General features: G+C 64.1%; 55 protein-coding genes and 3 pseudogenes (2 of these 58 only partly in view). 25 read left to right on the forward strand and 33 right to left on the reverse strand.

Annotation, left to right across the window (positions count from 1 at the left end):
- The 10 genes from CJ028_RS12240 to CJ028_RS12285 form a co-directional block, all read right to left on the reverse strand.
- Positions 1–352: the 5' portion of an ABC transporter ATP-binding protein gene (locus CJ028_RS12240; protein ID WP_105035509.1), read on the reverse strand. Its footprint begins 365 nt before the window's first position; the window shows 352 of its 717 coding nt (coding positions 1–352); the start codon lies at positions 350–352; its stop codon lies off the left edge, out of view.
- Entirely contained in the window at positions 345–1,115 is a 771-nt protein-coding gene (locus CJ028_RS12245; protein ID WP_105035662.1) for an ABC transporter ATP-binding protein, read from the reverse strand. The genes CJ028_RS12240 and CJ028_RS12245 overlap by 8 nt, the downstream gene beginning before the upstream one ends.
- Positions 1,112–2,143: a branched-chain amino acid ABC transporter permease gene (locus CJ028_RS12250; RefSeq protein WP_105035510.1), complete on the reverse strand. Its 1,032-nt coding sequence runs from the start codon at positions 2,141–2,143 to the stop codon at positions 1,112–1,114. Before CJ028_RS12250 ends, CJ028_RS12245 begins: the two co-directional genes overlap by 4 nt.
- Before the next feature lie 102 nt (positions 2,144–2,245).
- The gene (locus CJ028_RS12255) at positions 2,246–3,391 is read right to left on the reverse strand and encodes an ABC transporter substrate-binding protein (RefSeq protein ID WP_161498975.1); all 1,146 of its coding nucleotides are present in this window, start codon (positions 3,389–3,391) and stop codon (positions 2,246–2,248) included.
- A 289-nt stretch (positions 3,392–3,680) separates the two neighbouring features.
- Positions 3,681–4,319, reverse strand: a complete 639-nt coding sequence (locus CJ028_RS12260) for a TetR/AcrR family transcriptional regulator (RefSeq protein WP_205684026.1) — start codon at positions 4,317–4,319, stop codon at positions 3,681–3,683.
- Positions 4,320–4,427: 108 nt separating this feature from the next.
- Positions 4,428–4,664: a biotin/lipoyl-containing protein gene (locus CJ028_RS12265; protein ID WP_105035513.1), complete on the reverse strand. Its 237-nt coding sequence runs from the start codon at positions 4,662–4,664 to the stop codon at positions 4,428–4,430.
- Positions 4,665–4,674: 10 nt separating this feature from the next.
- The gene (locus CJ028_RS12270) at positions 4,675–5,658 is read right to left on the reverse strand and encodes an alpha-ketoacid dehydrogenase subunit beta (RefSeq protein ID WP_105035514.1); all 984 of its coding nucleotides are present in this window, start codon (positions 5,656–5,658) and stop codon (positions 4,675–4,677) included.
- Entirely contained in the window at positions 5,655–6,650 is a 996-nt protein-coding gene (locus tag CJ028_RS12275; protein ID WP_240607228.1) for a thiamine pyrophosphate-dependent dehydrogenase E1 component subunit alpha, read from the reverse strand. Before CJ028_RS12275 ends, CJ028_RS12270 begins: the two co-directional genes overlap by 4 nt.
- A complete protein-coding gene (locus tag CJ028_RS12280; RefSeq protein ID WP_105035515.1) occupies positions 6,647–7,057 on the reverse strand; it encodes a hotdog family protein in 411 nt (136 codons plus the stop codon). The genes CJ028_RS12275 and CJ028_RS12280 overlap by 4 nt, the downstream gene beginning before the upstream one ends.
- A 7-nt stretch (positions 7,058–7,064) precedes the next feature.
- Complete coding sequence (locus CJ028_RS12285) at positions 7,065–7,550, reverse strand: FAS1-like dehydratase domain-containing protein (protein WP_105035516.1); 486 nt, start codon at positions 7,548–7,550, stop codon at positions 7,065–7,067.
- 79 nt (positions 7,551–7,629) lie between these two features.
- On the opposite strand from CJ028_RS12285, the gene CJ028_RS12290 reads away from it, so the two are divergent.
- Positions 7,630–7,935: an SDR family NAD(P)-dependent oxidoreductase gene (locus CJ028_RS12290; protein ID WP_105035517.1), complete on the forward strand. Its 306-nt coding sequence runs from the start codon at positions 7,630–7,632 to the stop codon at positions 7,933–7,935.
- A gap of 91 nt (positions 7,936–8,026) precedes the next feature.
- Here the strand turns inward: CJ028_RS12290 and CJ028_RS12295 are convergent, their stop codons facing one another.
- Positions 8,027–9,208, reverse strand: a complete 1,182-nt coding sequence (locus CJ028_RS12295) for an acetyl-CoA C-acyltransferase (protein WP_105035518.1) — start codon at positions 9,206–9,208, stop codon at positions 8,027–8,029.
- Positions 9,209–9,630: 422 nt separating this feature from the next.
- Between CJ028_RS12295 and CJ028_RS12300 the strand changes: the two genes are divergently transcribed.
- The 8 genes from CJ028_RS12300 to CJ028_RS12335 all read left to right on the forward strand — a co-directional run bounded on the left by CJ028_RS12300 (position 9,631) and on the right by CJ028_RS12335 (position 21,729).
- Positions 9,631–10,647 (forward strand): ABC transporter permease, encoded by a 1,017-nt coding sequence (locus CJ028_RS12300; protein WP_105035519.1) that lies wholly within the window; start codon positions 9,631–9,633, stop codon positions 10,645–10,647.
- Positions 10,648–10,718: 71 nt separating this feature from the next.
- Positions 10,719–11,798 (forward strand): sugar ABC transporter substrate-binding protein, encoded by a 1,080-nt coding sequence (locus CJ028_RS12305; protein ID WP_105035520.1) that lies wholly within the window; start codon positions 10,719–10,721, stop codon positions 11,796–11,798.
- A 163-nt stretch (positions 11,799–11,961) separates the two neighbouring features.
- On the forward strand, positions 11,962–13,974 hold the full coding sequence (locus tag CJ028_RS12310; RefSeq protein WP_161498976.1) for an ABC transporter permease: 2,013 nt from the start codon (positions 11,962–11,964) through the stop codon (positions 13,972–13,974).
- 269 nt (positions 13,975–14,243) lie between these two features.
- Positions 14,244–15,050, forward strand: a complete 807-nt coding sequence (locus CJ028_RS12315) for a hypothetical protein (RefSeq protein WP_105035522.1) — start codon at positions 14,244–14,246, stop codon at positions 15,048–15,050.
- Between the two features lie 65 nt (positions 15,051–15,115).
- The gene (locus tag CJ028_RS12320; RefSeq protein ID WP_105035523.1) at positions 15,116–16,609 is read left to right on the forward strand and encodes a sugar ABC transporter ATP-binding protein; all 1,494 of its coding nucleotides are present in this window, start codon (positions 15,116–15,118) and stop codon (positions 16,607–16,609) included.
- Between the two features lie 712 nt (positions 16,610–17,321).
- On the forward strand, positions 17,322–17,618 hold the full coding sequence (locus CJ028_RS12325) for an acetone carboxylase subunit gamma (RefSeq protein WP_105035524.1): 297 nt from the start codon (positions 17,322–17,324) through the stop codon (positions 17,616–17,618).
- Positions 17,619–17,629: 11 nt separating this feature from the next.
- The gene (locus CJ028_RS12330) at positions 17,630–19,741 is read left to right on the forward strand and encodes a hydantoinase/oxoprolinase family protein (RefSeq protein ID WP_105035525.1); all 2,112 of its coding nucleotides are present in this window, start codon (positions 17,630–17,632) and stop codon (positions 19,739–19,741) included.
- Positions 19,741–21,729, forward strand: coding sequence for a hydantoinase B/oxoprolinase family protein (locus CJ028_RS12335; protein WP_105035526.1), 1,989 nt, complete (start codon positions 19,741–19,743; stop codon positions 21,727–21,729). Before CJ028_RS12330 ends, CJ028_RS12335 begins: the two co-directional genes overlap by 1 nt.
- A gap of 345 nt (positions 21,730–22,074) precedes the next feature.
- On the opposite strand, the pseudogene CJ028_RS12340 reads toward CJ028_RS12335, so the two are convergent.
- Positions 22,075–23,511 (reverse strand): annotated as a pseudogene (locus tag CJ028_RS12340) (integrase core domain-containing protein).
- A 191-nt stretch (positions 23,512–23,702) separates the two neighbouring features.
- On the opposite strand from CJ028_RS12340, the gene CJ028_RS12345 reads away from it, so the two are divergent.
- The 6 genes and pseudogenes from CJ028_RS12345 (at position 23,703) to CJ028_RS12365 (ending at position 27,023) form a co-directional block, all read left to right on the forward strand.
- On the forward strand, positions 23,703–23,963 hold the full coding sequence (locus CJ028_RS12345; protein ID WP_105035527.1) for a hypothetical protein: 261 nt from the start codon (positions 23,703–23,705) through the stop codon (positions 23,961–23,963).
- A 27-nt stretch (positions 23,964–23,990) separates the two neighbouring features.
- Positions 23,991–25,232: a Mu transposase domain-containing protein gene (locus CJ028_RS12350; protein ID WP_129590479.1), complete on the forward strand. Its 1,242-nt coding sequence runs from the start codon at positions 23,991–23,993 to the stop codon at positions 25,230–25,232.
- A pseudogene (locus tag CJ028_RS12355) lies at positions 25,229–25,719 on the forward strand (ATP-binding protein); the annotation flags it as partial. The gene CJ028_RS12350 and the pseudogene CJ028_RS12355, both read left to right, overlap by 4 nt.
- A 122-nt stretch (positions 25,720–25,841) precedes the next feature.
- Entirely contained in the window at positions 25,842–26,369 is a 528-nt protein-coding gene (locus CJ028_RS12360) for a DDE-type integrase/transposase/recombinase (RefSeq protein ID WP_105035528.1), read from the forward strand.
- Positions 26,333–26,437, forward strand: a pseudogene (locus CJ028_RS22090) (hypothetical protein); the annotation flags it as partial. The gene CJ028_RS12360 and the pseudogene CJ028_RS22090, both read left to right, overlap by 37 nt.
- Before the next feature lie 85 nt (positions 26,438–26,522).
- Positions 26,523–27,023: a hypothetical protein gene (locus tag CJ028_RS12365; protein WP_105035529.1), complete on the forward strand. Its 501-nt coding sequence runs from the start codon at positions 26,523–26,525 to the stop codon at positions 27,021–27,023.
- Between the two features lie 369 nt (positions 27,024–27,392).
- On the opposite strand, the gene CJ028_RS12370 is transcribed toward CJ028_RS12365, so the two are convergent.
- From CJ028_RS12370 to CJ028_RS12390, 5 genes are all read right to left on the reverse strand, one after another.
- Positions 27,393–28,364 carry an alpha/beta hydrolase gene (locus tag CJ028_RS12370; RefSeq protein ID WP_240607229.1) on the reverse strand — a complete coding sequence of 324 codons (972 nt, stop codon included), beginning with the start codon at positions 28,362–28,364 and terminating at the stop codon, positions 27,393–27,395.
- A gap of 212 nt (positions 28,365–28,576) precedes the next feature.
- Positions 28,577–29,101 carry a YbhB/YbcL family Raf kinase inhibitor-like protein gene (locus CJ028_RS12375; protein ID WP_105035530.1) on the reverse strand — a complete coding sequence of 175 codons (525 nt, stop codon included), beginning with the start codon at positions 29,099–29,101 and terminating at the stop codon, positions 28,577–28,579.
- Between the two features lie 44 nt (positions 29,102–29,145).
- Positions 29,146–29,946: an ABC transporter ATP-binding protein gene (locus tag CJ028_RS12380; RefSeq protein ID WP_105035531.1), complete on the reverse strand. Its 801-nt coding sequence runs from the start codon at positions 29,944–29,946 to the stop codon at positions 29,146–29,148.
- Entirely contained in the window at positions 29,943–30,617 is a 675-nt protein-coding gene (locus tag CJ028_RS12385; protein ID WP_240607230.1) for an ABC transporter permease, read from the reverse strand. Before CJ028_RS12385 ends, CJ028_RS12380 begins: the two co-directional genes overlap by 4 nt.
- Before the next feature lie 140 nt (positions 30,618–30,757).
- Positions 30,758–31,747, reverse strand: a complete 990-nt coding sequence (locus tag CJ028_RS12390; RefSeq protein WP_105035533.1) for an ABC transporter substrate-binding protein — start codon at positions 31,745–31,747, stop codon at positions 30,758–30,760.
- Positions 31,748–31,865: 118 nt separating this feature from the next.
- On the opposite strand from CJ028_RS12390, the gene trhO reads away from it, so the two are divergent.
- The 6 genes from trhO (at position 31,866) to CJ028_RS12420 (ending at position 37,298) form a co-directional block, all read left to right on the forward strand.
- Complete coding sequence (gene trhO, locus CJ028_RS12395; RefSeq protein ID WP_105035534.1) at positions 31,866–32,792, forward strand: oxygen-dependent tRNA uridine(34) hydroxylase TrhO; 927 nt, start codon at positions 31,866–31,868, stop codon at positions 32,790–32,792.
- 66 nt (positions 32,793–32,858) lie between these two features.
- A complete protein-coding gene (locus CJ028_RS12400) occupies positions 32,859–33,761 on the forward strand; it encodes an ATP-binding cassette domain-containing protein (RefSeq protein ID WP_105035535.1) in 903 nt (300 codons plus the stop codon).
- 2 nt (positions 33,762–33,763) lie between these two features.
- Entirely contained in the window at positions 33,764–34,591 is an 828-nt protein-coding gene (locus CJ028_RS12405; RefSeq protein WP_105035666.1) for an ABC transporter permease, read from the forward strand.
- Between the two features lie 295 nt (positions 34,592–34,886).
- Positions 34,887–35,297, forward strand: coding sequence for a hypothetical protein (locus tag CJ028_RS12410; protein ID WP_105035536.1), 411 nt, complete (start codon positions 34,887–34,889; stop codon positions 35,295–35,297).
- Positions 35,298–35,417: 120 nt separating this feature from the next.
- On the forward strand, positions 35,418–36,764 hold the full coding sequence (locus tag CJ028_RS12415) for an HNH endonuclease signature motif containing protein (RefSeq protein ID WP_105035537.1): 1,347 nt from the start codon (positions 35,418–35,420) through the stop codon (positions 36,762–36,764).
- A 48-nt stretch (positions 36,765–36,812) separates the two neighbouring features.
- A complete protein-coding gene (locus CJ028_RS12420) occupies positions 36,813–37,298 on the forward strand; it encodes a hypothetical protein (RefSeq protein ID WP_129590480.1) in 486 nt (161 codons plus the stop codon).
- A 137-nt stretch (positions 37,299–37,435) separates the two neighbouring features.
- On the opposite strand, the gene CJ028_RS12425 is transcribed toward CJ028_RS12420, so the two are convergent.
- The 12 genes from CJ028_RS12425 to hemE form a co-directional block, all read right to left on the reverse strand.
- Positions 37,436–37,786, reverse strand: a complete 351-nt coding sequence (locus tag CJ028_RS12425) for a hypothetical protein (RefSeq protein ID WP_105035539.1) — start codon at positions 37,784–37,786, stop codon at positions 37,436–37,438.
- A 129-nt stretch (positions 37,787–37,915) separates the two neighbouring features.
- Positions 37,916–39,289 (reverse strand): glutamate-1-semialdehyde 2,1-aminomutase, encoded by a 1,374-nt coding sequence (gene hemL, locus CJ028_RS12430; protein WP_240607231.1) that lies wholly within the window; start codon positions 39,287–39,289, stop codon positions 37,916–37,918.
- A complete protein-coding gene (gene hemB, locus CJ028_RS12435) occupies positions 39,286–40,269 on the reverse strand; it encodes a porphobilinogen synthase (RefSeq protein ID WP_105035540.1) in 984 nt (327 codons plus the stop codon). The genes hemL and hemB overlap by 4 nt, the downstream gene beginning before the upstream one ends.
- Positions 40,270–40,364: 95 nt before the next feature.
- Positions 40,365–41,153, reverse strand: a complete 789-nt coding sequence (locus CJ028_RS12440) for a uroporphyrinogen-III synthase (RefSeq protein ID WP_105035541.1) — start codon at positions 41,151–41,153, stop codon at positions 40,365–40,367.
- 4 nt (positions 41,154–41,157) lie between these two features.
- Positions 41,158–42,111 carry a hydroxymethylbilane synthase gene (hemC, locus tag CJ028_RS12445; protein WP_240607232.1) on the reverse strand — a complete coding sequence of 318 codons (954 nt, stop codon included), beginning with the start codon at positions 42,109–42,111 and terminating at the stop codon, positions 41,158–41,160.
- A complete protein-coding gene (locus CJ028_RS12450; RefSeq protein ID WP_105035543.1) occupies positions 42,108–43,232 on the reverse strand; it encodes a ferrochelatase in 1,125 nt (374 codons plus the stop codon). Before CJ028_RS12450 ends, hemC begins: the two co-directional genes overlap by 4 nt.
- On the reverse strand, positions 43,232–43,984 hold the full coding sequence (gene hemQ, locus CJ028_RS12455) for a hydrogen peroxide-dependent heme synthase (protein WP_105035544.1): 753 nt from the start codon (positions 43,982–43,984) through the stop codon (positions 43,232–43,234). The genes CJ028_RS12450 and hemQ overlap by 1 nt, the downstream gene beginning before the upstream one ends.
- Before the next feature lie 83 nt (positions 43,985–44,067).
- Positions 44,068–44,349 (reverse strand): hypothetical protein, encoded by a 282-nt coding sequence (locus CJ028_RS12460; protein ID WP_240607233.1) that lies wholly within the window; start codon positions 44,347–44,349, stop codon positions 44,068–44,070.
- A complete protein-coding gene (locus tag CJ028_RS12465; protein WP_105035545.1) occupies positions 44,336–44,755 on the reverse strand; it encodes a phage holin family protein in 420 nt (139 codons plus the stop codon). The genes CJ028_RS12460 and CJ028_RS12465 overlap by 14 nt, the downstream gene beginning before the upstream one ends.
- Before the next feature lie 69 nt (positions 44,756–44,824).
- Positions 44,825–45,208 (reverse strand): hypothetical protein, encoded by a 384-nt coding sequence (locus CJ028_RS12470; RefSeq protein ID WP_105035546.1) that lies wholly within the window; start codon positions 45,206–45,208, stop codon positions 44,825–44,827.
- A 115-nt stretch (positions 45,209–45,323) separates the two neighbouring features.
- Positions 45,324–46,916, reverse strand: coding sequence for a protoporphyrinogen/coproporphyrinogen oxidase (locus tag CJ028_RS12475; protein ID WP_105035547.1), 1,593 nt, complete (start codon positions 46,914–46,916; stop codon positions 45,324–45,326).
- Between the two features lie 10 nt (positions 46,917–46,926).
- On the reverse strand, positions 46,927–48,033 hold the full coding sequence (gene hemE / locus CJ028_RS12480) for a uroporphyrinogen decarboxylase (protein ID WP_439099044.1): 1,107 nt from the start codon (positions 48,031–48,033) through the stop codon (positions 46,927–46,929).
- Between the two features lie 72 nt (positions 48,034–48,105).
- On the opposite strand from hemE, the gene CJ028_RS12485 reads away from it, so the two are divergent.
- The gene (locus CJ028_RS12485; RefSeq protein WP_105035548.1) at positions 48,106–49,470 is read left to right on the forward strand and encodes a glutamyl-tRNA reductase; all 1,365 of its coding nucleotides are present in this window, start codon (positions 48,106–48,108) and stop codon (positions 49,468–49,470) included.
- Here the strand turns inward: CJ028_RS12485 and CJ028_RS12490 are convergent.
- Both CJ028_RS12490 and CJ028_RS12495 read right to left on the reverse strand, forming a co-directional pair.
- Complete coding sequence (locus tag CJ028_RS12490; protein WP_105035549.1) at positions 49,467–50,507, reverse strand: zinc-dependent alcohol dehydrogenase family protein; 1,041 nt, start codon at positions 50,505–50,507, stop codon at positions 49,467–49,469. The genes CJ028_RS12485 and CJ028_RS12490 overlap by 4 nt on opposite strands.
- Positions 50,508–50,551: 44 nt before the next feature.
- Positions 50,552–51,937, reverse strand: coding sequence for a glycine--tRNA ligase (locus tag CJ028_RS12495; protein ID WP_105035550.1), 1,386 nt, complete (start codon positions 51,935–51,937; stop codon positions 50,552–50,554).
- Between the two features lie 162 nt (positions 51,938–52,099).
- On the opposite strand from CJ028_RS12495, the gene CJ028_RS12500 reads away from it, so the two are divergent.
- From CJ028_RS12500 to CJ028_RS12510, 3 genes are all read left to right on the forward strand, one after another.
- Positions 52,100–54,385, forward strand: coding sequence for a carbon starvation CstA family protein (locus tag CJ028_RS12500; RefSeq protein WP_105035551.1), 2,286 nt, complete (start codon positions 52,100–52,102; stop codon positions 54,383–54,385).
- On the forward strand, positions 54,382–54,612 hold the full coding sequence (locus CJ028_RS12505; RefSeq protein WP_439099045.1) for a YbdD/YjiX family protein: 231 nt from the start codon (positions 54,382–54,384) through the stop codon (positions 54,610–54,612). The genes CJ028_RS12500 and CJ028_RS12505 overlap by 4 nt, the downstream gene beginning before the upstream one ends.
- A gap of 69 nt (positions 54,613–54,681) precedes the next feature.
- Positions 54,682–55,881 (forward strand): putative hexosyltransferase, encoded by a 1,200-nt coding sequence (locus CJ028_RS12510; protein WP_105035553.1) that lies wholly within the window; start codon positions 54,682–54,684, stop codon positions 55,879–55,881.
- Positions 55,882–55,884: 3 nt separating this feature from the next.
- Here the strand turns inward: CJ028_RS12510 and xylB are convergent, their stop codons facing one another.
- Positions 55,885–57,276: a xylulokinase gene (xylB, locus tag CJ028_RS12515; RefSeq protein ID WP_276309385.1), complete on the reverse strand. Its 1,392-nt coding sequence runs from the start codon at positions 57,274–57,276 to the stop codon at positions 55,885–55,887.
- A 190-nt stretch (positions 57,277–57,466) separates the two neighbouring features.
- On the reverse strand, positions 57,467–57,671 hold the 3' portion of the coding sequence (locus CJ028_RS12520) for a hypothetical protein (protein WP_105035554.1). It continues 587 nt past the right edge of the window; only the last 205 of its 792 coding nucleotides appear in the window; the start codon falls outside the window, past its right edge; it ends in the stop codon at positions 57,467–57,469.

The raw sequence follows: 57,671 nt of genomic DNA on the forward strand, positions 1-57,671 counted from the left end.
CGAAGATGCTCTCGATCCGCTCCTTCACGCGGGTGTTTGGCCCGACACGGGCGGCAACCTCGAGATTCTCAAGCACGCTCAGTTGCGGAAAGACATGTCGGCCCTCTGGCACCAGCGCGATGCCAAGGCGCGCACGCTCGTGTGGGGCGAGCTTGCTGATGTCCTTGCCCTCCCAGGTGATCGAGCCACCAAGGAGAGGGTTGTGACCGATAATGCCCCGAAGGGTCGTCGACTTGCCTGCGCCGTTTGGCCCGACGAGGAACACAGCCTCGCTGGCGCCGACCGAAATGGTGAGGTCATGCACGACGGAGACGGGGCCGTAGCCGATGCGCGCGTTCTTTAGCTCAAGCATCGTCGCTCCTCCCGATGTAGGCCTCGATGACCTGGGGATCAGCGCGCACGACGCTTGGAACGCCGTCGGCGATGACTCTTCCCTCGCTGAGCACGGTAAGTCCGTCGCAAATGCTCATGAGCAAGCCAATGTTGTGTTCAATGATGAGGACGGTGTAGCCGTTCTTGCTGAGCGAGACGAGCGTCTCACCGAGCGCCTCGACGTCCGAGCCGGGCAGTCCGGCGGCCGGCTCGTCGAGCACGAGCAACGACGGTTCACTCGCAATGGCACGTGCCATCTCCACGAGCCGACGGCGTCCGTACGGCAACTCGGCGACGAGTCGCTTGGCGTCGTCGGCGAGGTTGAGCTGTTCGAGCAAGGCCATGCAACGCTCGCGGTTGGCGCGTTCGACGCGGCTCGTCTTGGGCGTGTAGAAGAACGTGTGCGGGAAGCCGTAGTCAATGTGACGATGGCGACCTGCCATGACGTTGCTCAGCACGCTCTCTTCCTCAAAGAGCTGCGAGGTCTGGAACGACCTCGCCATGCCGAGCGAGGCCATGTGGAAGGAGCGCAGCCCTGTGACGTCTTTGCCTTCGAACGTCACGGTGCCGCCGTCGATGCTATCGACTCCCGTGATCATGTTGACGAAAGTCGTCTTGCCTGCACCGTTGGGGCCGATGAGCCCGTGCAGCGCGTGCTCATCGACCGTGATGTCTGCATTGTCGACGGCGGTGAGTCCACCGAACTTGCGAGTAAGGCCACGAGCCTCGAGAATCACGGTCATTGGGTTCCTCCGTGGAATCGAGCGCGGATCGAGCGTGTAGCCGCGAGCACCCGCGGCGAGGTGAGTAGACCGCCCAGCCCCTGCGGCAGGAACCGCAACGTGAGCACGATGAGCAGCCCATAGATGAGCAGCACATACTGCGAGGCACCGAACGTCTCGGCCGAGTTGCGGAAGTAGGTCAGGACGATCGCGACCACGATGATGCCCGGCATCGAGCGCAGGCCGCCGACGATGGCGATCGCGAGCACCGATAGGGTGAGGTCGATGCCGAAGACAGAGGGATCAACGACGAGCGCGTAGGCGGTGTACAGCCCGCCCGCCACTGCCGCGAAGGCACCAGCGACGCCAAAGGCGAGGAGCTTGTAGCGGCGCGTGTCGATGCCGATGCTGCGCGCTGCGATGGGGCTCTCCCTAGTCGCCATCAGCGCACGGCCGACCTTGCTGCGTCTCACGCTCATGATGATGACAATGAGCAGGTACAGGAAGCCAAGCCCGACCCAGTAGAGAAGTTTCGGTTCGTCGAGGTAGCTGCCCGCGAATGTGATGTCGAAGCCCGTAATGCCCTGCGGACCGCCCAGCCAGTCCGAATTGCGCACGAGGTTCTCAACGATGTAACCGAACGCCAGCGTCGTGAGCGCGAGATAGAGGTCGGTCGTACGAAGCGTTACGAGGCCCATGAGAATACCGATCACGGCGCCCACAGCGGCAACGAGGAAGAGGCCGAGAGTCCCATCGATACCGGTCTGGCCGATGATCACTACCGCCGCGTAGGCACCGGCGCCGAACATCGCCGCCTGGCCGAGTGAGAAGACGCCCGCGAGCCCCATGAGCAGGTGCATTGTGAGGGCGAGGATGCACGTGATGACCGTGTAGGACATCAAATAGTTGAAGGCGAAGTCGTCGACGAGGATTGGCAGGACCACGGCCACCGCGGCCACCACGACGCCAATTATCGGCAGAAGGTTGCCGGCGCTCGGCGCTCGACGTCCGGTTGCTCCCGTCGTTGCGGGTGAAAGTGTGTCGGTCATAAGTATTTCCCTTCGGTGGGCTGCCGCACCGCGGTACGGCAGCCCACCTGGCTCCAGTTCTAAGGGCCGCGGCCAGGGCCGCGACCCGGTGCAGGATCGGGGCTAGTTCGGCCACACCGACTCGTAGCCAGTGCCGTTCCAGGTCGCGATGGTGGAGGACTTCAGGCCCATGTGGTCCTTGGAGAAGTCCCAGTCACCACGCGCGAGGCCGTCGAAGTCAGAGAGGCCCTCGAGCCCACTCCAAATTTCCTCCGACGTCGTTCCACCAGTCGCGACAGCCTCGGCGAGGCCTAGAGTGGCGTCGTATGCCATGGCGGCGATCCATCCCGGAATCTCAATGCCTTGGGCCTGCAGTTTCTCGGCGAGCGAAGCGGAGTTGGCCTCCTCGGTTGGGTACCACGGCGAAACCGTCTTGTAGCCGATCGCAGCTGCACCCGCGAGGTCGATGGAGCCAGACGCGTCCGCGCCGATCCATTCCGATTCGAGACCGAGTTCCTTAGCCTGGCGCAGCAGCTTCGCTACGTCGGCCGGATTCGAGTCGCTTAACAGCACGTAACGCGGGTTGAGCTCCTTAAGCTGCGTGATCACCGGGGTGTAGTCAGCCTGGTCTGGGTCGTGCCCGATCGTCAGTGCCGGCGTAACACCGATGTCGGCGAGCTGTTCGGTCTGGATGACCGCGCCGCCCTTGCCGAAGTCCGTCGTGGCATTTACGATTGCGACGTCCTCACCGGGCTTGAGATTCGCCTCCACGTAGTCGACGACCGTCTGGTTGCTGCGGTCGTTCTGCGTGCCCCAGCGGAAGGTGTTGTCGTAGTCCGCCGTGAGCGCCGGGAGCACCGCCATCACCAGGTGGGGGACGCCCGCCCGGTTGGTGACCTCGGCCGAAGGAACGATGTTGACGCTCACGATCGGGCCCATGACGACCGGCAGTTCATCCGACGTGATCGCCTGACGGGTCTTCTGCACGCAGATCGCCTGGTCGCTCTGGCAATCGTAGATGACCGGCTCGAGCGTAAAGTTATAGTCGCCCGCGGCATTGATATCCTTGACGGCGGCCTTGACGCCCGCGACAAGCTGCGTACCGTACCCGGCGTAGTTGCCGGTCTCTTCGGCGACGACTGCGAATTTGAATGTCGCCTTGTCGCCATCCCCACCATCGCCGGTGTCGGCTGGCTGGGCACAACCGGCTAGTGCGGTGACGCCAAGGACGGCCAATGCCGTTATGGCAAATTTCCGTGACCGAATCATAGAAAAAGCTCCTCTTTGAACTTCAAAAAATTGTCTCGACCGACTAGTCGGTTCATGACTACCTAACATCATGATCGACCGCTGGTCAAGCCCGGATGTGTTCCCGGCGATCCGGAATTCGACCGGATCGCTATCCGGTCCCGGGCGCTGCGGACGGGCTCCAAAGTCCGTTCTCCCACCCCGGCTACCACGGTGTGCTCACCGCCGACGGCAAGCATGGACCGGATCGGGGCCGTCGACGCCCCTCAAAAAATCGGTGCCGATCCGGTCGCCGACACCCGTCGCGAAGCTAGGGAACGATGCGTCCGTAGCTCGCTGGAATCCTCAGCGCCTCGGCGTCTGGGCGAACACCGACACCCTTGATGTAGATGCGCCAGAGCTGGAGCGCTAGATCTTCGGTCGACACGCGCCCCTGCGGGTCGTACCACTGGTAGGCCCAGTTGCACATGCCGAAGTAGGCGAGGGCCGCGATGTCCACGTCCTCGACTCTGAAGTCACCCGTCTCTTGCCCGTTCTGCAACACGATTTTGACCTTGCCGAAGTAGTCATCCCGCATCGCGACGATGCGCGTCTGTTCGGCCGAGGCGAGATCCCGGTGGTTCTCGAAGTACACGCGCAAGTACCCCGGCTTGTCCACGAGCAGGGCGAGGATGTCGCGAGCGACGAGAAAAAGAATCTCGGTCGATGGCAGGCCGTCGGCGATATACCGCGTCAACGAGGGATGGATGGCTCGGACGCATTCCTCGTGGATCCAGCCCACGATCTGCGCCTTGCTCTGAACGTAGTGGTAGAGCGTCGGCTTCTTGATGCCGAGCGCATCGGCGATATCTGTCATCGAGGCGCCCGCAAAACCCCGCTCATCAAATAGGCGCGCCGCGACATCGGTGATCTCACGCTGTCTCGTGGGCGGAATCGGTTGCTTGTCCACGTGCTTTTCCTCCTGCGCCACGGCTCTATTCCGAGCCAAATTCATCCCCATCTTAGGGCCTCGGTGCCCCCGTGAGCAGTCCAGCGTTCCCGGGGGCACCGTGGTGGTTCAGCTTTCGTCGATTCGCGCAACGATCTGCCCCTGGGTCACGGTGTCGCCGTCGCCGACGAGCAATTCGGCGATAACTCCCGACGCGGGCGCCTCGAGCTCGGAGGTGATCTTGTCGGTTTCGATGTCAGCGAGCGATTCACCCTTGCTGACGGTGTCGCCGACCTTTTTAAACCACTGTTCCAGCACGGCATCGTCCATCGTGAGCCCCCACTGGGGGATCGATACATCAATCATCAGGTTCTCCTTACGTGTTGTCGGACGGTCGGACGAGGTCACGGACCGCGGCAGCGATATCGCTGGGCTGGGGAAGGTAGGCATCCTCGAGATGCGGGGCAAACGGCGCGGGTGCGCGTAACGCACCGAGCCGCTCGATCGGGGACCGCAGGCGTCCAAAGAGTTCCCTGCCCACGGTCGCGGCGATCTCGGCACCGACGCCGAAATCGACGACCGCATCGTGCACGATAAGCAGGCGTCCGGTCTTCTCGACCGAGGCGAGCACGGTGTCGCGATCCCACGGGCTGATTGTGCGGAGGTCGATGAGCTCGACGCTGACATCACCGAGTTCCTCGAGGGCACGCACGGTCTTGGGCGCCGCGCCGCCCCAGGAGAGGACCGTAATGTCGTCGCCCTGCGTGCGCACGGCCGCCGAGCCGATGGGCACGATGTCTTCGGCCTCGTCAACCTCGCCGCGGCTCGACCACTCGACGAGGCTCTCGATGGCGAGCACCGGGCCGTCGTCGCGGATGGCTGCCTTGAGCAGTCCCCGCACGTCGGCCGGAGTCGAGCCCCAGACAACCTTGAGCCCTGGGATGTGGGCGAACAATGCCTCCAGGTTCTGCGAGTGCTGTGGGCCGGTACGGCGACCGGCGGCGCAGATGGTGCGGATGACCATGGGCGCAGCGTATCCGCCCGCAGACATGTAGGAGACCTTGGCGGCCTGGTTGACTATCTGATCCATCGCCACGGCCACAAAGTCGAAGAACATGATCTCGACGATGGGTCGGTACCCGGTCATCGCGGCGCCGAGGGCCGTGCCGACGATCGTCGCCTCACTGATCGGCGTGTCACGCACCCGCTCGGGTCCGAATGCATCCAGGAGCCCCTTCGAGGCGCCGAACGAACCGCCGGGCGCAGCGACGTCCTCGCCGAAGAGGATCACCTTGGGGTCGCGCTCCATCTCCTCCCGCATCGCGGTGTTGACAGCCTGCCAGTACTTGAGCGCGGTCATGCGCGGTTCCCTTCCGGATAGACGTCGCGCAGCAATTCGTCGGCGCGACTCGGGGCCATCAGCTCCACTACTTCCACGGCGGCCTGCACCTCGGCGGCCACCTCCGCCTCGATGGCGTCGAGGCTCTCGGCATCCACACCGAGTTCGATCAGACCCGTGCGCCAAGTAGCGACGGGGTCCCGGTCGGTCATCGCCCGGAGTTCTTCCTTCGAGCGGTAGCGCTGTGGGTCTCCCTCGAAGTGCCCATGCCAGCGGGTGGTGTCCATCTCAAGCAGGGTCGGGCCTTCGCCGCGCCGCCCCCGCTCGACCGCTCGCGTCGCCGCGGCGAGCACGGCGAGCACGTCGTTACCGTCAACTGCCTCCACGGCGATGCCATACGGGCGGGCGAGCTCGATGATCCTGGTGTTGGCGAGGTGGACGGCCGTCGGCGTCAGCTCGGCGTAGCCGTTGTTCTCGCAGACGAAGATCATTGGTAGCTTCCAGAGCGTCGCGAGGTTTACCGACTCGGTGAAGACCCCTTCGCCCACGGCGCCGTCCCCGAAGAATGCGACCGAGACGCGGCTCTTGCCATCCAGCTGCGCCGCGAGCGCCGAGCCGACAGCCATCGGAATGCCACCGCCGACGATCCCGTTCGCACCGAGGATACCGACGGAGCTGTCAGAAGCGTGCATGGACCCGGCCCGGCCGCGCGTCACGCCACCTTCCTTGCCATATAATTCGGCCATCATCTGTTGCAGATCCCCGCCCTTGGCGAGGCAGTGACCGTGACCACGGTGCGTCGTCGACACGGTGTCGTGGTCGTCGAGAGCACTGCACACGCCCGTCGCGACGGCCTCTTGGCCGAGGGAGAGATGGATGAACCCGGGCAGTTTACCGCCGGCGAAGAGTTCGCCGGCGGTGGTCTCAAAGCGTCGGATGCGGAACATGCTCCGGTACAGCTCGAGGCCCTGATCGACCGCGATGGTCGGCTCCGTGGTTGGGGTGATGGTCACGATGTTGGTCCTTTCGTCAGTTCGAGGGTGGCGCGTCCTGTGGCGCAGACCGTGTCACTTTCGTCGGTCTCATCGAGCACGCACGTCATGAGGCTGCCTTCGATGGATTCGATCGACCCGCGGACGGTCAGCTTGGTTCCGGCGATCGCGGGGCCGCGGTTCTGCCAGGAGAATGAGGCGAGTCGAGCGCCGGGTGGAGCCCATCGCAGGACACACTCGAGGATGAACGCGCCGTGCAAGTGGGACTGCACGAGCGCGCCGGTATAGCCCTCCGTCGCGGCATAGGCTGCGTCGTAGTGGATGCGGTGCGGGTTCCAGGTAACCGCGCTGAAGCGGAAGAGGCTGATAGCCGTTGGCTCGGCACGCAGTTCTTGGATCGACTGCCCGGCAGTCAGTGTGTCTGTCATCGGATTCCTATCTGGCCAGGAAGGTTTCGTGGCAGGTCGTGTAGGTTGTGCCGGCGGCATCGCGGAACTCGCGTAGGAGCCGCAGCGTGATGAATTCACCGGAGCGGCCCTGCTTGAGCTGGATGTCCTCGACCTGCACATCCATCCAGAGCTCAGTCCCGGGCGCGACCGGCTGGTGAAACACTAGATCCTGGCCGCCGCCCATGAGCCGGAGACCGCCCAATTCGACGCCTCCGAAGATGTCTTTGACGTTGCCGTCTGCGATCAGCTCGTCCTCCGGCGGCCCATCGCCCCACGCCAGCACTGCGCTCGGCATGAGCGGATGCGTCCCCGCCTGTTCCCGATCGGGGCCCGGCACGGCGCCTTGAATCGTCAGGTGAAACCGCGCGGCATCGCGGTCTGAGATCGTGCCCAGGTGATGCCGGTCCTGGGCCCCGATCTGGTGTGCGATCGACTGCGCGACTTGGCGGATTGCTGAAACTTCATCGTTCATGGCTGCTCCGAATGGTTGCGACCGACTAGTCGGTCGAGTACGACGCTAGCACTTCGTGCGAGAGAGCGAAAGTGCCGACTTGGGTAAGGGCGTCGTGGCCACTCACGCGGCCGGTCACAGCGTGGTCGCCGCCGTGCGGGATCCCATCTCATTCGACGTCAGCGCGTTCGATCCCGCGCGGATGATGGTCGTCGAGATCGACCTCAGGAATGAGGATAAAATCCGCGCAAGCGTGGACGCGACCCGCGTTTCGTTCGGTCGGATCGACACGCTCGTCAATAACGCGGGGCACGGCGTGCTCTGGCCGACTTCCCGATCATCCCCGCACCGGTTTCAAACTGCCCAAGCTCCGGACCGGCGTACCGTACGTGGTCGGGCGCGATAGCCGGTACTCCAATGTGGAAGTCGTCCCCGGTAGGACTGACGCTGCGGATGGTGCCGGACAGCGTGATCCAGGCGTAAACCGAGCCTGATGGTCAGGGTACGCGAATGATCATTGCGTCGCCTTGGCCGCCACCGCCACAAAGAGCAGCAGCACCGATGCCGCCGCCACGCCTGCGCAGTTCAAGCGCGAGCGTGAGTACAAGGCGAGCGCCGCTCATCCCGACCGGATGGCCAAGGGCAATTGCGCCGCCATTCGGGTTCACGCGGTCGAGGTCGAGACCGAGTTGACGACTAGACAGCAAAGCGACGCTGGCGAATGCCTCGTTGATCTCTACGAGGTCAAGGTCTTTGACCGTAAGAGTGCCGGAACGACTGAGGGCATTGTTGATTGCACCAGCAGGCTGCAGCAACAGCGAGGCATCGGGGCCCGCGACGGTGCCATAGCTCACAATTTCAGCCAGCCATTCGAGGCCACGTCGCTTGGCCTCCTCCTTGCTCATGATGATAAGGGCCGCTGCCCCGTCCGACAATTGCGACGCAGACCCCGCGGTGATCGTTCCCTCACGCGAGAACGCCGGCCTGAGGTGTCCCAGAGTTTCCGTCGTGGTGCCCGATCGCACCCCCTCATCTGTGTCGACGACTACATTGCCTTTTCGGCTACTGACCGTCACCGGTGTGATTTCCTCGGCGAACCGGCCAGCAGCGATCGCAGCGGAAGCCTTCGAGTGTGAGGACGCTGCGAATGCGTCCTGCTCCTCACGCGTCAGGTTGAACGGAGCCTGCTGACGTTCGGTGGCAGCGCCCATAATCTCATCTTCGAAACCACAGATGAGCGCGTCACGATCCAGCGCGTCTTCAAGGCTGCTGGGCCCGTACTTGAAGCCAGAGCGGGCGCCACGTAGGAGGTGCGGCGCATTTGACATCGATTCCGTGCCGCCGGCGAGTGCCGTGGTGAGGTACCCGGCGCGAATGGCGAGGTCAACCTGTGCGATCGCCGTCATCCCGGAGAGACACTGCTTATTGACAGTGGTGGCCGGAACTGACATTGGAACCCCGCCGTTAAATGCCGCCAGCCGCGCAGGGTTGGGGCCAACGCCTGCCTGAACGACATTCCCGAAGATGGTTGCGTCAATTGAGTCCGCAGGGACGCCCGCGCGTTCTAAGGCAGCACGCACCGCCATCCCGCCGAGCTGCGGCGCGGTGAGGGATGCGAGCGAACCGAGCAGCTTGCCGATCGGCGTGCGTGCGCCATTTACGATCACAGAGGTGGTCACTTCTATGTACTCCCGCCGATTGATCCGGAACCTGGTCGCCCGAATATACGTTTACGTCCATGCAAATGCTTTGGGTTCCAAGCATCGTAGCAGCGCGCCGCAGCCCAGGCGTGTTTTTTCACCCTTGTGGTTACTTTCCAATGGGCAAAGGTCGACGTTCGTCGATTCCTCTGGCCGATCTTCTGCGAAGAAGAAATCGTTGACAGTTCTAGGGGTGGTCCCTACTATTAGACCGTCCGGTCGGTAGAGTGACAGTGAGGTCATCGTCCCATGGTTTCAAGCAGCCAATTTCAGGCCCCTTTTCAGGGTGAGTGCCGTCGTGGGGCGGAACTTGGTACGGCTCGGCTGAGTTGGTCGCATCCCTCTCAATATCCAGGAGGCGCCCGCATTTCAGGCACCGACGAGCCCACCGTTGGTGCATCATGACCGCCCTGCTCGAACGGCGCCTTACCCGAACCACGGTGCGCTCCCGCCTTGAGGCACTGGATCAGGGCACGCTGGTCATCGGGCTGATTGTCGCCATGTTGATCCTTGGAGGGCTCACCACGCAGGGCTTCCTCACCACGGGAAATCTTTCCGTGGTGCTTCGATTCTCAGCGGCAATCGGAGTTGTCGCCATTGCTCAGGCATTCGTTGTGCTGGGACGTGGGGTCGATCTCTCCGTAGGCGCGATGGCCCTCGTTGCCGGCCAGGTCACGCTGGAATTGATGTCTAGAGGGTGGTCGGAACTTGCTGCGGTGGGGGCGGCCTTGGGCGTGGCCCTTATTCTTGGGCTGGTCAATGGGTTTCTCGTCGCTGTCGTCGGTGTGCCCGCATTGCTGGCGACGTTGGGCACTGGGCAGCTCCTGCTCGGTGGAATCAAGGTCGGTCTGCTTCAAAGCAATCTCTACTCCGTTGCGCCCGATGCGTTTCTTCGACGGCTCGGAATGGGGTCCGTCTTAGGCATCCCCACGGCAGTATTCTGCCTGCTTGTCGTCATCGCGCTCAGCTGGTTCTGCTGGTCCTATACGTCCTTTGGCCGGTTGATCCGGGCAATAGGCGACAATCCGGACACCGCCTGGCAGATGGGTGGTCCGATGCGCCGCGTACAGATCGGCAGCTATCTGATCGCCGCGCTACTTTCGGCTTTCGCCGGATTCTTGATCATGGCCCGTGAGGGAAGCGTGACCACTACCGGAGCGGCGTTCAGCCCCCTGCTTTTTGCAGCGCTAACCGCGGTGGTGATCGGTGGAGTCTCGCTGTCCGGCGGCCGAGGGAGCCTGCTGGGCGTTGCCGCGGGCACAATTTTCATAAGCCTGATCGTGAACCTCTTGACCCTCAACAGCCTCAGCCCTGCTTTGCAAGACCTCGCGAACGCACTCACCTTGGTCGTCGCCATTGTGCTCGATGCCTGGCTTCATCCTCGTGACGAAGAGACTGCCAAAAGCGGTGACCTTTGATCACAGGGATAGCCAGGTAATGGGTCGATGTTTCATCAAACAATTCATCAATTGAGCAGTAAGGAAGAAGAATGAAAATAAAGACAGTGGCCATGATTGCGCTCTTGGCTCTCGTCCTCACGGGTTGCACGAGTGGACGGCCGGATGCAGCCCCTGGTAACGCAGCCGCCGGAGGAACCGTGAGTTTAACCGGCGGTGTTCCTGAAGTCGTTCAGCCGCTCGAGGTTCGCCAGCTCGTGCACGACACGATGAAAGACAAGCGCATCGCTTTCATACCGTTGCTGTACAAGGGCTACAAGATCACCACTGAGTGGGGCGTCCAGCTGCAACGCGGCTTCGAATCGCTGGGTTCGACCTTCACCGTGTACGACTCAAACTTCGACACCGACCAAATGGTGCGGATCATTGACGATCTCATCAAGTCGAAAAAGGCCGATGCGCTGATTCTTCACAACCCTGACCTCAATGTGCTCACGCAGCAGATCAAAGAGGCCCAGGCCGCAGGGATCTACGTTGTCGTCCTGAACATGACCTCGAACCAGTCTGGCGACGTCTTCATCGGAGCAGACCTGGTCAGCATGGCTGAGGAAATCACGAATAAGGCCGCCGTTGACTGCAAGGCCGACGGTAAGAACCAGATCGCCCTCATTAACGGTCCGGCAACCGACCCGTGGAACGTTCTTTACGAAGAGGGTGTCAAAACCGCGGCAGAGGAGCAGGGGCTTGAGATCGTCGATACGACCGACTCGAAGTGGCAGGCAGATCTTGCGAGTCAGCAGGCTGCGACCATGATCGAGCGGCATGGTGCTGACCTCTGTGCGCTGATGGTGCCATGGGATGTAGTCGCCCTGCCGGCCGGCAACGCGGTTAAGACTGCCGAGGACGAAGGCCGGGTTGCCAAGGACCAGGTTGGCGTCTACGCCATTGATTCATCCTCGGATGGTTGCGAAGGAATCTCGGACGGCCTGATCCGCGCCTCGATCGCCTATGACCAGTCAGGCATCGGAACCGGCGCGCTCCTCGCAGTGCAGCAACTGTTCGAATTGGGCAATGCGCCCGGATCGCAGAGAAGTGTCGCCTATGTGCCTTACGTTGTCATCGATAAGACCAACATGAGCCAGGTTACGTTCGCCTGCTACTTCGGGTCCTGATCTGATGGCGATCACGCCCCGGCGATCCCGCCCAATTGACGCATTCTCACTAACTGGTCGAGGTTGGATGGGAAGGCTGGCTCCGTCCCGAGCAATCTCTGACCTCTTCGGGAAACCTTGGATGGAGGCGGCGGTCCCACTATCGCTCGCAATGATTTTGAGCGTGGCAATTGTGGTGATGGTACCCCTCGGCATCAACGACGGAGGTTCGATTTTGGAGGAGGTGGCCACAAAGGGCCTCCTCGCGATCGGCCTCACGGTTGTTCTGGTTGCAGGAGGTATTGATCTCTCCATCGGATCGATCCTCGGCGTGACCGCCCTCAGTACGCTCATCTTGGATCGAGTTTACGGCGTTCCAATGCTGCTGGTCGTGGTGCTGGCCCCCGTTATCGGGGCCGCATTCGGCGCAATAAACGGCTTTCTGATCGCCAAGATCAAGACCCGCCCGTTCATCACAACCCTCGTAACTCTCATTGCGTTCCGGGGGGTGGCGAAATGGTTGGAGGAAACATATTCTTCCAGGCTTGTCGTTCCGTCCACGAGCGACATCTGGTACTTTCTCGGCCAAGGCACCATTGTGGGGATACCAACGCCGACAGCTTTATTCATCATCATTCTTGTCATTGCGCATCTCTCCCTCACCAGATCAAGGTGGGGTTGGCATTTGACGTCGGTTGGCTCCGATCGGCGGTCGGCCCGGAGAAATGGAATCAATGTCGAGCGCTCGGTGTTCAGCGCCTACATACTCTCGGGAGCGCTAGCGGGATTTGCAGGTCTCCTCGCCTCGGCGCGATTCGGCCGCGCTGACTCGGGCGTTGGCCTGGGCTTCGAGATCATCGTGCTCACCGCAGTGGTCCTCGGTGGCGTAAGCCTCAGCGGGGGTCGAGGATCTGTCATTCGCGCGGCTGTGGGAATGTTCGTCGTGACGATCATTCAGCAGGCGACGATCGTGCTTCGGATGGACAATGGCTACTTCGCGACCCTGTTGGCAATCGTTCTCCTATTCTTTGCCGTGCTCGATCTCAAATGGGGAACCTATCGGGAGCGTTTCGCGGCAAAACTATCGCTCGACCCGGGAATGACAGCGGTCGGTCCTCTCATCGACGTGACAGTTCTCGACACGCTGTGGACGGTGAACGGGCGATTGACGGATGCTCCGCCGATTGGGCTCGGACTCATCGAAGGAGCGGAGGATTGCGCCATCGACGATGGTGGCCATCTCTATTGCGGAGACCGGCGGGGCTGGATCTGGCGGTTTGAGGGTCCTGATCATGCAGAGGGCAAGGTCTTCGCGCGAACCGGAGGGCTGCCGCTCGGCCACGCATGGGACCTGAACGGGAATCTTCTCGTGGCTGTCGGCGGGATGGGCGTGCAGCGAATTCTGGCGGATGGCACGACCGAGTTAGTAGCGAACCAGGTCAAACGCAGTCGATTCTCGCTGCACGATGACTCGGCGATCCGATTTGCCGATGACCTCGACGTCGCACCAGACGGATCCATCTACGTCTCGGAGTTCTCATCCCGGACAAGTGCCGCCGAGTACATGCTCGAATTCGTCGAGTGTCGTCCCAATGGTCGACTGATCCGGATCAACCCGGATGGCAGCACCGAGGTCGTCATCAAGAACTACGTGTCTCCAAACGGCGTCTGCACGAGCCATGACGGCCAGTCGATACTTGTCGCCAGTACCGGCCTCTTCAGAGTGGACCGGTTGTGGATTTCTGGACCGAAAAAGGGTCAATTGGAGCCGGTCCTGGAGGATCTGCCCGGCTACCCCGACAACATGAACCGTGCATCGGACGGCAATTACTGGATGTCCTTCGTCGCCATGCGCACCCCCGTCTCCGACCTCCTGATGAAGTACCCGGCCATGCGTCGACGCATGACAAAGGAACTTCCTGTCGATGAGTGGTTCGTGCCGCAGTTGAACGTGTCATGCGTGTTGAAGTTCACCGACAGTGGCCAGGTCCTCAAGGTTCTGTGGGACGAAACGCTGGAGAACTATCCGATGGTGACGTCGATCAACGAGCACGAAGGCTCCCTTTACCTCAGTGGTGTTCAAAACAACCGCCTCGGTCGTCTGGAACTGGACCCTGAAGATCGGGGAAGCATCGATACCCGACGGGTGCCGATGACCCAGCAGGCTCGCACGTCCTTCTCGGAGGCCGAGAAGTGAACCGCACGTTGCGCAATATTCTTGAATTCATCAGTCCGGCCTCTGTGGTGCGCTCCTCCGTTCCTCCCATGGACGCGGGGCTGCGAGCTAATGACCTCTTGGACAGTGCCACCCCTCTGCTTCTCGCCGAAGGTTTTGAGCCCGATGACGTAGTGGCGCTCGCGGACGGACAGGTCCATTTCTCGTCGGGGAGCAGCGTGTGGCGGCTCAATGGGGAATCTGCGAGCCGCGTGGCGGATCTAGGCGGGCCCGTTAGCTCAATGGCCCGGATGGACGACGTCATCATCGCGGCCGTCGATGGTCGCGGACTCGTCCAGATCAACGCTGACGGCACCGTGCACGAGTACTGCACTGATGAACTCGTCCGGAAGTGTGTGACCGACATCTCGGTTCGAATCCCCGGGCAAATCATCGTCAGCATCGGTTCCAGAGTGCGCAGTGCGTCCGGCTGGGCGCGCTCGCTCCTGGACGGGGATCGAACGGGTTCCCTCGTTCAAATTGATTCGCGGGGGGCACGTTCGGTAGCCGAGGGCCTCGGTTGGCCTTCTGGGGTGGCGTTTGACGACGACGGCTCTCTGCTCGTTTCGCTGTCGTTCACCTACCGGATCGAGCGGCGCAACCTGTCCGCCCCGCAGGCACCGCCAACCGTGGTGCTGCGCAATCTCCCGTTCTACCCCGGCCGGATTCGCTCCGGTCGGGAGGGATGGTGGGTGGCTGCGCCGTTTGTCAGGAATCGGGCAACCGAACTGGTCTTGGACGAGCCTGGCCTGTGCCAGGACCTGGCGGCCGACGTCGCTGAGGGAGAATGGCCAGTTCCTCGGCTTCGTCAGGAGAATCTCTACCGGGAGCCCATGCAGCTTGGCCAGCTGCGCGTGCTCGGAATTCTCAAGCCGTGGGCACCAGCGCGCAGCTATGGGCTGGTGTTTCTGCTTGGACGCGACGGACGTGTCCAGCGGAGCCTCCACTCCAGGGTCGGTGGGACGAGACACGGGATCACTGGGATCGTCGAGGTCGGCTCCCGCTTGATCGTTGCCGCTCGCGGCGCACGAAACCTACTTGAACTGGGAGAGCTGTAGTTATGATAATTCTCAACCCACCCACACCTCTTTCACCTGCTGGCACCGCTGGGCAGGAATCGACGATGGACACGGTGCCGGTACTTCAGCTCACCGGGATCAGCAAGATCTATGGCCAGGACTATGCGGTTCGAGGGGTAGATTTTGAGGTTCAAGCTGGCGAGGTTCATGCTCTCCTCGGAGAGAATGGCGCTGGCAAGTCCACGCTGGCCAAAATCATCGCCGGCGTCACGAAGCACGATCAGGGGACTCTTCTCTTCGACGGTGTCTCGCGGATCTATTCGGCGCCAGTGGAGGCATCCGCTGCAGGTGTGACGATGGTATATCAGGAGACGTCCCTCGTGGAGACGATGACGGTCGCGCAGAACCTGTTCCTCGGAAACGAGAAATTGTTCAACCGGATGTCGCCGCTGAATATCGCCGCGCGCGGCCTGCTGGTTGCGCACAACTTTCATATCAGGCCAGAGGCCGTGGTCGGGTCGCTCGGTGCAGCTCAGAAGCAGATGGTCGAGATAGCCCGCGGAATCCACCGCCAGGCGAAACTTCTGATCCTTGATGAGCCAACGGCATCCGTGACCCCGGAAGAGAAGGTTCAGCTCTTTCTCTCCATGGAGCAGGCAAAGCAACGCGGTGTGGCCATCATTTTCATTACCCACAACCTTGAGGAGGCCCTTGCCATTTCTGATCGGGTAACGGTCCTTCGAGACGGAGTTGTTCAGGCGACCCGTCCGACCGCGGAACTCGACCGCGAGTCGATCGTCAGGATGATGGTGGGTCGAGACGTGGAGTACATGCGTCATCCAGCAGGCCGTGGCGCTGCGCCGATTCCGTCCTTGGAGGTGGACAACGTCACGCTCCTGCCGATGGTGCGCAACATGTCATTCTCGGTCTACGCGGGTCAGATTCTCGGCATCGCTGGACTTGTCGGGGCGGGACGGAGCGAGGTTGCGATGATTGTCGCTGGAATCAGCAAACGCCGCCGTCTCGGTGGGGGACAGATCAGGCTCGACGGCAGGCCCATCCGATATCGAACGCCTCGGCAGGCGCGTCGGGACGGCATCGTCTACGTTACGGAGGACCGGAAGGCTTCGGGATTCTTCAGCCATATGTCGATCGTAGAAAACATTCACCTCGGGCATATCAGCGCGCAGAGTCGCCTGCCAGTGCTGGCAACTCCTCGTGAGCGGAGAACCGTTGGAAAGCGCTTCGTAGAGCGGTTTGCCATCCGGACGCTCAATCCGGCCAAGGCGAAGCTGGTTGAACTCAGCGGTGGAAACCAGCAAAAGGTCGTTCTCGCCAAAGGACTGACAGTACGACCCAATGTAGTGATTATCGATGAGCCCACACGCGGAGTGGATGTGGGGGCAATTGCGGAGATCCACGCGATCATCCGGGGTCTTGCTGATGATGGCGTGGCCGTTGTCGTTATTTCGTCCTACCTCCCGGAGATTCTTGCTTTGTCAGACCGGGTGATTGTTGCCCGAAATGGCAGCATCGTCGCAGAGTTTGACGCGAACGATGCCAACGAGGAGAGCATCATGTTTGCCGCCGTCCACTAGCGGGATTCTCTAAGTTAGCCGTTGATGGATTTGGTGAGCCTGCGTCGGGCTGGAGCGGTCGCCGGTGAAGGTGTGGACGCGGCGTAGCCACGGATCGTGAATGATCGCCGATCGTTTCTGTCAGCGGCCATGACAAGCTGGGCGTTTTCTATCCAACGTCACAATACTCGGTCAAATGGGGCTCTTTCCTTGAGCCTATCGAAGTGCTTTGGGCTGGTTCCCAACTGCGCACGTCGCGCGATGGATATCAATTCACCGCCCTTAGCAAGCCGGCCGGGCCTCTAATCACGGCAGTTATATGGATAGCGATTCCGACTAATTCGTCAGCTATCCCACAGAGACACCATGAATTTGATCCATTGACACTTCCATGTCCCCTATCTAGAGTTAGACCGTCCGGTCGGTAGATGACAGTGAGGTCTTCGTCCAATGGTTCCAGTCCGCCACGTTCAGGCGTCTTTTCAAGGGAAATACGATCTCGGTCGTCAAAATCGAACAAAAAAGGTTCGGAATAGCGTGAGACCGCGTCAGGCCATCATTTCCAAATGTCATTTATAAACGCATTGCGTCGTAGTGGTATTTCGGCGCGTGGAACTGCAACCAGTCACGATTCCGAGCTCTTCCGCCCGGGAATCCCCGTTCGGTAAAACTCTTGGGTTTATCGCACGGGCTTCATCTGAAGCGATCGAAGTATCAAGAAGGAGCAATAGTAATGCAATTACTAGAGAATTTATCAGTCCAGGACACGGGCTCCGGTGTGGAGTTTGTCTGTGATCGATGCCGCCATGTACTTGGGCCTGCCACTACGGACTATAAGAGCCTCTGCCTGCATCGCGAACGTCCGATCGAAGAGATCGGGCGGCTTTTTGAAGACCCGCGACGGTATATCGACACCAACATGGTCTTCCGCGAATTCATCTGCCCAAACTGTGGTGGCCTCTTCGACACCGAGATCAACAAACTAGACGAGCCGCCCGTGCTTGATATTTCCATCCAAGAGAAAGCCTAAGGAGCGAAAAAATGGGATTCATCAGCGGCGTCGACATAGGCGGCACCTTTACGGACTGCGCTGTGGTCGACAGCGCAGGCAAGCTTTTCACGGGCAAGGCGCCCACAACGCCGGACGATCGCGCCAGAGGATTCTTTGATAGCTTGGCGTCGGCCGCCCGAGCAGCGGGAATCACGCCCGAGGACCTACTTGCCGGCACAGACAGGCTCTTGCACGGAACTACTGTCGCAACCAACGTGGTGGTGGAGCGGAACGGCGCGAAGGTCGGGCTGATCACCACTCGCGGACATCGCGATGTAATTCTGATGATGCGCGGCACCGGTCGGACCGTTGGGGTACCAGTCGAGGAGATGCTCGATTTGGCAGCGTCCAACAAACCTACCCCGCTGATTCCTCGGGCACTCATTCGGGAAGTCGATGAACGAGTCGACTTCGCCGGAGACGTGATTCTGCCGCTCAATGAGGAGCATGCGCGTGAGGCAATCCAATCGTTGGTCGATGAGGGCGTCGACGCAATCTGTGTCTCCTTCCTCTGGTCGTTCATGCATCCTGAACACGAGGACACAGTGGCTCGACTAGTTGCGGAGATCGCACCACATGTGTTTGTCACGGCAGCCCATCGACTCGTGTCTAAATGGGGCGAGTATGAGCGAACAGTGGCAGGCGCGATCAACAGCTACGTCGGCCCGGTCACCAAAAGCTATCTGAAATCTGTATCCAGCCAACTCGACGAACGGGGTTACGACCGGCCCTTCCTCATCATGCAGTCGACTGGCGGTCTTGCTCCCGTGAACGAAGCCGAGGAGGCCCCACTTCTTACTGTCGGGTCCGGGCCAGTGGGAGGCTTGGAGGGTGTCCGATTCCTCGCGGAAATCCTAGGCATTCCCAACGTGATCGCCGCCGATATGGGGGGCACCTCCTTCGACGTTGGACTCATTGTCGACGGCGCGCCCATCAAGTCGACGAGCACCTCGATCGGTCATTACCAGTACAACGTTCCAGTCGTGGAAGTACAGTCGATTGGTAGCGGCGGTGGAAGTGTCGCCTGGATCGATGAAGGAAGTGGCGCGCTCCGGGTCGGACCGCGGAGTGCGGGCGCTTCTCCTGGCCCGGCGGCTTACGGACGCGGAGGGACTGAGGCGACAGTGACGGATGCCAACGTCGTCTTGGGCTATCTGAACCCGTCCTACCTTCTCGGGGGAGCCATGCCGATGGACCAAGAAGCAAGCGTACGATCGATTGGAGAACTTGCTGGCCAACTGGAGATGTCCTTGGAAGAGGCCGCGTCCGGCGTCGTCACCATCTCAGAGTTCCAGATGGCTGATCTCGTGCGTCGCATGACTGTGCAACGCGGATACGACCCGCGGGATTTTGTGATGTTCGCATACGGGGGAGCCGGACCACTACATGCTGCAGTAATCGCTCGTGAGCTCGGAATCCGTCAAGTGATCGTACCGTTAGGCGACGCCGCGGGGGCATGGTCGGCGCTCGGTGTCGGAGCTTCGAACGTCGTTCGCATTTTCGAGCACACCCAGGTCACCTATGAGCCGTTCGAACCAGGCGCGCTCAATGCAGCTTTCGAGGCGTTGGAAGAGGAGGCGCGCATCGATTTACAGGCGCAGGGATTCGCGGAATCGCAGACAGAGCTTCGCCGCTCTGCCGCTATGCAGTACGGCTATCAGGTTCACCAAGTGGAAGTGACCGTACCCGCTGGGAAGCTCGAGACCGACGATATGAGTCTGCTTATCGATGCTTTCGAGGCTCGCTATGCACGATTGTATGGAGAGGGGTCCGGTTTTCGACAAGCTGGCGTGCAGATCAACGATGTTCGTGTTGAAGCCATCGGCGTGACTCCCAAGCCGATTCTCACTAAACGCGATACGACCGGCACTGCCCATTTGGTAACGCCGACATCTAACCGGGATGTCTATTGGACCACCGAAAAGCGACGGCTATCGACTCCTGTGTTCCGCGGTAAGGATGTAGAACCGGGTCAGACGCTCATCGGTCCGGTCATCATCGATCAAGAATTCACGACCATCGTCGTGCACCCTAACCAGACCGCCACTGTTGACGGGTACGGCAATATCATCATTGAGATCCAGCAAAAGGAGCGAAACTAATGCCGATTATTGCGAGAGGGACAGTCTGGGATGGGGTGACGAACTCGTATATTCCCAATCGCAAGCTGGATATCCCCGACGCCGTCAAACTCCACACATCCGCCTCGGAAACAGTCGACCCCATAACATTCGAGGTCATCAGGTACAACCTGTGGAACATCAACGAGGAACACGGTGACACGATCGTTCGAGTCTCCGGATCACCGATCGCAGCCTTCACCCACGACTTCAACCCGTCGATCCTCACCGAAGATGGCGAGTTCGTCTACTTCGGTCCTTATCTCCAGTTCCACGCGGGGATGCTCGATGTGAACGTCAAGTGGACGCTTGAGAACCGGGGAGAGAACCCTGGTATCAACGACGGCGACATGTTCATGGCAAACGATCCATGGGTGGGTACGACGCATCAGCAAGACACGGCGATGATTTGTCCAGTCTTCTGGGAAGGCAAGATCTTCTGCTGGGTGGGGAACATGCTCCATCTGGCAGACGTCGGAGGCTCAACGCCTGGCAGCTTCTGCCCAGATGCCGACGACGTCTTCCAGGAGCCCACGCCGACACCGCCAACAAAACTCGTCGAAAGAGGGGTAGTTAGGAGAGATATCGAGGAGCAGTTTGTCCGACGCTCGCGACTGCCGGACCTCGTGCGGCTAGACCTTCGAGCCGTCGTTGCCGGAAACACTGTTGCTCGGCGCCGACTCATCGAACTCCTCGAACGTTACGGAGCTGACGTCGTTAAGGGGGTGATGCGTAAGATCTCCGATGACGGTGAGAAGCGCTTTCTGGAGCGGCTTCGAACCTGTGTCGATGGCTCGTGGACATCAGTGAACTACCTCGAGGTTGCCAAGACCGGCGATCGCGGCACGTACAAGTCCGTTGTTACGGTCACAAAAGACGGCGACAAGCTCGTGTTTCGCAACGACGGGACAGCGCCACAGGTCGGCGCCATCAACATGACGTACGCCGCGTTTCGCGGAGCGGTGCTTTCGTGTCTTAACGCATATTTCCTGCCAGACTCGCTCTATTCAATCGGTGGCATCGCGCGTCACGTCGAATTCGACCTCGATCCGGGGACATTCACTTGCGCATCTCACCCAGCCGCCGTCAGTCTCGCCGGAGCGATCGGCGTCCACTTGATCATCGGGCAGACGCAGAATGCCCTTGCGAAAATGATGATGACAAGCCCGTCTCTCAAAGGCCAGTTAATGGCCCAGGGCGGTGCCTCCCAGTGGCCAGGTGCCACCTGCTCCGGCCTTGACCAACGAGGCGCACAATTCGGCGGATTCATGCTTGACTGCATGGGTGCAGGCCTAGGCGCCTTTGCTTTCCGCGATGGTGTCGATAGCGGCGGACTCTGGTTCGACGCGAAGGGGTTCATGCCGAACGTTGAACATGCGGAACATGCCATGCCCATCCTTTACCTCTATCGTAAGGAAATCGCAGATTCGGGCGGAGCTGGAAAATACCGCGGAGGGAACGGTGGGGAGTGGGCTTTCGTCGCCCATAAGACAGACAACCTGACACACGCGACGTCCGCGTCAGGTTGCGCCATCCCGACGGCGCACGGTCTATCGGGCGGGGGACCGGGAGCCCCTAACAATTACAGGTTTGTTCGGGGATCCGACGTGCAGACACTGATAGCTGCCGGAAAAATGCCGAACGATCTCGGGGAACTCAGCGGAACGTGGGAATCGATCCATCCGAAGCAGGTTGGCATAGCTCAGACCCGTGACGACGGCTATGCAATTCGATGGTCGGCCGCCGCTGGCTTTGGAGACCCCCTTGAACGGGAGCCCGATCGCGTGGCAGCGGACGTGAGGAACGAGGATGTCACCCGCGACACCGCGGACAAAGTCTACGGTGTCGTTCTCGACGAGCGGTTGGCGGTAGATCTGCCTCTGACGCAATCTTTGCGAGCCAAGCGTGTTGCCGAGCGTTTGGCTGAAGCACGTCCGTTCAGCAAGGGGAGTTGGATGACGGCCACCTGACGTAATGTTTCGTGTTGTTGAATAACAGCCCATGTGATCTGTTCAACGTGAATTATGGGTCGGTATTCCGCCGCGGGCTCTCTGCCCCGATCGGACGGTTCGACCGCGCTTTCGCGGTCGCCACCTGAAACGCAGAACTTGGTACCTTACGTAACTCGTTTCGATTGAGTTCCCTACGACGAAGAAAGTCCCGCCGGAAACACACCGACGGGGCTTTTTCGTCGAGCTTGGCGAGTAGGGCTTGTTGGTAGCGCCAGTCCGGCGACTTGGTGTGTAATCGCGTGACATCGTGGACAGTGGATCTCAGAACTTCGTGGACGCTGGGTCTCATGGCTTCGTGCACAGCTACCGCTCTCGCTCACCGAGCACTGCGGGGAGATCAGTCTGACGCTGGGCGAACTGTGTCTGATATTCCGCGTTCTTGCGTTCCCAGGGCTTCGTCGGGTGGGCCACGCCAACGCCCTGGATGGAGTATGAGGCAACGTCTCGGCCTCGGAAGTTCAGCGCGACCATCGGCAGCGGGAATGAGAACACGATCTCAGCGGTGACGGGATCGGTTAGCAAGAACGCGTCGTCGGTGATCGTCCGGTAGAACGAGCGGTCGGCGTACGTCGTACGCAGGGAGACCTGGTAGCCCTGAAAGTAGACCTGCCGGTTCGCTTTGGTGACCTCCACGAGTGACTGATCCGCTGTTTGCGGCCGCGCGTTGTCGTCGGGCATAACCTGCCCTGTCTTGGAGATCGTCAACGGCGCCCGGTGAAGGTCTGACTGTCATCGCGAGCGAGCCCGCCGGTACTCTGAGGCTTTGGCTTCCAGCACCGACAGCGGGATCGGCTCGCTCGCTGGCGTGTGCTCGAGCAAGTCCCACGCCGCCCGCGGCGTAGCTTGTTCGAGGGCTTGATGCGGTCGGCGGTTGTTGTAGTGCTCCCGGAAACGCTGGATCCGGACACGGAGATGCTCGAGAGTGGCCGGCCGGTCGGCGTCGAGGAAACGGATCAACGTCTGGTGGGAGCGCTCGTTCTTGCCCTGTGTGGTGGGCTTACCCGGCAGCCCGCTGATCGGCATGGTGCCTTTCGAGGCCAGAAAGATCTCCACGGAGCCGATCGTGCCTGCGCGCAGCTGGTTGAAGGCCAGCGAGTTATCCGATAATACTTCTTTGGGTGCCCCGCATGCAGCGATTGCCCGTTCGAGCACGTCCTTGGCATCAGCACTTTTCTCATGACGCGAATACGCGTCGGAGCCCACGTCGTAACGGCTTGCGTCGTCGAGCAGTTGATACACCGTGACGGTTTTCCCGTTCGCCAGCCGGTACTCGAACGCGTCCAGTTGCCACAGCGACATCGCCGTCGCGCGCACGAACGGGATGTAGGACGACTTCGGTCGCTTCCTCGGTGACGCGTCCACCTGCCCGACGCTTACCAGAAGACGTGCAATCGTCGCCACCGACGGAACCTGCCCTCCGGGGAACCCGCTGTCCATGGCCGCTTCGTAGTAGATCGAGCGGGGACCATAATCCCAGCCATCAGTCTTGAGCTGTTTGCGGATCTTCACCACCTCATTCACGACGACCTGCCCATAACGCCGGGCCGGGACCTTCGGGGCGCGGGAGCGCGGGTGCAGCGCAGCAGCAGCCTCGTGGACAGCGCGCCCGCGGATCTTATAGAACACGCTCCGAGAGATCTTCAGAGAGCGCCAGAACCCGATAATCGACAGCGCGTGAGGCTGGACCGGGTCGTAATTCATGATCGCGGCACGAGTCTGCGGTGAAAGAGAATTCGTCATTCCCTAACTATCATCGGCGTAAGTGTCGCCGATGCTGTGAGACACAGTGTCCACGATGTCATGAGATCGTGTGTCCACGATGCGCTGAGACAGGACATTCCGGGTACACGGTAGCGTTGGCGGGTGGTGAACTGCTCTCGTGTGAGAGGGCCACGCATCAGGCGTGGTCCTTTTCAGTAAGGGGCGGGGTCATGGCGGACTATCGAAAAATCTTGGGGTTGTTGCTGGAGGGGCGGAGTTACCGCGAGGTCGTGGAGATCGCGGGGTGCTCCCATCACGACGTGGCCCGGGTCCGGCAAGAGGTCCAGCAACGCGGTCTCACCTCGACCGTCGCGGTCAGCGACGTCGAGCTGGCCGAGTGGTTCCCCGACGGGCGCCGGAACGTATCGGAAGAGTATGACCAGCCCGACTTGTTAACGCCAACTGAAAACAGGGCCAGAAACGCCAACTGAAAATAGAGCCACCAACCATCATGGAAGGTGATCAAATTGGATGATTGGGCAGAGATTCGCCACCTGCATTCGACGGGGAAGCATTCGAAACGGGAGATAGCCCGGCTGGTCGGAGTGTCCCGGGGCACGGTGGATCGGGCGTTGGCAGTGGATCGGTCGCCGACGTATCAGCGGGAGCCGACGCGGTCGAGTTTCGACGTGTTTGCCGGCCAGGTGCGGGTGTTGCTCGCGGTGACGCCAACGATGCCGGCAGCGACCGCGGCCGAGCGGGTGGGTTGGTCGGGGTCTCCGTCACTCTTCCGGGCCAAGATCGCCGAGCTGCGGCCGGAGTATGCGGTGCCGGATCCCGCGGATCGGCTGGTGCACCCGCCCGGGTTCCAGGTCCAATGTGATCTCTGGTTCCCGCACGAAGACCTGCCGTTGGGCCATGACCAGGCTGCTGCACCGCCGGTTTTGGTGATGACGTCAACGTTCTCCGGGTTCATCCAGGCCCGCATGTTGCCCTCGCGGACGACGCCGGATCTGCTCGGCGGGATGTGGTCGTTGCTGCAGGAGGCCGAGGCCGTTCCCGCCCGGCTGACGTGGGATAACGAGACCGGCATCGGGCCCGGGAAGCTCACCGAGCCGGCCGCCGCGTTCGCCGGTACGCTCGGCACGCAGATCAAGCTGCTCAAGGCCCGCGATCCTGAGTCCAAGGGCATGGTCGAGCGGATGAATCGCTTCTTCCGGAGCCGCTTCACGTCGGGGCGCGCCTTCACATCTCCCGACGACTTCAATCAGCAGCTGGCCGGCTGGCTGCCCATCGCGAACAACCGTCTCTCCCGGTCGCGACGAGGGCGGCCGGGAGACCTGGTCAGCATCGACCGGGCGGCGATGCGCGGACTTCCGCCGATGGCGCCGGAGGTGATGTTCCGCAACAGCGTCCGGCTCCCAAGGGATTACTACGTTCGCGCGTTCAGCAACGACTACTCCGTCGACCCAGCCATGATCGGCCGGGTCGTTGACGTGGCCGCGAGCCTGGAGCGCGTGACCGTCCATCACGACGGGGTACTCGTCGCCGAGCATCGCCGGAAATGGGCCCGGCAACTGACCGTCACCGACCCGGCACATGTTCTCCGCGCGGCCGAGCTGCGCGCCCAGTTCCAAGCCCAACGCGCGCGCCGGCCCACGGTCATAGCCGTCGTTGAAATGGCCTCACTGGTCCGCTACGACGAGCTCTTCAGCGTTGACATCGACGCCGCACCGACCGTGTTGGCGGTCGCGTCATGACCGGCTCGGAAGCGACCTGGCAGATCGAGTACTACGCCCGCACATTGCGGGCACCGCGGATCAGTGAAGCGTTCCGGCGTCTGGGCGACCAAGCCCGCGACGCGGGTTGGTCCCATGAGGAATACCTCGCCGCAGTGCTCTCCAAGGAGGTCTCCGAACGCGAGGCATCCGGAGCCGCGCTGCGGATCAAGGCCGCCCGGTTCCCGGGTCACAAGACTCTCGAGGACTTTAACTTCGATCATCAGCCCTCCGCCGATCGGAACCTGATCGCGCACCTGGGCACGAGCGTGTTCCTCACCGAAGCGAAGAATGTCGTCCTCCTCGGGCCCCCGGGACCAGGAAAACACACCTCGCCGCCGGCATCGGGATCAAGGCCGCTAAAGCCGGCCACCGGGTCCTCTTCGACACCGCGACGGGCTGGGTGACTCGACTCCAAGAGGCCCACTCGAGGGGAAAACTCGCCGCCGTGTTGGCGTGGCGGCGTTACGTCGACACGAAAGATGCGGGGAAGAAGTACGGGTATTCGCAGTTCTGCGCTCTGTTCACCGACTACCTCCGCACCCATGACCTGGTTGCGGTGCTGCGCCATGAGCCAGGTCGGGCGATCTAGTGGACTGGGCCGGCGACACGATGGACGTCGTCGACACCATCACCGGCGAGGTCGTGAAGGCGATTTTGTTCGTGGCGGTGTTGCCGTTTTCGGGGCTGATGTTCTGCCGCGCTCATGCGGATATGAAGTCTCCGGCGTGGCTCGACGCGCACGTTCAAGCGTTCGCGTTCTTCGGCGGCGTGACACAGATCGTCGTGCCGGACAACCCGACGACGTCCACCCACCAAACTCACAAGGGTGATGCGGAGCGGGTCGTCAACGCCAGATATCAGCAGTTCGCTGATCACTACCAGACGGCAATTGTCCCGGCCAGGGTGAAGAAGCCGCGCGACAAAGCTGCAGCCGCGAATGCGGTGAACGTCGTCAACAAACGCGTCATCGGCTACCTCGAGGACAACGTCTTCACGACGCTGGGCGAGTTGAATGCCGCGATCGAGGAACGGGTGCGGGAGATCAACCGCGACATCCGCCGCGCCGACGACACCACCCGATGGAGCGATTCGACGCCGAAGAGCGAGAGCTGTTAGGCCCACTGCCGGATGGGGGGTTCGAGGACGTCGAGTGGAAGGAGCTGAAGGCGGCCCGGAACTACCACGTCACCGCAGACACACAACGGTATTCCGTGCCCTTCGGGCTGGCTGGCAGGCAAGCTGCTGCGGCTTCGGCTGACGTCGTCACGGGTGACGGTCTTCGACAGACACGAGAGCATCTGCAAACACCCGCGGCTGACAGTCCGCAAAGACCAATACTCGACCCTGCCGGACCATGTCCCGCCGCAGCACCGCGATATCGACGGGCTGTGGTCCCGGAGATGGTTCACCGACCGGGCGCGCAGCGTCGGGCCGGCCACCGTCACCGTGATCGAGCAGATCCTCGACAGCCAGGCCATCGAGGCGCAGGGCTACCTGTCCTGCCAGAACATCCTTGACGGCCTGGGCAAGAACAACCGGGAACGGCTGGAGGCGGCCTGCCAGGGGCTCGTGAACCGCAGCGCCCATCCGACCTATTCGACACTGAAACGGTTGATGGCGGCGATCGACAGCGATGCGAAGAAGCCGCGGCCGATGGTCCCAGCGGCTTCGACACGCAAGCGCGTCAGCACGGTCGTTTTCCGCGACATCATGCCGGACGTTTATGTCCGCGACGCCTCTCACTATGCACGCGACGAGGAGGGCAAGTGATGTTCACCAGCGTTGATTACGACAAGTTCCGCATCTAACCAATCAACCCCCGTCGGCATCAAGCGTAAGGCGTTCGCGTCAACTCGGTCAGCCCCGGCTACACAGCTACACCGATGGCTCTGAGCCCCGAGGTCTGCCCTCTCGTCGGGGGGTCCAAAAAGATATCCCGATGGCCAGACTGGCCAAGCCGTCGGAGCTCGTGGGCCCCATCATCTTCCGTTTGAGCGATGCGGCCTCCTACGTGACGAGCGTCGACCTGCTGCTCGATGGAGGTGCCGTCGCCTGGTGAGATATACGGGCTGGGATACACCCCGATCTCAACAGGGTGCTCGCCGCGACCGGCGCGCGGTTCTGAAGCATCGTCTAGATCTAGACGACGGCCGCCGCACGCGGCGCGACGGCACGCACGAAGGCGCCGAGGCGACGGTAGACCTCCTGCGATTCCGGGTGCGTGTCGTCCTGTTGCCAGGTGTGCTTGGTATTGACGCTGCGCCGGCCATAGATCAGCGTGTCGACCCGAATCTTGCGTGCCCGCAGCGCCTCGATGAAGTTGAGGTTGGCGCGATAGAAATAGTCGCGCTCCGACGTCGTGACGAAGACCGGCGGAAAACCGCGGTCGAGCCACTCGATCGGCGACATGAAACGGGCGGCCGCACGCAGGTGCAGTCCGCGGCCGCGCTCGGGCAGCAGCATCCGCACAAAATTGAGGCTCAGCACAAACCCACGGTCGAACAGCACTGAGAAATCGGCGATGCTGCAGTGCTGCACGAGGCCGCGCAGGTTGCGGGCAGCGACCGGCGGCGCAATGTCGTAGTGGTCAGCGAGCTCGGGTTCAAAGGCCGCGGCGGTGAGCAGCGCCGCGATATGGCCGCCGGCCGAGTCGCCGCCGAGCACGATGCGGGTCGGGTCTCCCCCGTAGGCGGCGACATTGCGGGCGACCCAGTCGAGCACGGCGTTGCCGTCCTTCATCATGTGTCCCAGCTGAAACCGGGTGGCCATGCGGTAATTCGCGTTGATGACGACCATGCCCTCGGCGGCCTGGCTCGCGCAGTACTTGGTGAGCGGGTCTTTGTCGCCCGAAGTCCAGCCGCCGCCGTGAAAATATACGTACACGGGCAAGGGGTCAGCGCCCGCTGCGCGCTTGGGAACGAGAACGTCGAGCCGGTGAATCTTCTGGCCATCACCGATGTAGTCCAGATCGAGGTCGTACTCGACCGAATCGATCGGGTGCAGGTTGAACTTGTGCACCGGTGCCGGGCGGCGCAGCATCAGCGCACGCCACGCCCAGACTGGCAGCCGACGAATGCCCGTCTCCCGGTGCGCCGAACGGTCAACGGTCACGCCGTCAGCGTGCAAACGGATGCCGTGCAGCCAAGCCGGCACAGGCCTGGCTGGGTTCTCTGATGAAGATCGGGGGCTGCTGGGGGAAACGGGACGAGCAGTGTCGAACGTGGTGCTGGTATTACTCACTGCCTGAGGATAAGTCGACTCCCCCGAATCCCCGCTGGGAGTTACCCCATTTGGGGACAACTCCCGGTTTCACGGGCCGCACCTCAGGCCGCGGATGCCCCACCCGCGACCCCGGTCGCCTCCAGCACCGCACGCGCAAGCGTGTGAAAGTGCAGGTTGAAGCCTAGTACGCCCGGTGTGGACTGCGAGTCGAGGTCGAGCGTCGGCACATCAACGGCGTGCACGATGAACTGGTAACGGTGGGTGCCGGTTCCCGGCGGCGGGCCGGCACCGATGAACGAGGTGAGACGCACCTCGTTGGGAAGCACGAGCGAGCCGGCCGGCAGGGTATCGATTCCGGCAGCTAGCTCGGTGACGGATACCGGCAGGTTGGCCACGGCCCAATGCCAGAATCCGGAGCCGGTCGGGGCGTCGGGGTCGTACACGGTGAGGGCGAAACTCTGGGTCTCGGCGGGGAAACCCGACCAGGAGAGCTGGGGGGATACATCCGCTCCCCCCGCGTCGGCTCCGTACTGGGCTGGGCGCAGCTGGCCACCGTCAGTCAGGTCGGTGCTGGTGAGTGAGAACTGGGGCACCTCGCCGAAGCGGGCAAGCGGGTCGATGGTCACGGACGGCCTCCTGAATGCGCGACGGAGTGTGGCGTTTCGTTAGCCTACGCCGCGGGTTCGTGCACGAGCTCAAGAATACTGCTGTACAGAGCACGAAATTGGGGCTCTGCGCTCATCGCGGCCAGGCGTGGTCTGGCCAACGGCACCGTGAGATCGGCGCGGATTCGGCCGGGGCGGCGGCTCATCACGAGTACCCGGTCGGACGTGATGATGGCCTCTTCGATGTCGTGGGTGATCATGAGCACGGTGAGTTTGTGCTGCTCCCACACCCGGGTGAGCAGGGTTTGCATCTCCCTCCGGGTGAGGGCGTCGAGCGCGCCGAAAGGTTCGTCCATCAGCAGAATTTGCGGCTTGTAGCTGAGCGAGCGGGCGATCGCGACGCGCTGCTGCATGCCACCGGAGAGTTCACGCGGGAACGCATTCTCGAACCCGGCCAGGCCGACCAGGGCCAGAAACTGCTGCGCCGTGCTAGCTCGTTCTGCCCGGCTCAACGGCTCGTCCTGCAGGGCGAACTGCACGTTCTGCTGCGCGGTCAGCCAGGGCAGCAGGGTGAATCCCTGAAAGACCACACCGCGATCGCGGCCAGGGCCGGTGACCGGCACGCCGTCCACGGTGACCGAGCCGGCGTCCTGCTCGGTCAGGCCGGCGATGATCGAGAGCAGGGTGCTTTTGCCACAGCCGGAGGTGCCGACGACCGAGACAAACTCGTTCGCGAACAGATCGAGGGAGACCCCCTCGAGGGCGTGCACGTCACCGAAGCTCTTGCTGAGGTCTCGAATCGACACCTTGGGGACGGCTGTTTCTGCCGTGCGCACAACGGATGCCTCGCGCGAGTCAACGCTCATCGGCTGGTCCTCTCGTAACGGAACATGCGTCGTCCCCACGCGCGCATGAACTGGTCGGTGACCAGGCCGAGAACGCCGAGGATGAGCACGTAGGTGATGATCGTGTCGGTCTGGAAGTAGCGCTGCCCGAGCGTAATGCGATACCCGAGCCCGCTCGAAGCGGCGACCAGTTCGGCGACCACGAGCCAGGTCCAGGCCCAACCAAGAGTGATGCGCAGGGCATCCCAGATGCGCGGAGCGGAAGACCGCAACACGATGCGGGTCAGAATCTGGCCGTTGCCAAGGCCCAGGGTCTCGCCGAGGTCAATCAGGCTGCGGGGGGTCTGGCGCACGGCATCCGCTATCAGCAGCACCTGCTGAAAGAACGTACCCATCCAGATGATCAGAAACTTCTGTCCGTCGTCGATGCCGGCCCACAGAATGGTCAGCGGCACGAACGCCACCACCGGCATGTACCGCACGAAGTCGATGAGCGGTTCGAGGGCGGCCTCGATGCGGGTCGAAGTGCCAATCAGAATGCCGATGGGAACGGCCATCACGGTGGCCAGCAGAAAGCCGGCGGCGATGCGGTAGACGCTGGCCGAGGCATCCGTCAGCAGTTCACCGTTCTGCAGCTGCGTAACGAATCGCTCGCCGACCGCCACCGGCGACGGCAGAAACAGTGGCGACACCAGCCCGGTCAGGGTCGCAAGCGACCACAGGGCGACCAGCCCGGCGAAGGTGCTGATGGAGATCAGCAGGTACTGCCGCCGGCTGATTTTCTGGCCGAGGTGACGCCGGCGCCTGACCGGCCGGGCCGCGAGAGCGCCGATCAGTTCGCCACGAACTGCGGGTCGACCAGCGCGCTCAGGTCGACATCGCCGCTAACGATACCGGCGGCCTGAGCTGCCTTGAGCACGAGGGGCATCGCGTCACTGAGAAAACTGCCGCCGAGTTCTTCGGCGTTCTGGGCCCCGTCGTAGAAGATGACGCCGTCGAAGGCGGAGGCAAGGGCCTCAGCGTCTTCCCCCACGGCGTCGGCGATGATGGCTCGACCGGCGGTCTGGTCGGCGTTGTACGAGTCGAGGGCGAGACCCCAGGAGGAGACGAGTGCCTGAATCGTGTCGGGGTGTTCGGCGATGAAGTCGTCGCTGACCACGAGCACGTCGCTGATCAGGCCGGGGAGTTCGTCGGCGCTGAACAGCACGCCGAGGTCTGCGTCTTCGGCGAGGGCAGTCTGAATGTACGGCTCGTAGGTGACGGCGGCGTCAACCTTGCCGCCGATCAGGGCCACACCGGCATCGGCCGCGTTCATCGGCACCGCCACGATGTCGTCGAGGGTCATGCCGGCATCCTCGAGGGCGTAGTTGAGCAGCAGATCGGAGGTCGTGCCCTGCTCGTAGGCGACCTTCTTTCCGGCGAGGTCGGCGATCGACTCGATGCCGGCGGGAGCGATGATCGCGTCGGCGGTCGTGCTGACGTCTTCGATGAGCACGATCTTGATCGGCACGCCGGCCTGCTGCATGAGCATGGCCGTGTGGGTGGCGACGTTGGCCACGTCGACGTTGCCGGAGATGAACGCCGCGTTGACCTCGGCGTCGCCCTCGAACTCGGTCTGCTCGACGGTGAGGCCGGCGTCGGCGAAGATGCCGTCGGTCTCGGCGATGTACCAGGGGCCGTAGCCGATCCACGGCATCGTCGCCATGCGCACGGCCTGCGTTTTGTCGGCAGCGGTAGTGGCGGCGGGCGTGCCGGCGCAACCGGCGAGCAGGGTGATGGCGGCAGCGGTGGCGAGCGCGGCCACGATTCGAGTGCGTCCCATGGGGAGTCCATTCCGGATTACGTGTAACTTCCCGAGCGGATGCCACTGTCAACGACCCTAGCGAAGTGTGGGGCCTACACTGTGCCCTCCGGCAACGGCGGCCTCGTAAAATAGGCCCATGGCCATTCCGAAGATTCTGCTCTTTTACATCTTCACGCCGTTGGCTGACCCCGATGCGGTGCGGCTGTGGCAACGCGACCTGTGCGCCGGGCTCGGCCTGCGCGGGCGCATCCTCATTTCGAAAGACGGCCTGAACGGCACGGTCGGCGGTGACCTGCCCGCCATCAAGAAGTACATCCGCAAGACTCGCGACTACCCGGCATTCAAGAACATCGATTTCAAGTTCAGCGAGGGAACTGGGCTCGACTCGCGCGGCCACAGCCTCGACTTTCCGAAGCTCGTGGTGAAGGTGCGCGAGGAAATCGTGAGCTTCGGCGCTCCCGGCGAGCTCAAGGTCGACACCGCCGGAGTGGTCGGCGGTGGCGTCAAGCTGCAGCCGGCCGAACTCAACGCGCTCGTCGCCGAGCGCGGCGACGAGGTCGTCTTCTTCGACGGGCGCAATCGGTTCGAGGCCGAGATCGGCCACTTTCGAGACGCAGTCGTGCCCGACGTGGCCAATACCCGGGAGTTCGTGGCCGAGCTCGACAGCGGCAAGTACGACCATCTCAAGGGCAAGCCGGTCGTGACCTACTGCACCGGCGGCATCCGTTGTGAGGTGCTGAGCGGTCTCATGAAGTCGCGTGGTTTCGGCGAGGTGTACCAGCTGGACGGCGGCATCGTTCGTTACGGCGAGGCTTTCGGTAATGAGGGCCTGTGGTCGGGTTCGCTCTACGTCTTCGACCAGCGGATGTCCATCGACTTCGCTCCGGGGGCTGCCGTGCTCGGTGTCTGCCGGGTATGCGCGGTGCCGACGGCGAACATGCTCAACTGCCGAAACGCCTCCTGCCGGGAGCAGCTCGTGGTGTGCCCCGAGTGCGTCGCGCTGGCGACGCCCGCCTGCGAGCTGCACGCCGGGTTGCCCCTAACCAGAGGGCCCGGGGCATAAAGCCCGGTCGCTGCGTAAAACGGCCTACCGGGTAATAGGGTGGAAAGCACCGAAGAGGGGAGTCGGATGCCCACCGGCGCTGTTATCGAATTCAGGAGCATCAGCAAACGCTTTGGCGGGGTCGCCGCGGTCAACGACCTGTCGTTCACGGTGGAACCCGGCCGGGTCACCGGCTTTCTCGGGCCGAACGGTGCCGGCAAGACCACGTCCCTGCGCATCCTGCTCGGGCTGGTCGCAGCCAGCAGCGGCACAGCCACGTTCGGCGGCGTGCGCTACCGTGACCTGCCGCATCCGCTCAAAACGGTGGGCGCCGCCCTCGAAGCGGCAAGCTTTCACCCGGGGCGCACCGCCCGAAGCCACCTCGGCGTCTACGCGATCGCGGCCGGGCTGCCGCGCACCCGGGTCATGGAGGTGCTCACCCAGGTGGGTCTTGCCGCCCACGCCGCCCAGCGCGTCGGCGGCTACTCGCTCGGCATGCGCCAACGCCTTGGCCTGGCCTACGCCCTGCTCGGCGACCCGGGAGTGCTCGTGCTCGACGAGCCGATCAACGGACTCGACCCGGAGGGTATCCGCTGGATTCGCGGATTTCTGCGCGACATGGCCGCCGAGGGTCGCACCGTTCTGGTGAGCTCGCACCTGCTCTCCGAGGTGCAGCAAAGCGTGGACGACGTCGTCATCATCGCCCGCGGCGAACTCGTCCACCTCGGCCCGCTGTCAAGCCTCGACACGGATGCCGCGCCCCTGACGATCGTCGATTCTCCCGACCGCGAGAACCTCAAAGCCGCGCTCACGGCGGCCGGCATCGCCTTCTCGATCGGCCGCACCGGGCTGCTGGCAGCGACGGGCGACCCGGCACTGCTCGGCCACCTCGCCTTCGCAGCCGGGGTCGAGCTGAGCGTGCTGCATCGGCAGAAAGCCGGCCTCGAAGACTCGTTTCTCGCCCTCGTCGGCGGAGGCCACACGCTATGAACATGTTCCTGCGGTCTGTTTCGGCCGAATTCGCCAAGATCTTCACGACCCGCCTGTGGTGGATCCTCGCTATAGTTCTGTTCTGTTACATCGGCCTGCTGGCAGGCGGCCTCGCTGCACTGTTCGCGGGCATACAAACCGGCGTGATCAGCCCGGACGCCGTGAACACGGGTGGCGGAGCGGTCAGCTTCGGCAGCCTCCCGCCGCTCGTTTACAGCTTCGCCTCCTCGGTCGGCTACGTCTTTCCGGTGCTGATCGGTGCCCTCGCGACGACCGGTGAGTTTCGCCACCAGACCCTCACCCCCACCTTCCTGGCCACACCCCGCCGCGGCCTCGTGCTCGGCGCGAAGACGGTGACGCTGGTCCTGGTCGGCGCGGGATTCGGGGTCGTCGCGCTGACGGCATCCGTCGGTATAGGTGGTGGGGTGCTGAGCGCGTTCGGGGTGGACGCGCTGCTACTCGACTCAGAGACTTGGCTACTGGTCGCTCGCACCCTGCTTGCCATGGGCCTGTGGGCGGCGATCGGCGTGGGCCTCGGCGTGCTCGTGCCGAACCAGGTCGCCTCGATCGTGATCGTGCTGGCCTTCACCCAGTTCGTCGAACCGCTGCTGCGGCTGGCGGCATCTTTTCTCGAGGTCACCGCGAAGATCGGCAACTTTCTTCCTGGCGCCGCGAGTGATGCCCTGGTCGGCGCGAGCGTCTTCACCATGGCGAGCCCGGCCGGAACCGCGCCGCTTGGCTGGTGGCAGGGCGGTTTCGTGCTGCTCGGTTACGCCGTGGCCGCGACCGTGATCGGCTATGCCGTGAGCTGGAAGAAAGACGTCACCTAGCGCGCTGCGCCGGAAGTCCGCTGCATTTTTCGTCGATCGAGCTGATCGAGATCACCGTTGACGGACGTTGGGCGGTCTGCGGAACCTGCCCATTCTTCGGTGGTCGAGCCTGTCGACCCCCACACGAGCACCGCGAGACCACCGCGAGCCTCTGGTCGAGCTTGTCGAGACCCCCATCGACCAACGCGAGCCGTCTCGAAAACGCGACCAACTATTGGAAAGCGACTTCGCGCAAAAATCCCGATACGTCTGAGAATACCTCGACTTGAGGGGTTGAGTTTGGTACACTTGTTCTATGAGCCGGAGCGGCGACACCCCCAAGCAAGGACTGGTCGATCCGTTCTTCGCTTGTCACGGCTACCCGCCTTCCACACTCGAGGAGCGCGCCGAGTTCGAGGCGTTCTGGGCGCAGTGCCAGGCCGATTGGCGAGTCGAAATTGCCGAGGGGCTCGGAGAATTCGCCCCGGACGATGCCCCCGAACAGGTCGGCCCGGAACCCGTCAACCTGAAATCGGTGAGCCCGATAGCTGACCGTCCGGTGCTGATTGACGGTCCACCGATTCCGATCAGCCTTGACCTGACCGAGGTGTTCGCTGCGGTGCCGCCGGAGCATCTGTTCGATGGGGACCTCCGCGAGGAGATCCTCTACGCTGAGTACCTCGCGGCCAATTTCCTCCCGAATGAGGGCGCCACTGACGAGCTCTAGCCTGATCCGGCTGCCGCTGACCAGTCAGACTCATCCGGCGCTGACCCGGACCAACCCGACCCGGCCGACGGCAGCCCGGCGGAGACGCTGAGTCCGTTCCAACGCCGGCAGGCGCAGTTCGTGGACCGCACGCTCTACTTCGAGAAGATCATCGCCTGGGCGCAGGCGAGCAAGGCTGAGGTTCTTACCGAGGCGTGGGACTACACCACGAACACCGCCGAAACCGGCCGGCCCCTGGCTGGGCCGGGCCATGCGCATGACTGGGACGCGACGTTCGCCGCGCAGCAGGGCCTGGTCGCGGAGATGGCGTGTGCGCTGCGCATCCCGGCCGGCACCGCCTCCGGGCTGCTCCGAGAGAGCCGGCAACTGGTGGTCGAGCGGCCCGATACTCTCACCGCGCTCCGCGCCGGAGACATTTCCCTCCGCCACGCCCGCCGGGTGGTCGACCAGCTCGACTCCGTGCCGCAGCCCGCCCGCGCCGAACTGGAGGCGGTGTTGCTGCCGCACGCCAAACGCCTCACCGCGACGCAGTTCGACGGCAAGGCCCGGAAGCTCCGGGAACGGTTCCACCCCGACAGCATCACCGTGCGCCGCACCAAATGCCTCTCCGACCGCAAGGTGCTGTTCTTTCCCGATAAAGACGGCATGGCCACGCTCTGGTTGCGCGCCGCCGGCGACGACCTGCAGGGCATCTACACCCGGGTCACCGACGCCGCCCTCAGCCTGCAAGGCCCCACTGAAGAGCGCACGCTGACACAGCTGCGCGCCGACGTCGCCATCGATCTCCTCGCCCAAGGAGTCACCGGCAGCGGCCTCGGCGCCGGCCTCACCGCCAACGTCAACATCACCGTCCCCGTCCTCACCCTGATGGGACGATCTGTTGGCACGCGCGAGGAACCCGGCGACCTTGAAGGGTACGGGCCGATCGACCCGGAAACCGCCCGCCGCCTGGCCGGCACGGCGACGAGTTTTCTACGCATCCTCACCCACCCGCACACCGGTGTCGTGCTCGACGTCAGCGCCGAACCCTTCCGGGTACCGGCGAGTCTGAAGAAATACCTGCGGCTGCGGGATGGCACCTGCCGGTTCCCCGGCTGCAACCGCTCCGCCGGCCACAGCGACCTCGACCACACCGTGGACAAACAATTCGGCGGTCCCACCACCGCCACGAACCTGCACTTTCTCTCTCCGGCGCACCACAACCTGAAGCACTTCAGTGACTGGAAAACCGTCGCTGACCCCGACGGCACCCTGCACTGGACCAGCCCCGCCGGCAAACACTACGCCACCGACCCCGCCACCCGAATCAGCCCCCACCTACAACAAACCGCACCACAACCAGCAGAGTCAGAACAGTCAGAACCGCCGGACCCAGCCGAACCGCCACCACCGCCTCCGCCCGACCCATGGAACTCCGCCTCGTACCCCGACTGGAACACCGACAACTCCGACCAGTACCCGTTCTAGGATCCGGCGCCTCAGATTCGATCGCTCAGCGACTACTCCGCGAGCGTTTTGGGGGACTCCCCCCAACCGTATTGGCCGCTGAATGCCTCCGGCCGAACGAGCCCCCTCGCCTCGGCTCCCCCCGACGCCTACGGCGCCGCCATCTCCTGCGCTAAACCTGTTTTGTACTGGCGCCTGGGTGAATCCAACGGAACGAAAGCGATCGACTCATCGGCTTCGGATCAGCCCGGAACCTACTCGGATTCGGTCAGCCTGGGCACCGCCGGACTGGTCAATGGCACGAGCAACACGGCCGCAGCGTTTAGCCGCGGGATCGTCAGCAGTGACACCCGGATTGATGCTCCCGACAGCTATGCGCTAGAGGCCTGTTTCAGCACGACGACGACGCAGGGTGGAAAGATCATCGGATTCGGCAGCGCTTCTACCGGATTGTCGGACAACTCTGATCGGCACGTCTACCTGCAAGACGATGGTCGCCTGGTATTTGGCACCTGGACCGGGCAGACCAACACCATCGTGACCGAGCCCAGGTAGCACGATGGAGCGCCGCACTATGTGCTCGCACAGCAGTCGTCTGACGGCATGGCGCTCTACGTTGATGGCGCTCTCGTCGGCACTAATCCGCAGACGGGTGCCCAGGGGCACCCCGGCTATTGGCGGGCCCTTCCGACCTAGGTCGGCAGCTTGAGCGAGTCGACGAAGTCAGCCGCGTGCTGGCTGGTGAGAATGACGCGGGCGAATTCTTCATCGACCAAGTCGATCACCACGGCCGAGCGGTGACGCTTGATCGAGACGAAGTCCTTACCGCCGTGAAACTTCCAGGTTCCGGCGGCCACGATGAGCGGAACGATCGAGCCGAGGGCACGAATTCCGCGCAGCCAGATCCACGGATCCTCGGTGATGATCACTGAGCGGATGTTCTCGCGCTGCACCACGATCGACTCACGTCTAAGCGCGAGGGTTCTCTCCGCGCGCGTCAGGTGGATCTCGAGCCGGTCAGAATGCACGCTCAGGGAAGCCATTGTTCCAGTCTGCCCGGTTGCAAGCGAAAACCCGTTGTCTGAACCTCACAAAGCGGTAACGTCCCAGCGCAGGAACTCTCCAATCGCAGCGGATGACCGCTGTCGGCCACGCTCATCCGCTCCCCCAGGTCAGCCCTGCGGGGTTGCTGCGGCCGCAGCCTTGGCCGCAGCGGGGAGCGCCTCGAAAATACGCCCGATAGCGCTCTGGTCGTGCGCGTCGGAGACGAACCAGGCCTCGAACACGCTCGGCGGCAGCGACACCCCGCCGTCGAGCATCGCGTGAAAGAACGGTGCGTAGCGAAACGCCTCCTGGCGCTGCACGTCAGCGTAGGTGCGCGGGGCGCAGCCCCGTGCTTCCTCGCCGAACACGAAGCTGAACAGGTTGCCGGCCCGCTGCACCCGGTGCGCGACGCCCTCGGCCGCGAGGGAGGCTGACACCGCCTCAGAGAGGATGATGGCGGTGGCGTTGAGCCGGTCGTACACGCTGTCATCGAGCAGGTTGAGCGTCGCGATGCCGGCTGCGACGGCGACCGGGTTGCCCGACAGCGTTCCGGCCTGGTAGACCGGGCCGGTGGGTGCCAGAAAGTCCATCACGTCGGCCCGGCCGCCGAGGGCGGCGACGGGAAGGCCTCCGCCGATGATCTTGCCGAAGGTGAGCAGGTCGGGTGTGTAGAACTCTTCGCCGGCCGACTCGAGGCTGCTGGTTTCGAGGCCCCAGAAGCCGGAACGGCTCACGCGAAAGCCGGTGAGCACCTCGTCGAGGATGAGTAGGGCGCCGTTGGAGTGCGCGATCGCCGACAGCGCCGCGTTGAAGCCGGCATCCGGGGCGACGACGCCCATGTTAGCGGCGGCGGCCTCGGTGATGATCGCGGCGATGCGCCCGGGGTGTGCCTCGAAGGCCGCCCGCACGGCGTCCAGGTCGTTGTACGGCAGCACGAGCGTCTGCGCGGCGGTGGCAGCGGTGACGCCGGCCGATCCGGGCAGGGCGAGGGTGGCGAGCCCGGAGCCGGCCTGGGCGAGCAGTCCGTCGGAGTGGCCGTGATAGTGACCGGCGAACTTGATCAGCAGATCCCGGCCGGTGAAGCCACGGGCCAGGCGAATGGCGGTCATGGTCGCTTCCGTGCCGGTGGACACCAGGCGTAGCTTCTCCACCGCTCCGACCCGCTCGGCGACGAGTTCAGCCAGTTCGGTCTCGGCCGGCGTCGACGCACCGAACGAGAGCCCGAGGGCGGCGGCGTTTTGCACGGCCTTGATGACCTCGGGATGCGCGTGGCCGAGAATTGCCGGTCCCCACGAATTGACCAGGTCGACATACTCCCGGCCGTCGGAGTCCGTGACGTAAGCTCCCGCAGCCTTGACGAGAAACAGCGGAGTGCCGCCCACCGAGCCGAAGGCGCGCACCGGCGAGTTGACTCCCCCGGGAATCACACGTCGGGCGCGGTCGAACAGCTCGTCGTTGTGCGTGGCCGTGTGTTCCGTTGACGTTGACATCGTGTCGGTCATGATTGCTCCTCCTTGAGCCAGGTGGCCAGTTCAACGGCCCAGTAGGTGAGAACGGCATCAGCGCCGGCTCGACGGATGCTGAGCACCGACTCTTCGACGGCGCGTCGCCGGTCGATCCAGCCCTGTGCGGCTGCGGCTTCGATCATGGCGTATTCGCCGGAGACTTGGTATGCCCAAACCGGAATATTACTCATGGCAGCGATTTCGGCGAGCACGTCGAGATAGCTGCCGGCCGGCTTGACCATGACGATATCGGCGCCCTCGTCGATGTCGAGCTGGGCTTCCCGCACACCCTCGCGACGGTTGGCGGGGTCGAGCTGGTAAGTGCGGCGGTCGCCGACCAGGGTGGAGGCGACCGCTTCGCGGAACGGGCCGTAGAAGGCGGAGGCGTACTTGGCCGAGTAGGCGAGCACGGCTGTGTCTTCAAAGCCGTTGGCATCGAGGGTCTCGCGCACGGCGGCCACCTGGCCGTCCATCATTCCGGAGAGTCCCAGCAGGGCGGATCCGGCGGTGGCCTGGGCCAGCGCCATGTCGCGGTAGCGCTCGAGCGTGGCGTCGTTGTCGACGTGGCCGTCGGCCGCGAGCACGCCGCAGTGGCCGTGGTCGGTGAATTCATCCAGGCACAGGTCGGTCTGCACGACCAGGGCGTCGCCGATCTCGTCAACGAGAGCGCGGGTGGCCACGTTGAGAATGCCCTTGGGATCGGTTGCGCCGGTTCCGGTCGCGTCGCGCACATCGGGAACCCCGAACAGCATGATGCCGCCAATGCCGGCTTCGGCCGCTTCAACGACGGCGCGTCGGGCACTGTCGATGCTGTGCTGCACGACACCGGGCATCGAGCTGATCGGGCGGGCGTCATCGCCTTCGCGCACGAACATGGGGAGCACAAGCTCCGCCGGGTGGAGACGAATTTCGCTGGCCAGACGGCGAAGTGCGCCGCTGGTGCGCAGTCGTCGTGGGCGGATAATGGGGTTGGTCACTCCTGTACCCTACGCCGCCCGGCTGTGCGTTTCGTTATCCGCTCGTTACCTGCCCGAACAAACAAGACGACAGCGCCCAGCGCCGCTGTCGCGTGTCAGAGCGCCGGCGCGGTTCCGGCCAGCGCGGCGTCGACGAGCGCCTCAATGAGCGACTCGGCGCTGCGCTCCGAGGCGACAACGTCGACGCGCAGTCCGAGCGCCCGGGAGTCCCTGGCGGTCTGCGGTCCAATGCACGCGACGAGGGTGCGCTCGGGAATGTCGCCGAACTGTTCGCGCACCTGACGGGCCACGCTGCCGCTGGTGACGAGGACGGCGTGAACGAGGCCGTCCTTGACGTCGGCGACGACCTGGTCGCTGACCGGAACCCCGATGGTGCGGTAGGCGACGACGGATTCCACGTCGTGTCCGACCCGGCGCAGTCCCTCGGTGAGCAACGGCTTGGCGATCTCACTGCGGAGGGTCAGCACGCGCAGGGGAATGACGCCGGCAGTGGCGGTCTCCCATTCCTGGAGCAGCCCGCGTGCTGAGTTGTCTTCGGAGGGAACGATGTCCACGTGATAGCCGGCCGCGATGAGCGCGGCCGCGGTCGTTTCACCGACCGCGGCGATGCGGGTTCCGGGAGCCACGACGGCCCGGTGCGACGACAGAACGTCCACGGTCGTGGCGCTCGTGATGGTCATCCAGTCGAAGTCGCCGGCGGCGAGGCGGGTCAGCGCCGCGTTCAGTGCCGGGGCGTCGTCGGTGGGGGCGAAGTTGATCATGGGAGCGACGATCGGATGCGCACCCTTGGCGCGCAGGTTTGCTGCCACCTGGTCTCCCCAGGGTCCGCCGCGCGGAACGAGAACTCGCCAGCCCGCGAGGGGCTTGGTCAGTCGATTGGTCACGTGGTTACTCAGTCACTTTCAGGGGAGCGAACTCGGCCGCGCCACCGGCCAGAAGATCTATGGATACTCGTTCGGCCACGTCGAGCGCGGCTTCGGTGAGATGGAGGGCGGAGTGGGAATCGGGGGTCGCCGCGTGCGAGCTCGTGATCTTGCGCGAGCCATCCGGGCTGTACACGGTGGCGGTGAGAAAGAGCAGACCATCGTCGACGACCGCGGTCGCACCGATCGGTGCGGCACAGCCGGCCTCAAGGCGGGCCAGCACCGTGCGCTCGGCGGTGGTCGTCGCCTGGGTGGACACGTGGTTCATAGCGGCAAGCGCAACGCTGAGCAGGCGTTCCGGCTTGCCGGCTCGCACCTCGATGGCGAGCGCACCCTGGCCAGGAGCGGTGGGCCAGGCCGAGAGGTCGAGATGCTCTGGCGCAAGGGAATCCAGGCGGCCGAGCCGACCAAGACCAGCAGCAGCGAGTACGACGGCATCGAGGTCGCCCTCGGCGACGCGTCCGAGGCGGGTGTCGATGTTGCCGCGAATGTCGACGACGGTCAGGTCGGGGCGTCGCTCGAGCAGCTGGGCGACGCGACGCGGCGAGCCGGTGCCGACCTTGGCCCCCTCTGGCAGGGTTTCCAGGGTGAAGCCGGCGCGCGCCACCAACACGTCGCGGGCATCCGCTCGCTTGGGTGTTGCGCCGATGACGAGGCCAGGGTGGGCCTCGGTGGGCAGGTCCTTGAACGAGTGCACGATGACGTCGCACTCGTCGTTCAGCAGGGCTTCCCTCAGGGCGCTCGCGAACACACCGGTGCCGCCGAGGGTCGAGAGCGGTTCGGTGGAGGTGTCGCCGTGCGTGGTGACGCGCACGATTTCGACCTCGACGCCGGCCGAGGCCGCGATGCGGTTCACGATGGTCTGCGTCTGTGCAAGGGCCAGGGCGCTCGCCCGGGTGCCTACGCGGATGACGGTCACGGTGCCATCCCAGCGACGGCCGGCTTGAAGCCGAGGCGCACGTTTTCGCAGCAGCCGGGGCGGCATACGTCGTACCAGGGACCGAGGTCGGTCTTGGCCGGGCGGTCGGAGGCCGGGGTGTCGTTCAGTCGTTCCTCGATCAGGTCGACGAGGCCGCTCACGAAGTCGGGCGAAACACCGGGAGTGGGCACACGCACGGCTTTGATGCCGAACTTCTCGCTCGTCTCCATCGCCTCGGTGTCGAGGTCCCACAGGACTTCCATGTGGTCGCTTACGAAACCCAGCGGCACGATGATGACAGCGCGGATGCCGCGGGCCGGCAGCAGGGCGATCGCATCGTTGATGTCGGGCTCGAGCCACGGCATGCTGGGCGGGCCGCTGCGGGACTGGAAGACCAGCTGCCACTGTGTCTTGAGCTTCGATGTGGCGTCGTCCGGCTCCACTAGCGAGTCCATGATGACCTGGGCGACGGCACGGTGCTGCGCCGCGTAGGCGCCGCCCTCACCGAAGCCGCGCTCGGCCGGGCCGCTCTTGTTGGCGTCGGTCATCGGGATGGAGTGGGTCGAGAACAGAATCTCGACCTCGCTGTCCACATCGATGCCGGGGATGGCCAGGGCAACGTCCTTCAAGCCCTGGGTCACGCCGGTGATGAACGGGTCGACGAAGCCGGGGTGATCGAAGAACTGGCGGATCTTGTCGATGTGCACCGTGTCGTTCAGGCCTTTTTCGGTCAGCGCAGCGGCGAAGTCTTCGCGGTACTGGCGGCATCCGCTGTAGGAACTGTAAGCGCTTGTCGCGATCGCGAGCAGGCGGTTTTGGCCGGCCTCGTGCGCCTCACTGATCGTGTCCTTGAGGTATGGCGCCCAGTTGCGGTTGCCCCAGATCACGGGCAGGTCGATGCCGCGACGACTGAGTTCCACCTGCAGGGCGGCTTTCAGCACGCGGTTCTGGGAGTTGATCGGGCTGACGCCACCGTAGTGGCGGTAGTGCTTGGCGACGACTTCGAGGCGTTCCTCTGGAATGCCGCGGCCGCCGGTGACGTTGCGCAGAAACGGAATCACGTCGTCCTGGCCTTCCGGCCCGCCGAATCCGGCCAGAAGAACGGCGTCGTAGTGGGTCATTACTGCAGAACCTCGACGATCTCGGCGGTGGAGATTCGGCGTCCAGTGTAGAACGGGATCTCCTCGCGCACGTGGCGGCGGGCTTCGGTCTCGCGGAGGCCCCGCATGAGGTCGACGAGCTCGGTGAGTTCGTCGCTCTCGATCGGAAGCAGCCACTCGTAGTCGCCGAGCGCGAAGGCCGAGACCGTGTTAGCGAGGGCTCCGCGGTAGGCGGCACCCTTACGCCCGTGGTCTGCCAGCATCTTGCTGCGCTCGGCGTCGGGAAGCAGGTACCACTCATAGCTGCGGACGAAGGGGTAAATGGTGAGCCAGCCCTTCGGTTCCACTCCGCGCAGGAAAGCTGGCACGTGACTCTTGTTGAACTCGGCGTCGCGGTGCACGCCCATGGCGTTCCAGGTGGGCAGCAAGCTCTTGAGCAGGCGGCTGCGGCGCAGTTCGCGGTTGGCCCATTGCAGGGTCTCAGCCTCTGGCGCGTGGGTCCAGATCATGACATCGGCATCGGCCTTGAGGCCGGAGACGTCATAGAAGCCGCGCACGGTGACGCCTTCGGCTTCGATGAGGGCCACGACGTCGTCGAGCTCATTGACCGCGTGCGGTACATCGCGGCCGTCGAGGTCATCCGGGTTGTGCGGATCTTTTCGCAGAACGGTAAAGAGGGTGAAGCCTTGCGGCGAAGCCGCGGATACCTCGGAATCGGTGGGGGTGGTGGGCTGAACGCTGGTTACTGCCTCTCCGGCAGCCGGGTGAGTCATGGGTCTAGTTTGCTCTTTATTGGGCCCGGCACCAAAATGAGCCCGCCGGTTCCTGTGAACCTACCGAGCGGGCTTGATCGGAACTAGCGGTTCTTGGCCACCGCGGAGGCTCCGAACCAGACGATGACGCCCACGACGGTCGCCGCGCTGAGGGCAATGCCAACGAGGGCGGCTGGGCTGTCTTCACCGAGCTGACGCAGGGCGTGGGTGAGGCGACGCCGTTTGATGCGCAGTTGCTTGGGCAGGTTGAACTTATACTCAATCGCATCGAGCGTCGAGGCGAGTTCGGCCCGCGCGTGCCGCGCTTCGGCGCGAAGGTCGCCGATGCCGTGCTTCTCGGTCTGCGTGCCGCTATTTGGTGTCATATTCGCCAACTCCCTTGAATGCATCTGCGTCGTGACGGATGCTCGCGTGCACGCCCTCGGGGTCGGGTTTCGTGGCCGCCTTCACCCGATTGACACCGATGAGCACGAGGATGACAGCTATCAGCACCAGCGCCACCGCCACGATGAGGGTGGCCAGCCACAGCGGCAGCACGAGAGCCAACGCGATCACCGCGAGGGCGACGAACACACCGAGGGCGAAAAAGAGGATGGCGGCAGCTACAATGAATAGGGCGGCACCGACCCCGAAGTTCTTGGCCTTCGTGGCGAACTCGGCCTTGAAGGCATCCAGTTCGGCTTTGACGAGGGCACTGATCTGGCCGGGCAGCTCCCCGATCAGGGCGAGCAACGGGCGTTTGCTCTTCGGGTTGAATCCACTGCTAGTCACGGATTGCCTTCCCTAGATTCGGGTGTCGGTGTTTCGGGTGTCTGAGAATTCTACGAGTTAGTGTCGGGGTTACTGTGCGTCGGACTCGTCTTCGGTGGCGGGCTTGGCTTTGGGGGCCACCTTCGGCTTGGGCTTGGGCTTCGCAGCGGCGGTGCGGCTCGTGGTCGTGCTCGCCTTGGCTGCTGGCGTGGTCGCGGCGGGGGTGGAACCGTGCCTCTTCTTAGCGACTGCCTGATTGACCGCTTTCTTGCCGACTTTGAACAGGGTGGCGGGAACATCGCCGACGAGTTCGAGAGCGGCGTCGCGCACCTCGGTCACCCGGCGCTGCACGGGCTTGGCGTTCCAGAGATCATTGGCAGCGGCAGCGATCTGGTCGTAGCGTTTGCGACCGGCACGTGCGCCGAGCACATAGCCGACGAGTCCGCCCGTGATGAACAGAAGCTTTCCGCGCATTGAGTCTCCACTTTCGTAAGGTCTCCCCAGAGTAACCCGGTTCGCCGTTTCGGTCTCGGGTGCGCTCGGTATGTCTCAGCGTGCTCGTATCAATACAGCAAGTGCACAGTTTCAGTTAGAGGTCTGGTGCCGTGATCGTGAGGCCAAGGGCGGCGTGCCGAATGCGGTCGCCGGCTTCGAGGGCGTGCGGAATGACCGAGGCCAGGCCGGTTCCGGCCAGCCAGGCACCGGTGATCTCCAAGGCGGGGGTGGCCGCGACGGCCTCGCGCACCTGGTGGGCGCGTTCGGGCGCGCCGAGGGTGGCCGGCGACAGGGCGTCACGCCACTCGGTACGGGCGAAGGCGCGAACGCAGCTGGCTGGCAGGGGTACACCGAGCAGGGTGGCCGCATCGTGCAGGGCAAGCGACTGCAGTTCGTCGTCGCTGAGATCGTCGGTGGGGTTGGGGTGGCCGGCCCGACCATAGGACAGCCGCACGACGTGGCGGCCGGGACCGGCGGCTTCGGCGACCCAGGCCCACTTCGCGGTGACGTGGGTGAGCGCCTTCGCGGTGACGTCGGGAGCGTCGATCGAGACGAGCACGCCGGTGCCGCGCGGATGCGCATCGAGGGCGGGCGCGTCAAGCACGAGGGAGGTGAGGGTGACCGCGGTCGGGGCGGGCCAGTCGAGTTCGGCGAGCGCATCGAACCGGGCGCCGAGCGGGTTGACCAGCCGCAGTGCCTGAGCGCCCTGGGTCGCGATGATGACGTAGCGGGCAGTGAGGGTCTCGGTGATGTTCGCGGGGGCGGCGGGGTCGAGCGGGGCGGCGGGGTCGGTCGGGGCGGCCGGCGCGGCATCCGCTCGCCGGGTGACGGTGACAGCCCAGGTCGGCGCATCATCGCTGCCGGAGCGAGCCAGGGTATCGGCCGTGGTGCCGGTGAGGATACTCACGTTGTGACGCTGGAGGGAGGTCACGATGGCGGCGGGCAGACTCGCCATGCCGCCGAGCAGTCCGCCGACGTTGGAACCGGCCGGGGCACCGGAGCGCAGGGCCGATACCGCGCCGGAGAGCGATCCGGCGGTGGTGAGCGCACGGTTGAGTCCGGGGGCGACGACGTCGATCTCGAGGTCGACGGCGCTCGTGGTGTAGACGCCAGACGCGACCGGTTCCACGAGCCGGTCAAGTACGCGCTGGCCCATGCGCTTTTTCACGAGGTCACCAAGGCTGTGTTCGCGACCGATCGTGAGCACGGGCATGTGCCGGTCGAGGTAGGCGCGGATGGACCCCTTCCAGCCGATGACGCGGCGCACATCGTCGGCGAGTGGGGAACCGGGAATTCCGAGTACGCCGGCCTTGGGCAGCGGAACGCTGACCGAGGCATCCGCTGACGGACGGGGGAGGGCACGACCGGCGGCGATCTTCTTCGAGCGGGCTCGGGACGGCGAGCCGGTGTTGAGTGCGGGCAGGTGCAGCCACGCACCGGCCACGTTGGGCGTGACGATCTGGTCGGTGAGCCCGAGATCCTCAACGAAGGCGGCCACTGTTCCCCCGCGCACCGCAAAACTTTCGGCACCGCTGTCGAGACTGAGCCCGTCGAGAACGTGGCCGGCAACCGGGCCACCGACGGTATCCGTTGCTTCGATGATGGTGACGCTGAGGCCAACCTGGGCGCATTCGCGGGCGGCGACCAGGCCGGCCACTCCCCCGCCGATCACGAGAACATCGATCATTCTGCTGCTCCTATTCGGCCGCGCTGACGTCGTGCACGAGGCTGACCAGGCGGGTGAGCACGTCGGGGTCGGTGTCTGGCGGCACGCCGTGACCCAGGTTGAGCACGTGCGAGGGCGCACTGCGTCCGCGTTCGAGCACGTCGCGCACGTGCGCTTCGAGCACTGGCCACGGAGCATTGAGCAGGGCCGGGTCAACGTTGCCCTGCACCGGAACGGCACCGCCCAGTCGGCGGTTGGCCTCATCGAGCGGCACCCGGTAGTCCACGCCCACCACGTCGGCACCGATGTTGTGCATTTCTTTGAGCAGTTCGCCGGTGCCCACGCCGAAGTGCACGATGGGCACGTTGCGGTCGCTTTCGGCAACGCTGTAGGTGAGGTCACGCACGTGGGCGATCGCAGCGGCCGACGCTGGTGCAACGGATGCCGCATAGTCGGCCAGCGAGAGCGCTCCGGCCCACGAGTCGAAGAGTTGGGCAGCGCTCGCGCCGGCGAGCACTTGCGCCCGCAGGAACCGACCGGTGACATCGGCGGTCCAGGCCATGAGCTTGGCCCAGGCCTCGGGTTCGGCGTGCATAAGCGTGCGGGCGTGGATATGGTCCTTCGACGGCCCGCCCTCGACCAGGTAGGCGGCGAGGGTGAACGGGGCACCAGCAAACCCGATGAGCGGTGTCGACCCGAGTTGGGAGACGGCGAGCGCGACGGCAGCGCTGATCGGCGCGAGGGCCGTTTCGAGCAGGGCGGGGTCGAGGGAGGTGAGCTCGTCGACATCCGCTGAACTGCGCACGGCCTTGCCCAGAACTGGACCCTTGCCGGCCACGATCGACACGTCGACACCGACGAGCTTGAGGGGAACGACGATATCGCTGAAGAAGATTCCGGCGTCGACGTTGTGGCGGCGCACCGGCTGCAGCGAGATTTCGCTCGCCAATTCAGGGTCAAGGCACACGTCGAGCATGCGCGTTCCGACCCGCAATTCGCGGTATTCGGGCAGCGATCGCCCAGCCTGGCGCATGAACCACACTGGGGTCACAGCCGGCCGAGTGCCCTGGTAGGCCTGAATCAGGCGAGAGTCGGCGGTGAGGCCGGTGGAGAGTGGATGCTGCGCGTCGAGGATCATCTCGACCATTGTCTCAAACATATGTGATGGTGCGCGCCGGAAGCGTACAGCATTGAGTCGTAGAATCGGGTAGTGCTAATTCTTTTGTCCGCCAGTCATAAAAACTCCACCTTCGATGTGCTGGAGAGATTGTCTGTGGGCGGGGGCTCGTCGGCCACGCGCATGGTTGAGCAGCACGGGCCACTCAGCGGTGCCGTCGTCGTCGCGACCTGCAACCGCTTTGAGGCCTACCTCGACCTGGATGAGCCCTATGGCGTGTCACCGTTGCCCGCAGTGTTCGCCGCCATTGAGGCCGTGAGCGCCTCGAGCGGTCTCGACGCCGACGTTTTGCGCGATAATCTCACCCTGGTGCACGGCAACGGCGTAGCCGAGCACCTGTTCGCGGTGACCAGCGGGCTCGAATCGGTTGTGGTCGGTGAGGTCGAGATCGCCGGCCAAGTGCGCCGCGCGCTCGAGCAGGCTCGGGCCGACGGCACCACGAGCCCCGAACTTGAGCGCCTGTTTCAGCGGGCCTCGCAGACCTCGCGCGGCGTCAAGAATCGCACCGGCATCGGTTCGGCCGGCCGCTCGATCGTGCGACTGGCTCTCGAACTAGCCGAAAGCCGGGTCAGCGACTGGTCGAGCGCAAGAATCCTGCTGGTGGGAACCGGCCGCTACGCCGGCGCGTCTCTCGCCGCCCTGCGCGACCGCGGAGCCGAGAACGTGCGAGTGTACTCGCCCTCGGGTCGGGCCGTCGGCTTCGCTACTTCGCACGACATCGACGCCGTTCCCGCCGAGGATTTCGCCGCCGAGGTGGCCCGTGCCGACGTCGTCGTCACCTGCACCCTGCGCGATGACCACGTGATTGACGCTGCCCTGATCACCCGTGGCCGCGGCGAGATCGGCACGGACCCGTTCGCGATTGCCGGAGCCACCGCCGACGCCCCGGCTCGCCTGTGCCCGGCCGATTCCGGCCCTGAAGCACCGCCGCAGCTCATCATCGACCTCGGTTTGCCCCGCAACGTCGCCCCTGATGTCACCCTGGTTCCCGGCGTCGAGCTTCTCGACCTCGAGACCATCAGCATCCACGCCCCACTCGAAGAACTCAATGCCACGACCGAGGCCCGCGAGATCGTGGGCAAGGCCGCGCGCAAGTTCTCCGACGTCGCCGAAGAACAGAGCCTCACCCCGGCCGTCGTGGCCCTGCGCAGCTACGTGTTCGAGCTACGCGACGCCGAGATCGCCCGGGCTCGCAGCCGCGGGGACTCGAGTGAGGCCACCGAGTCGGCCCTGCGCCACCTGGCCGGTGTGCTGCTGCACACCCCCATGGTGCGCGCCCGCAACCTCGCCCGCGCGGGTGAGCAGGACGCCTACCTGACCGGCCTCGACGCCCTGTTCGGCATTGACGTCACACTGCCCGTCGCCGGCGCAGCGGATGCCGGCGCAATCGCCTCCTAGCTCAGCGCGATCAGGGTGACCCCGGCCGGCGAACCGGGCGTGGACATGGCGGCGAGGGCCGTCGGCGCTTCGGCCAGGGTGATGCGGCGGCTGATCAGGTCCTGCGGGCGCAGTCGCCCGCTCAGTACGAGATCGAGCAGCGCTGGATAGTCGTGGGCGGGCATACCGTGGCTGCCGAGCACGGTCAGTTCCCGCGCTATTACCGTGCCGAGCGGCATCCGCGGGTCGTCGGCCAGTAGCCCGATCTGCACGTGCCGTCCCCGAGTAGCCAGCGAGCGGATGCTGATGGCCACGGTATTCTCGCGGCCGAGCGCCTCGAGGCTCACCTGCGCGCCGTCCACGGTGAGCGCTCGAATGCGATCGACCACCTCGGAGTCGCTGAGCCCGGCCGAGTTGACCACGTGCGCCGCCCCAACGCGGGTCGCCGCCTCGAGCGCGTCGGCACTGATATCGACGGCGATGACCGTGGCGCCGAGCGCCTGCCCAATCATGACCGCGCTGAGGCCCACTCCGCCACAGCCGACGACCACGAGGGTTTCGCCCGCCTCGAGGCCCGCCTGGTGCACGAGCCCGCGATACGAGGTGGCGAACCGGCAGCCAAGTAGCGCAGCGGCCCCGGCGTCGAGATCGTCGGGGATGGCGATGAGGTTCACGTCGGCATGGTGCAGCGCGACCCGCTCGGCGTAGGATCCCCAATGGGTGAAGCCGGGCTGGGTCTGGTTGCGGCAGACCTGCCCATTGCCGGCGTCGCACTCCGGGCACTCGCCGCAGGCGCAGACGAAGGGCACTGTTACCCGCTGGCCCACCCGAAATCGGCGCACCAGCGGCCCGACCGCATCGATCACGCCGACCAATTCATGCCCGGGAACGTGCGGCAGCGCGATGTCGGCGTCGTGGCCGAGCCAGCCGTGCCAGTCACTGCGGCAGAGGCCGGTTGCCTCCACTCGCACGATCACGCCGGCCGCGCTCAAACGCGGCTCCGGCAGCTCGCGCAGCACCGGAAGAACACCGAACTCTTCGAAATAGACCGCTTTCATGGTCTTATTCTGCCTGACGGATGCCTGCGCATCCGTTTTGAGGGCTAGGCGCCGCGCAAACGCACCGCGAGGTAGGCCTCGAGCTCGGCGAGCGGCACGCGCTCCTGCGCCATGGTGTCGCGGTCGCGCACGGTGACGGCCTGGTCGTCGAGCGAGTCGAAGTCGACGGTGATGCAGTACGGCGTGCCAATCTCGTCCTGGCGACGGTAGCGGCGGCCGATGGCTCCGGCGTCGTCGAAGTCCACGTTCCAGAGCTGGCGCAGGTTCGCGGCGAGTTCGCGCGCCATCGGCGACAGCTTCTCGTTGCGCGACAGCGGCAGAATGGCGGCCTTCACCGGTGACAGACGCGGGTCGAGCTTGAGCACGGTGCGCTTGTCGACGCCGCCCTTATTGTTCGGAACCTCTTCTTCGACATAGGCGTCGACCAGGAAGGCCATCAGTGAACGGGTCAGGCCGGCGGCCGGCTCGATCACCCACGGCGTCCAGCGCTCGTTCTTGGTCTGGTCGAAGTACGACAGATCCTTACCGGATGCCTTGGCATGGGTCGACAGGTCGAAGTCGCCACGGTTCGCCACGCCCTCGAGTTCGCCGAACTCGGTGCCGGTGAAGCCGAAGCGGTACTCAATGTCGACGGTGCGCTTGGAGTAGTGACTGAGCTTTTCCGCTGGGTGCTCGAACAGACGCAGATTCTCGGGGTTGATGCCGAGGTCGGTGTACCACTTCATGCGGGTGTCGATCCAGTACTGGTGCCAGGTCTCGTCAGTACCGGGCTCGACGAAGAATTCCATTTCCATCTGCTCGAACTCGCGGGTGCGAAAGATGAAGTTTCCGGGGGTGATCTCATTGCGAAAGCTCTTGCCGATCTGGCCGATGCCGAACGGCGGCTTGGAGCGCGACGCCTGAAGAACGTTGGCGAAGTTCACGAAGATGCCCTGCGCGGTTTCGGGGCGCAGATAGTGCATGCCGGCCTCGTCGTCGACCGGGCCGAGATAGGTCTTGAGCAGGCCGGAGAAAGCGCGCGGCTCGGTCCAGATGTGCCGGTTGCCGCAGTTGGGGCAGGCGATGTCATCGAGGCCGTTTTCGGGCGGACGGCCCTTCTTCTCCTCATATTGCTCTTCGAGGTGATCGGCGCGAAAACGCTTGTGGCAGCTCGTGCACTCGATCAGCGGGTCGCTGAAGACCTCAACGTGACCGGATGCCTCCCAGACCTGGCGAGGCAGGATCACACTCGAGTCGAGGCCGACGACGTCGTCGCGACTCGTGACCATCGAACGCCACCACTGCTTCTTGATGTTCTCCTTGAGCTCGACGCCGAGGGGCCCGTAGTCCCAAGCAGAGCGGGAACCGCCGTAGATCTCACCGGCCTGAAAAACAAAACCGCGGTGGCGGGCGAGGGCGATGACGGAATCAAGATGAGTGGGCGTCGCCACGGTGGCTCCAATGGTCGAAGGCGCAGAATGCGGGCGAGTGCCCGGATACCCATTTTACGCACTCGATCTGGCCCTTTTCCCGCCACGGTGCTGAGCCATTCTCGCATCGAGGTAACGTAGAAAGGCAGATTCACAGCATCTGCGTTGGCTCAAGGAGGAGAAATGGGCGCCGCGTCCAGCACGTCAGAAGGCACGACCACACAACCGACCGCTCTGAAACGGATTCCGCACGACCTCGCGGTCGCCCTGGATCCCGAGGAGCTGGCCGCCCACGATCGCCAGTGGACACCCCTGAAAATTGCGATCTGGTCGGCTATTTCACTGCTCGGTGGCCTCAGCTGGGTCATGCTCGCCGTCGTGCGTGGCGAGACCGTGAACGCGATCTGGTTCGTGTTCGCCGCGATCTGCACCTATCTCATTGGCTACCGTTTCTACTCGAAGTTCATCGAGAAACACATCATTCGCCCCGACGACCGTCGGGCTACCCCGGCCGAGTACAAGGCCGACGGCAAGGACTTCGCCGCGACCGACCGCCGCGTATTGTTCGGCCACCACTTCGCCGCCATCGCCGGCGCTGGCCCCCTGGTCGGCCCCGTGCTGGCCGCCCAGCTTGGCTATCTGCCCGGCACCATTTGGATCATCGTCGGCGTCGTTCTCGCCGGTGCTGTGCAGGACTACCTCGTGCTGCACTTTTCCATGCGTCGCGGCGGCCGATCCCTCGGCCAGATGGCTCGCGATGAACTCGGTGTGATCGGTGGCACCGCAGCCCTTATCGCGACCCTCGTGATCATGGTGATCATCGTTGCCATCCTGGCCCTCGTGGTGACGAACGCCCTCGCCGAGAGCCCGTGGGGCGTCTTCTCGGTCGGAATGACCATCCCGATCGCGCTGTTCATGGGTTGCTACCTGCGCTTCTTCCGCCCGGGGAAGATCACCGAGATCTCGATCATCGGTTTCGTGCTGCTGATCGCTGCCATCATCGGCGGCGGCATGGTCAACGGCTCCGAATGGGGCCAGACCTACCTGCTGCTCGACAAGGTCACCATCGCCTGGGGCATTATCATCTACGGCTTTATCGCCGCGATTCTGCCGGTCTGGCTGCTGCTCGCCCCGCGCGATTATCTGTCGACGTTCATGAAAATCGGAACGATCGGCATGCTCGCCGTGGCGATCGTCATCATCCGCCCGGAGATCAGCGTGCCGGCCGTCAGCGAATTCGCCACGAGCGGCACCGGCCCAGTCGTGGCCGGAACCCTGTTCCCCTTCCTGTTCGTCACGATCGCCTGCGGCGCCCTCAGCGGTTTTCACGCGCTCATCGCCTCCGGCACCACACCCAAGCTCATTCAGAAGGAACGTCAGACCCGCTTCATCGGCTACGGCGGCATGCTCATGGAGTCCCTCGTGGCCATCATGGCTCTCGTTGCCGCGCTGTCGATCGACCGCGGCATCTACTTCGCCATGAACTCCTCGCCCGCCCTCACCGGCGGCACCGTGCAGGGCGCGGTCGCCTTCGTGAACGGCCTTGGCCTCACCGGCGTCAACCTCACGCCGGACATGCTCACCGACATGGCCACCAACGTCGGCGAAGAAACCATCGTCTCCCGCACCGGCGGCGCGCCGACGCTCGCTGTCGGCCTCTCGCACATCATGCAGCAGCTCGTCGGCGGCACCTCCATGATGAGCTTCTGGTACCACTTCGCGATCATGTTCGAGGCCCTGTTCATTCTCACCGCAGTGGATGCCGGCACCCGCGTCGCCCGCTTCATGCTGCAGGACAGCCTCGGCAACTTCTTTCCGAAATTCAAGAACACCTCCTGGCGTCCCGGCGCCTGGGCTGCAACGGCCGTCATGGTCGCCGCCTGGGGAGCCGTGCTGCTGATGGGAGTGACCGATCCGCTCGGCGGCATCAACACGCTGTTCCCGCTGTTCGGCATCGCCAACCAGCTGCTCGCCGCCATCGCCCTGGCCGTGTGCATGGCCATCGTCGCCAAGCGTGGCCTGTTCAAATACCTCTGGATCGTCGCGCTGCCGCTGGGTTTCGCCGCCGTGGTCACCATTTCTGCCTCGTTCCTGAAGATCTTCTCAACCACCCCCGGCATCGGCTACTTCGCGCAGAACCGCGCGTTCTCCGACGCCCTCGCCGCTGGCGAAACGAGCTTCGGGACTGCGCCGAACGTTCTCGCGATGGAGGCTGTTGTGCGCAACACGATGGTGCAGGGTGTGCTGTCCATCATCTTCGTCGTGCTCTCGATCATCGTTATCCTGACGGCGATCCAGGCCACCGTGCGCGCGTACCGCCAGCGCTCGAACGCCACGAGCGAGGATGATGCCGTGCAGTCGCAGATCTATGCTCCGGCTGGCTTCATCATGACCCCGCCCGAAAAGGTACTGCAGGCCGAGTGGGATGCCCTGCCCGTGCACAAGAAGATCACAATCAAGGGTCACTGATGACCCTTCTGGCGGGCGTCCGCAGGGGCGCCCGCGGCGTGGTCTGGTATCTCAAAGGGGTTCTCGGTGAGGACGCTTATGAGAAGTATGTGGCGCACCACGCGAGTGAATGCGAAACGGATGCTGAGGTCGGCGGCCACGCGGAGCATCCGCTCCTGACCGAGCGCGAATTCTGGCGGGACCAGACTGACCGGCAGGATAAGAACCCGCAGGGACGCTGCTGCTGACTGCCGGCGCGTGCTCGGCCACGGGCGGCCCTGCTCGATCGGCCGCTGCGGCCCGGCTAGTCTGGGGCGATGACATCGGGGGGCGGGGCGCGGCGCACAAGCGCGCTCCGCACCCGCCTCGGGCGACTGCCGCCGTGGGGACTCGTGCTTCTGATCTGGGGCCTGTCGCGGCTGCTCACGACCACACTGCTCGGCACGCTGTTTGCCGTCGCCTCGCGGGCTGGCTGGACCTTCGCGAGCTATCGCCGCGACCCGAACTTCTTCACGTTCTCAGGGTCGTGGGATAGCTCGTTCTACCGGCAGATTGCCCTGCACGGGTATCCGACCGAGCTGCCGACGGATGCGAGCGGCAACGTCGAGCCGAATGCCTGGGCGTTTCTGCCGGTGTTTCCATGGCTCGGGCGCGGTGTGGCGGCGCTGACCGGCCTCGACTTCTACGTGGCGGGCGTGCTCGTGGCGACCCTGTTCGGGGCCCTGGCCGCGCTGGCTCTTTACCGCCTGCTGGAACCGCGCGTCGGGCACTATTCCGCGCTGTGGGCGGTCGCCCTGTTCTGTTTCGGGCCGCTGTCGTTCATTCTGCAGGTGGCCTACGCCGAGAGCCTGCTTCTGTTCCTGGTGTTCGCGAGCCTCTGGACGATGATGCCGCGGCACTACCTGCTGATGATTCCGTTCGCCGCGGTGGCCGCGTTCACTCGGCCGGGCGTGCTCGCGCTGTCGCTCGCCCTGGCTCTCGTGCTGCTGCTGCGCTGGCGAGAACGCGAGCTCTTCCCCTGGCGTCAGCGCTTTGCGATCGTGGCCGCCGGACTGAGTATTGCCGCGGCCGGGCTAGCCTGGCCGCTCGTGGCCGGCGCCGTCACGGGCGTGCACGACGCCTATCTCGCGACCGAGCTGTCCTGGTGGACCGGCTTTGTCGGCCGGGTCGAATTCGTGCCGCTCACACCGTGGTTCCTGATGGCCGGTCGTTACCTCGGCGTGGCCGGCATCGTGCTGGTTCTGCTGCTCGTGGCCGGGTGTGGCTGGTGGTTGTCGCGGCGGGCGCTGCATCCGCTTCGGCCGGAGGTGGTGGCGTATTCGGCGAGCTACGGCCTCTACCTGGTGGCCGTGTTTCTGCCGCAGCAGAGCCTGTTTCGCCTGCTGCTGCCGCTGGCACCGCTGCTCGGTGAGCCGGCGATCGCCCGGTCGAGGCCGCTGCGTCGCGGCCTGCTGGTCGGGTCGATCGCCCTGCAGCCCGTGGCGATCTGGCTGCTCTGGTTTATCGGGTACCCGTAGCGTTCACACGCCGTAGATCAGGCCGCGCTGCTCGGCGTACCGGGCGCGCACGTCGACGGCCCAGTCCCGGGTGGCCGAGGGCGTAAGTTCGGTCGCGATCTCGCGCTTCCACTCGGGAAAGCTCCCGTCGAGCGCCCAGGCGGCCTGCCGGGCAGCGCCGAGGGCCACGTATTCGCCGGGGGCTGGCAGCACGACCGGCACGCCGAAGACATCCGCTGCGATTTTCTGCACGGCGGGCGACTGTGAGCCGCCACCGATCAGAATGACCTGCCGCACGGGCACGCCCTGGCTGCGCAGCGAGTCGAGTGCGTCGGCGAGGCTGCAGACCAGACCCAAAACGGATGCCTGGGCCAGATTTTCGGGACGCATATTGCCCCGGCGCATGCCCGTGAGCGAGCCGGTGGCGTCCGGCAGGTTGGGGGTGCGTTCGCCGTCGAGGTAGGGCAGCATGAGCAAGCCGTCGGCGTCGATCGGGGCGCTCAACGCGAGGGCACCGAAGCGCTCAATGTCGACGTCGAGCAGGCCGGCCGTCGCCACGAGCGTGCGGGCACCGTTGATGGTGGCTAGCAGGGGAAGCTGGCCGCCTGCAGCGTCGGCGAACCCGGCGACCGAGCCGGAGGCATCCGCTATCTGAGCAGCGGTGCTGGCGAACACGGTGCCGCTCGTGCCGATCGACACGATCACGTCGCCTTCTTCGGCCCCGAGGCCGAGTGCGGCCGAGGCGTTGTCGCCGGCGCCGGCCGAGACGATGACGCCGCCGCTGGTAACCCCGGCCCGCTCCGACGGGCCGAGCACACGCGGAACCCGGGCTGCGCGGCCAAGGGCGGACTCGAGCAGATCGAGGCGGTACTCGTTGCTGTGCACCGAGAAGTAGCCGGTGCCGGAGGCATCGCTGCGGTCGGTTGTGGCCTCCGCGGGCCGGCCGAGAATGTTCCAGGTGAGCCAGTCGTGCGGCAGCAGCACCTGCTCGGCTCTGGCGGCGAGCTCGGGCCGGTTCTCGTGCAGCCAGGCCAGCTTCGTTATGGTGAACGAGGCGACCGGCACGACGCCGACCTCCTCAGCCCACATCGCGGCGCCGTACCGCTCGGTGAGCGCTTTCGCCTGCGGGGCACTGCGCACATCGTTCCAGAGCAGGGCGTCGTGCACGGGCATGCCGGTGTCATCGAGGGCGACCATACCGTGCTGCTGCGCGCTCACACCGAGAGCGAGCACGTTCTCAGCGCCGGCTGCCGCGTCGGCGCCTCCGGCTTTCTCGAAGGCCTCCCACCAGCGCTCGGGGTTGATGCTCGTGCCGTCGGGGTGGGGTGCGCTCTGCAGCTGCAACAGCTCGCCGGTGTCGGCGTCAACGCTCACAACCTTGCAACTCTGGGTCGAGGAATCGACTCCGACAACCACACGACGATTCAGTGCCAACGTATCTCCTTTGAAACCTAGTTGTGATCAGCCTAATCGCCGGCGGCATCCTTCTGCTCCCAGGTCGGCTGCGCGCGCCGAGCCGTGAGTTTCAGGCGCCGACCCGTGAGTCTTCACCCGTTGAATCGATTAAATCGGGGTTAAATCGGGGTGAAACTCACGGCTCGAAAGGCTAGCGCTCGAGCGGCTCACCGAACAGCGCGAACAGCCAGACCACGATCGACAGAATCACCATCCCCCAGGTGATCGCACCCAGAAACAGGCGAGTGGAGATCGACGGGCGCACCTCGGGCGAGCCGCCCGGGTCGACAATCGCGTCGTCGTGCAGGGAATGGCGCGCCTGGCTCCAGATCGCCGGGACGAGCACGAGCAACGCA

This window comes from Cryobacterium aureum, assembly GCF_002954245.1.
Classification (GTDB): domain Bacteria; phylum Actinomycetota; class Actinomycetes; order Actinomycetales; family Microbacteriaceae; genus Cryobacterium; species Cryobacterium aureum.

Excerpts from the sequence above, each read along its gene's own strand:
- CJ028_RS12245 (WP_105035662.1), bottom strand. The coding sequence starts at position 1,115 with ATGACCGTGATTCTCGAGGCTCGTGGCCTTACTCGCAAGTTCGGTGGA.
- CJ028_RS12250 (WP_105035510.1), bottom strand. The coding sequence starts at position 2,143 with ATGACCGACACACTTTCACCCGCAACGACGGGAGCAACCGGACGTCGA.
- CJ028_RS12255 (WP_161498975.1), bottom strand. The coding sequence starts at position 3,391 with ATGATTCGGTCACGGAAATTTGCCATAACGGCATTGGCCGTCCTTGGC.
- CJ028_RS12265 (WP_105035513.1), bottom strand. The coding sequence starts at position 4,664 with ATGATTGATGTATCGATCCCCCAGTGGGGGCTCACGATGGACGATGCC.
- CJ028_RS12270 (WP_105035514.1), bottom strand. The coding sequence starts at position 5,658 with ATGACCGCGCTCAAGTACTGGCAGGCTGTCAACACCGCGATGCGGGAG.
- CJ028_RS12280 (WP_105035515.1), bottom strand. The coding sequence starts at position 7,057 with ATGACAGACACACTGACTGCCGGGCAGTCGATCCAAGAACTGCGTGCC.
- CJ028_RS12285 (WP_105035516.1), bottom strand. The coding sequence starts at position 7,550 with ATGAACGATGAAGTTTCAGCAATCCGCCAAGTCGCGCAGTCGATCGCA.
- CJ028_RS12300 (WP_105035519.1), top strand. The coding sequence starts at position 9,631 with ATGACCGCCCTGCTCGAACGGCGCCTTACCCGAACCACGGTGCGCTCC.
- CJ028_RS12305 (WP_105035520.1), top strand. The coding sequence starts at position 10,719 with ATGAAAATAAAGACAGTGGCCATGATTGCGCTCTTGGCTCTCGTCCTC.
- CJ028_RS12315 (WP_105035522.1), top strand. The coding sequence starts at position 14,244 with ATGGACGACGTCATCATCGCGGCCGTCGATGGTCGCGGACTCGTCCAG.
- CJ028_RS12320 (WP_105035523.1), top strand. The coding sequence starts at position 15,116 with ATGGACACGGTGCCGGTACTTCAGCTCACCGGGATCAGCAAGATCTAT.
- CJ028_RS12325 (WP_105035524.1), top strand. The coding sequence starts at position 17,322 with ATGCAATTACTAGAGAATTTATCAGTCCAGGACACGGGCTCCGGTGTG.
- CJ028_RS12330 (WP_105035525.1), top strand. The coding sequence starts at position 17,630 with ATGGGATTCATCAGCGGCGTCGACATAGGCGGCACCTTTACGGACTGC.
- CJ028_RS12335 (WP_105035526.1), top strand. The coding sequence starts at position 19,741 with ATGCCGATTATTGCGAGAGGGACAGTCTGGGATGGGGTGACGAACTCG.
- CJ028_RS12345 (WP_105035527.1), top strand. The coding sequence starts at position 23,703 with ATGGCGGACTATCGAAAAATCTTGGGGTTGTTGCTGGAGGGGCGGAGT.
- CJ028_RS12380 (WP_105035531.1), bottom strand. The coding sequence starts at position 29,946 with ATGAGCGTTGACTCGCGCGAGGCATCCGTTGTGCGCACGGCAGAAACA.
- CJ028_RS12390 (WP_105035533.1), bottom strand. The coding sequence starts at position 31,747 with ATGGGACGCACTCGAATCGTGGCCGCGCTCGCCACCGCTGCCGCCATC.
- trhO (WP_105035534.1), top strand. The coding sequence starts at position 31,866 with ATGGCCATTCCGAAGATTCTGCTCTTTTACATCTTCACGCCGTTGGCT.
- CJ028_RS12400 (WP_105035535.1), top strand. The coding sequence starts at position 32,859 with ATGCCCACCGGCGCTGTTATCGAATTCAGGAGCATCAGCAAACGCTTT.
- CJ028_RS12405 (WP_105035666.1), top strand. The coding sequence starts at position 33,764 with ATGTTCCTGCGGTCTGTTTCGGCCGAATTCGCCAAGATCTTCACGACC.
- CJ028_RS12410 (WP_105035536.1), top strand. The coding sequence starts at position 34,887 with ATGAGCCGGAGCGGCGACACCCCCAAGCAAGGACTGGTCGATCCGTTC.
- CJ028_RS12425 (WP_105035539.1), bottom strand. The coding sequence starts at position 37,786 with ATGGCTTCCCTGAGCGTGCATTCTGACCGGCTCGAGATCCACCTGACG.
- hemL (WP_240607231.1), bottom strand. The coding sequence starts at position 39,289 with ATGACCGACACGATGTCAACGTCAACGGAACACACGGCCACGCACAAC.
- CJ028_RS12450 (WP_105035543.1), bottom strand. The coding sequence starts at position 43,232 with ATGACCCACTACGACGCCGTTCTTCTGGCCGGATTCGGCGGGCCGGAA.
- hemQ (WP_105035544.1), bottom strand. The coding sequence starts at position 43,984 with ATGACTCACCCGGCTGCCGGAGAGGCAGTAACCAGCGTTCAGCCCACC.
- CJ028_RS12460 (WP_240607233.1), bottom strand. The coding sequence starts at position 44,349 with ATGACACCAAATAGCGGCACGCAGACCGAGAAGCACGGCATCGGCGAC.
- CJ028_RS12470 (WP_105035546.1), bottom strand. The coding sequence starts at position 45,208 with ATGCGCGGAAAGCTTCTGTTCATCACGGGCGGACTCGTCGGCTATGTG.
- CJ028_RS12475 (WP_105035547.1), bottom strand. The coding sequence starts at position 46,916 with ATGATCGATGTTCTCGTGATCGGCGGGGGAGTGGCCGGCCTGGTCGCC.
- hemE (WP_439099044.1), bottom strand. The coding sequence starts at position 48,033 with ATGATCCTCGACGCGCAGCATCCACTCTCCACCGGCCTCACCGCCGAC.
- CJ028_RS12490 (WP_105035549.1), bottom strand. The coding sequence starts at position 50,507 with ATGAAAGCGGTCTATTTCGAAGAGTTCGGTGTTCTTCCGGTGCTGCGC.
- CJ028_RS12500 (WP_105035551.1), top strand. The coding sequence starts at position 52,100 with ATGGGCGCCGCGTCCAGCACGTCAGAAGGCACGACCACACAACCGACC.
- CJ028_RS12510 (WP_105035553.1), top strand. The coding sequence starts at position 54,682 with ATGACATCGGGGGGCGGGGCGCGGCGCACAAGCGCGCTCCGCACCCGC.